Below are 57,671 nucleotides of genomic sequence, written 5' to 3'. Positions count from 1 at the left end.
GCACCTTACCTTCTGGGTTATAACGAAACGCATTAGTGAGGAAGTTCTGTAACACGCGGCGCAGCAATTTTGGATCAGACTTTACGATGAGCGAGGAAGAGACGACCGAGAAATCGATCTGTTGACCAATAGAGATAGCACTAAATTCCGCTTTCAGGTTGTTAAAGACTTCCGACAGTTGAAACCCGCGCACGTTAGTCTGCAACTTCCCAGATTCAAGGCGTGAAATATCCAGCAAATCGCCAATCAACTCCTCTGCGGCTCCCAATGCACTCTCGATATGAGAAGAGAGTTGGCGTGTTTCATCATCCTTGCTTGCCTCCGATAAAGAAGAGGCAAATAAACGAGCTGCATTTAGCGGCTGCATTAAGTCATGGCTCACCGCAGCTAGAAAACGCATTTTTGATTGCGATTCTGATTCCGACTTTTTGGTGGCAAACACCAATCGTTTGTTGAGCTGTTCGAGCTCTTGCGTTCGTTCAATCACCCGCTCTTCAAGCCGTTCATTCGCATCACGTAGGGCACTTTCCGCTTCTCTAAATACCGTAATGTCAGTAAAGCTCATAACAAAGCCGCCGCCGGGCATAGGGTTACCTTGAACTTCGATCACGCTACCATCGGGACGCACTCGAGACGACGTATGAGGAGAGCCTTGCTCTAGATAATGGATGCGTTTGCGAACATGCTCATTAGGATCACCTGGCCCACATAAACCTTGTTGTGCATTGTGACGAATGACATCAGCAATGGGTCTGCCAACTTGGATTAAACCAGCAGGAAAGCTGAATAGCTCGAGGTATCGACGATTCCACGCCACCAACCTAAGCTGTTTGTCTACTACTGCTATGCCTTGTCCAATATGTTCAATTGCCCCTTGCAACAAGCCGCGACTAAAGTGATAAAGCTCCGACGCTTCATCAACAATGGTCGCCACTTCCTCAAGCTGCATATTTCGTCCCTGCAAGGCCGACGTTAGCACCAGTTTGGCCGATGACGCGCCAAACACCCCGGCTAAAACACGTTCTGTATGACGAATTAGCTCTGCAGAAGCTTGCTGATTGGGTAAAGGCTGCTTTTCCTGCTGCTTCCAGAACTGTCGAAATGCACTTCTGACTCTTGTTCTGCCAACAAACCGAGAAGCGAGCATCTCCAGTTCAGCCACTGTGACTCGGCTTTGGTATAAGCTGAGATTCTCACTTTCAGGAAGAGGCGTACCAACAAACGAAGCCGATTGCAGTCTTTCTGTTAGGCTTGAACGAGTGGCCAGTGAAATTACTACAAAGCAAATAGCATTCAACACGACGCTAATTAGCATGCCCCAGTCAGAGCTTTCAATATGTAGAGATGAGAGAATGTCAGGTGGCGTAATCACTCGTAAAAGTAGGTTATTGGTCGCATCGCCAGCTAAAAGCCCAGTTTCACTCATCAGGGTGATCAGCCAAATTGCGAATCCAACAAACAGTCCGACATACACCCCTTTTCGATTACCGAGACGCCAATACATCCCCCCTATCAAAGCAGGTGCAAACTGGGTAATAGCCGAAAATGACAAAAAACCAATCGCCGATAGCGAATGTATTGTGTCCAGCGCCTGATAAAACGCCCAAGCGCCAAACAACAGCAAGCAAATGAGTGCTCTACGAATAATAAGCAGCAGACCGGATAAATGACGGTGTGAGCGGTGCGCCAGTTTAATTCGGCGCAGTAACAATGGCATCACCAGATCATTCGACACCATAATCGCCAATGCAATGGTAGACACAATCACCATACCACTGGCGGCTGATGTGCCTCCTAAAAATGCCAATAAGGCGATATTGTTCGCCTCTGCAAACTTAGGAATACTGATGACAAAGGTATCTGGAGATGTTCCCATCAATAAGCCTTGTCCTACCCAAGCAATTGGTAACACAAATATCCCCATCAGGACCAAATACGCGGGGAACAACCACCTTGCAGTATGTAAATCTTGGGCGCGCTCATTCTCCACTACAATCGTGTGGAACTGACGCGGCAGACACACGATCGCCATCATGGTCAGGCCGGTATGAATTAGCAAGGTAGGAATATTAGGGGATTGATAGGTATTCGATGCCAGTTCACCAAGATGGATATCTGGGCGTTGCCATGCCAAGTAAAGAATGAAAAAGCCAACAACGAGGAATGCTACCAATTTGATAATTGATTCAAAAGCAACAGCCATCATCATGCCGCGATGGTGCTCGGTATTATCGATATGGCGAGTGCCGAACAGCATGGTGAAAATTGCTAGCGCACCAACAACAAACCACGAAATATGATTATCTTGATATCCCAGTTCATCCGCTAGATTCGGTGCGACGACATCCAATCCCATCGTAATACCGCGAAGCTGTAATGCTATGTAAGGCAAGATGCCGGCTACCGCAATCAGCGTCACCACTACCGCTAAGCCTTGAGACTTGCCATATCGTGCGGCAATAAAATCCGCGATTGAAGTAATGTGTTCGCGCTTTGCTATCAAAATAAGGCGAGCAATAACACGCCAGCCTAATGTGAAGACGATAATGGGGGCGATATAAATGGGTAGAAATGCCCAAGGATTGGAGCTGGCTTGACCAACGGTTCCGTAAAAGGTCCACGAAGTACAATACACAGCAATAGATAGGCTGTACACCCAAGGTCGCCAGTTAGACAACCATTTCTTTTGTCTGTCTCCATACCACGCAATAAGAAACAAAATCCCCAAATACGCCAGTGAAACGGGGACGACTACCCATCCTTGCATGTTGTGATATCCCTTTAAATTCCTTAACTATTATTTAAAGGGCTATCACTAATTTTCACAAATGTTCAGCCTCAATTCTGTGGCTCAGGCTGAGAATTTTCGTTGATATCTCGCACACCTTTGTTTTTCGGCTCAACTTTAATAAACAGTGCGAAGAAGCCCATCGCCGCCATCCCCCAGAAAACGTTGGCTCCCCACAATTCGTAGCCCCAGCCACTGACGGCCATCATCAACGCAATAAATGCACCTAATGGGATGGCGTTATACAGGGCCTGCAATGCCACCATCTTGTTAGCATCAGACTTTTGGATATATTGAATGGCAGCAATATGAGCGATTGCGAACGTCACACCATGCAGTAACTGGATAACGACAAGTGCCCCAACGGCGGTCGTTGAAGCCGTCAAACCCCAACGAACCATGACACCCACAGAAGAAATAACAAACAGAGTGCGTAGCGACCATCCTGCAAACCATTTCTTACTGAAAGCGAACAATAGCACTTCCGATACCACACCTAGGCTCCACAAATAGCCGATTAGGCTTTCTGGGTGCCCTGCTTCCTTCCAATAAATAGAGCTAAAGCTGTAATAAGCCGCATGGCTTCCCTGAATAAGCGCAATAAGCACCAAAAAGCGTATCACCGACCAATCTTTTAACAGTAATGTCAGCTTTGGCCTAACCGCATCATCTTCATGTTGAGAAACTGGCATAGTCGCTGGACTACGCATCACCAACAGCATCGAGAACACGAAACCCGCAATCGCGGTGTAAACAATCATATTCGCGCCAAACTGTGAGGCTAAATAACCCACCACTGAAGAACCCGCTATAAAGGCAATAGAGCCCCAAAGTCGGGTACGGCCATAATCCAACATACTGCGGTTCGCATAGTGGTTAGCCATCGCATCGGATAAAGGCACAACCGGGCCAAAGCTGAGGTTAAACAGAACTGTGACCAAGGCTAGCATCATAAAACTTGGGCCTGCTGCTAGGTGAGCAGCGACAAAAATGGTGCACGCTAACGTTGCCCAGCGTAGTGCTGGTAACAGACTTTCTGCTTTGTGAATTCGTGGGGTAATCAATAGGTTTGCAACGCAGCGAGTCGCAAAGCCTAATCCCATCAACATACCGACATCTGCTGCAGATACCCCTTGATCTTCAAACCATAACGCCCAAAAAGGCAGATAAACACCGTAGGCAAAAAAGAAACCAAATAAATATTGGGATACCCAAGCGAATGGGGATGGACTCAACATAGCAGCAACCTAAAACAACGACAGGAAAGAGAGCAAAGAGACGCTCTGAATAAGATCGCGCCCATTATGCAATGCGAAACGTTTGCAAAAAAGGGAATTGTTTATAGAAATGAATTTCCCCATATCAAAATGCCTTAAATATTACGTGGCCAACATTCGACTAAAGTCGTCTGGAGCTTGTCGTTAATTTTGCCAGACTATCAGCATAGCCACGGTTACGGAGCTCGTTTTTATGCCTGATAAATTCAATATGTCGTCACCTCCTTTCGACAGACTCACCGAACAGCAACAAAATCAGCTAAGAACAGCCTTAGATGTCGCGTACTTTCGAGATAAGGACGTCATGCTGCGTGCCGGGTCACCCAGCGACAGTTTACATATTATTATTAAAGGCTCTGTCGAAGAGCGCGATGAACACAACCAAGAAGTATTTGCCCACTATACCTATGATGATCTCTTCGACGTCCGTGCATTACTGGGCGATAGCGTGAAACACAATTATGTCGCTTTAGAGGACACCTTAGTTTACTTGTTACCTAAAGAGGTATTCTTATCTCTTTATCATAGTAACGGGCAGTTTGCGGCCTACTTTGATACCAGTTTGGCTACCCGTCAGCAGTTGATAGAAGAAGCACAGAAGCAACAAAACCTTGCTGAGTTCATATTGACCAAAGTCGACGAAGACATCTACCACCCTCCTTTAATTCTAGGGCCAGACTTAACCATTACTGACGTTACTAAGCAGTTGCTCAATCATGGTGTCGACGCCGCATTAATTGAACTGAATCTGGATACTGACACGCAGCAGCGCCACCCTAATACCCTGCCTTACGGCATAGTCACTCGCACCAATATGCTCCATGCCGTCGTGCTAGAAAACCTACCTAATACCACTCCAATCAGTGAGATTGCTACTTTTCCAGTCCACCAAGTCGACAAAGAAGAGTTCCTTTTCAATGCCATGGTGACTATGACTCGACAACGGGTAAAGCGACTAATGGTATGCGAAGGGAAGAAAGCGGTGGGCATGCTCGATATGACTCAAATCCTCAGTGCTTTCTCTACACACTCGCATGTGCTGTCACTCAGTATCGCCAGAGCCAACAATGTTGATGAGTTGGCGTTAGCATCTAATCGACAGCAGCAACTGGTAGATAGTCTCGTGACTAACGGAATCCGAACTCGATTTATGATGGAACTGGTTTCTGCTATCAACGAGCAAATCATTGAGCGCGCGTTTGAGCTTATTCTGCCACCTGCGATGCACGGTCACTGCTGTCTTATCGTCATGGGCTCAGAAGGTCGTGGAGAACAGATTCTAAAAACTGACCAAGATAACGCGCTTATCTTAGAAGATGGTATTGATTGGCCTAATAAAGACAGCGCGCTCAAGGAGTTAAACCATACACTAGCCAGGCTAGGTTACCCACTTTGCCCTGGCAATGTGATGGTCAGCAATGCTCATTGGGTCAACACCACCAGCGAATGGAAACAGCGCATAGAACAACTCGTGAGTAGCGCTAGCAGTGAAAGTGTCATGGAAATCGCGATTCTGGCCGACGCCAGAGCTGTCGCAGGAAACGCTGAATTGTTAACACCAGTTAAGCAACACTTGCAACAACAGATGGAAGGTCAAGAAGCAATCCTTACCGAATTCACTCGTCCAGCCCTCAACTTTGCAGTGCCTCTGACTCTGTTTGGTAATGTTAAATCATCAAAACAAGGTGTGGATCTTAAACAAGGCGGTATCTTCCCAATAGTTCATGGGGTGCGCGCCATCAGTCTTGAGTATGGTATCAACGAAACCAACACCTTTGATCGCATCGAACAACTGGTCAGTAAGCGAGTATTGGAAACCTCCACCGCAGAAAACTTGGCCGAAGCGCTCAAGCATTTCTTTAAACTCAGACTGCAGCAGCAGTTGTCTCATCACGATATTAGCAATGCCATTCAACTTAATGATTTAGAGAGACCAGAGCGAGACTTACTACGACATGGGTTCCATGTCGTGAAAAAATTTAAACAGTGGCTGGGGTATCACTACCAAATACGTCACTAATTTCAGCGGAGCAAGGCAGTACCATGAATATTATCTCAAGAGTTTATTGGCGCTATCATTTGCGGCACTCGCCACATCGGCACTTGTTTGCTCGCCCCAAACACAATGAGTATGTGTCCTTGGATTGTGAGACGACAAGCTTAGACCCAAGTGTGGCAGAGATTGTCACCATCGCCGCAACTAAAATTATTGATAACCGGATAATCACTAGTGACCCATTTGAAGTGCGTTTATCTGCACCCAAATCTCTAGGAGAAGACTCGGTGAAGATTCACCATATTACTCACGATGAGCTCAAACACGGCATTAGCGAAAAACAAGCGATGTCAGCACTGCTGAACTTTATTGGTAATCGACCTTTGGTAGGCTATCACATCCGTTATGATAAGAAGATTCTTGATCGCGCAGCTAAAAAACACCTAGGGTTCCCCCTACCCAATGAGCTCATTGAAGTTAGTCAGATCTACAATGACAAACTACTCAAGCTGCTTCCCAATGGTTACTTCGATCTAAGTTTGGAGGCAATCTGTCGACATTTGCAGATTCCTAATTATCACAAACATGATGCATTGGAAGACGCTAAAGCCGCCGCCATGGTCTATCTCAAGCTGACTCGAGGCTCACTTCCACCCTTTCGCCCACAGAGCTAATTATGCTAATCGGTCAGAATGCGACTTAGCTCTCATTAACACAGGATTGTAAGTCATTAATTTTGTTTGTCTTTCCTATACTAAGCCTAAAGTCTAATTGCTGAATACCGCAATCTAGCCGAGAGTTAATACACGATCTAGTTCAGCCCTAGTCAAAAAAGCTCAATTCACAAGGAGAGAAGCAATGAGTGAAGTTCATGTTTATCCGGTAAAAGAAAATATTAAAACAAGCACTCACGCGGATGACGACACTTACCTATCCATGTACCAACAATCCGTCAGCGATCCTGAAGCCTTCTGGGGTGAGCATGGAAAAATCGTTGATTGGATTAAGCCATTTACCAAAGTAAAGCAAACCTCATTCGACACTGGACACGTTGATATTCGTTGGTTTGAAGATGGCACCCTGAACGTATCTGCCAACTGTATCGATCGTCACTTAGCGGATAAAGGTGATGAGGTTGCCATTATTTGGGAAGGCGACAACCCAGAAGATGACAAGACTCTAACTTTCAACGAGCTTCATAAAGAAGTGTGTAAGTTCTCTAATGCATTAAAAGCTCAAGGAGTTCACAAAGGCGATGTCGTCTGCCTCTATATGCCAATGGTGCCAGAAGCCGCCATCGCTATGTTAGCTTGTACTCGTATTGGTGCAGTTCATACGGTGGTATTCGGTGGTTTCTCGCCTGAAGCACTCTCTGGACGCATTATCGACTCCGATGCCAAGGTCGTTATTACGGCAGACGAAGGAGTACGTGGTGGACGTGCAGTTCCACTTAAGAAAAATGTCGATGAAGCACTGACCAATCCAGATGTAAAAACCATTAGCAAAGTGATGGTGCTAAAACGCACCGGAGGCGATGTCGAATGGCACGAGCACCGCGACGTTTGGTGGCATGAAGCGACAGCACAAGCTTCTGACGTTTGTCCTCCAGAAGAGATGAAAGCGGAAGATCCGCTGTTTATTCTGTACACCTCTGGCTCTACTGGTAAGCCAAAAGGTGTACTTCATACTACTGGTGGTTATCTCGTGTACGCCACCATGACCTTTAAATACGTTTTCGATTATCAACCAGGTGAAACCTTCTGGTGTACCGCTGATGTAGGTTGGATCACTGGCCATACTTATTTGGTTTATGGACCACTGGCAAACGGGGCTAAAACGATTCTATTCGAAGGTGTCCCAAACTATCCTGACACAAGTCGTATGAGCGAAGTGGTTGATAAGCATCAGGTTAATATTCTTTATACCGCCCCAACAGCAATCCGCGCATTAATGGCTAAAGGAGATGAAGCTGTCAAAGGCACGACTCGCGATAGTCTGCGCATCATGGGCTCGGTTGGTGAACCTATCAACCCAGAAGCTTGGGAATGGTATTACAAGACCATCGGCAATGAGAAATCACCAATCGTCGACACATGGTGGCAGACTGAGACGGGTGGCATTCTTATTACCCCATTGCCAGGAGCAACTGAACTGAAACCTGGCTCGGCAACACGTCCATTCTTTGGTGTTCAACCTGCTCTGGTAGACAACATGGGCAATGTTATTGACGGTGCTACCGAAGGTAACCTTGTCATTCTAGATTCATGGCCAGGTCAGATGCGCACGGTTTATGGTGACCATGACCGCTTTGAGCAAACTTACTTCTCTACATTTAAAGGCATGTACTTTACTGGTGATGGTGCTCGTCGCGACGAAGATGGCTATTACTGGATTACTGGTCGTGTTGATGATGTGCTGAACGTCTCAGGCCACCGTATGGGAACCGCCGAAATTGAATCCGCCTTGGTTGCCTTCGATAAAATTGCTGAAGCGGCCATTGTTGGTATCCCACACGATATTAAAGGTCAGGCAATTTACGCTTATATCACTCTTAATGACGGTGAATTCCCATCGGCAGAGCTGCATAAAGAAGTGAAAGATTGGGTGAGAAAAGAGATTGGCCCAATCGCTACACCAGATGTACTTCATTGGACTGACTCGTTACCTAAGACTCGTTCAGGTAAAATCATGCGCCGTATCCTACGCAAAATTGCGACTGGTGATACTAGCAACCTTGGTGATACCTCGACCTTGGCAGATCCAAGCGTCGTAGATAAGCTGATTGCAGAAAAAGCCGAACTTGCTTAACTTATTTGACACTTAATCAACAAACCGCCCGCTTTTCGGGCGGTTTTTTTGTATCAGGATTTATCAAGGTGACGTCAAAATGTGCTCTGTGTTGCAATTTTTCTGACAGACAAGAGGTGATTAGACCAGTAAATTGCTGCTAAATGCTGTGAATTAGCTATAATCTTGGTCAATTTTTAAAAATATGATGGTTATGAGCTTTTCATACCCTCATTTTTTTATGTAGACTTGAAATAAATCACGTTTATTTCACGTTAACCGAAGATGGCGACATTATGGCAGCAAAGTCACGAATTCTAGTTTTAAATGGACCAAATCTTAACCTCTTAGGTCTAAGAGAACCTGGTCATTATGGAAATGAAACACTAGCGCAAATCGTTGATAACTTAACTGATCAAGCATCACTTGCGGATATTGAATTGTCCCATCTCCAGTCAAATCGTGAATATGAACTGATTGAAGCCATCCATGCTGCGCATGGTAATACTGATTTTATCATTATTAACCCTGCTGCTTTTACGCACACGAGTGTTGCACTACGTGATGCATTACTGGGTGTTTCAATCCCATTTATTGAAGTGCACTTATCTAACGTTCATGCCCGAGAAACATTCCGTCATCATTCTTATTTGTCTGATGTTGCCCAAGGTGTTATCTGCGGATTGGGTTCGCAAGGCTATGAATTTGCGCTTTCAGCTGCCATTAAAGCCCTGAAAGCAAAATAACCAAATACTCTACGGCTCAATATTTGAGGCCGTCTTACTCACAAGATAAAGAGAAAGAAACATGGATATTCGTAAAATTAAAAAGCTAATTGAACTTGTAGAAGAATCTGGCATTGCAGAGCTAGAAATTTCTGAAGGTGAAGAATCGGTACGTATCAGCCGTAACAGTCCGGTCAGTGCAGCACCAGCACCAGTTCAATACGCAGCAGCACCTGCTCCAGCGGCAGCACCGGCACCTGCAGCAGCTCCTGCGGCGGCAGCGCCAGCAGCATCAGCAGACGAGCCAGCAGCTCCTGCGGGTCACCAAGTTCTTTCTCCAATGGTTGGTACGTTCTACAGCGCTCCAAGTCCAGATGCGAAACCATTTGTAAAAGTAGGCCAACAAGTTAACGCTGGCGATACTCTATGTATCGTTGAAGCGATGAAAATGATGAACCAAATCGAAGCAGACAAGTCTGGTGTGATTGCAGCAATCCTTGTTGAAGATGGCCAACCTGTTGAGTTCGATCAAGCTCTAGTAATTATCGAATAATAGAGAGCGCTCATTATGTTAGATAAATTAGTAATCGCGAACCGTGGTGAAATTGCACTACGTATTCTGCGAGCATGTAAAGAGCTAGGTATCAAAACGGTTGCTGTTCACTCAACGGCTGACCGCGATCTTAAGCACGTTCTACTAGCAGACGAAACCATTTGTATTGGTCCTGCACGCGGCATCGATAGCTACCTAAATATCCCACGCATCATTAGTGCAGCGGAAGTGACTGGTGCCGTTGCTATCCACCCGGGTTATGGTTTCCTATCTGAGAATGCTGACTTTGCTGAACAAGTAGAGCGTAGTGGTTTCATTTTTGTTGGTCCGAAAGCAGAAACGATTCGCCTGATGGGTGACAAAGTTTCGGCAATCAACTCGATGAAGAAGGCGGGTGTTCCTTGCGTGCCTGGTTCTGATGGTCCTTTAGACGACGACGAAACAAAGAACAAAGCGCACGCTAAGCGCATTGGCTACCCAGTCATCATCAAAGCCTCTGGTGGCGGCGGTGGTCGTGGTATGCGTGTCGTTCGTAGCGAAGGTGAGCTTATTGAAGCTATCGCTATGACACGTGCAGAAGCAAAAGCCGCTTTCAACAATGATATGGTTTACATGGAGAAATTCCTAGAAAATCCACGTCACGTTGAAGTTCAAGTGATTGCTGATGGCCAAGGTGGCGCAATTCACCTAGGTGAGCGCGACTGTTCTATGCAGCGTCGTCACCAAAAAGTAGTGGAAGAAGCTCCAGCTCCAGGCATTACAGAAGAAATGCGTAAGTACATCGGTGAGCGTTGTACTCGTGCATGTATTGAAATTGGTTACCGTGGTGCAGGTACGTTCGAATTCCTATACGAAAACGGTGAGTTCTACTTCATCGAAATGAACACTCGTATTCAGGTAGAGCACCCAGTAACAGAAATGGTAACGGGCGTAGACCTAATCAAAGAGCAGCTTCGTGTTGCTGCAGGCCAGCCACTGTCTTTCACTCAAGATGACATCAAACTTCGTGGCCACGCTATCGAGTGTCGTATCAATGCGGAAGATCCTGAGCGTTTCTTACCATGTCCAGGTACAATCACGCGTTTCCACGCGCCAGGTGGTATGGGTGTACGTTGGGAATCTCATATCTACACTGGCTACACTGTGCCTCCTCACTACGACTCAATGATCGGTAAGCTAATCACTTTTGGTGAGAACCGCGATGTTGCCATTGCTCGTATGAAGAACGCACTGGGTGAGATGATTGTGGAAGGTATTAAAACTAATATCACACTTCAAGAATCGATTATGAATGATGAGAACTTCCAACACGGTGGTGCCAACATTCATTACCTAGAGAAAAAGCTTGGCATGAGCTAAGCCCTTTCTAAAAATACTAAAAACCCACTACGGTGGGTTTTTTTATGCTCACTTAACGCGAATCTGCTACACTCTGCGCAAAATTCGTCAAGCAAGGACCCAACTCATGCCTTGGATTCAAATCAAACTAAATGCAACCAACGAAAACGCTGAACAAATCGGCGATATGTTGATGGAAGAAACTGGCGCTCTATCCGTCACCTTCCTAGATGCACATGATACCCCTGTTTTTGAGCCATTACCTGGCGAAACTCGTCTGTGGGGCGATACTGACATTGTGGCCCTGTACGATGCAGAAGCAGACACCAAGCTTATTTTGACCCAAATCACTGCGTCAAACATGCTCGCTGAGGGCTTTGCTCATAAAGTTGAACAGCTTGAAGACAAAGATTGGGAGCGTGAGTGGATGGAAAACTTCCACCCAATGAAGTTTGGCGAACGCCTGTGGATTTGCCCAAGCTGGCGCGATGTTCCAGAGCCAGATGCCGTAAATGTGATGCTAGACCCTGGTTTGGCTTTTGGCACAGGCACGCACCCTACTACAGCTCTGTGTCTTGAGTGGCTTGAATCTTTAGACCTTGCTGGCAAAACCGTTATCGACTTTGGTTGTGGCTCTGGGATCCTAGCAATCGCCGCGATCAAGCTTGGTGCAGCAAAAGTAATCGGGATCGACATCGATCCTCAAGCTCTAACCGCATCGAAAGATAATGCTGAGCGCAATGGCGTTGCTGACCAATTGGAGCTATTCCTACCACAAAACCAACCGGAAGGCTTAATTGCCGATGTGGTCGTTGCCAATATTCTTGCGGGTCCTCTTCGTGACCTATCTGGCATCATTAAAGGCTTAGTGAAAGAAGGTGGCCAACTTGCCATGTCTGGCGTGTTAGACACCCAAGCAGAAGATGTTGCGAACTATTACCGTGATGAGATGACTATCGACCCAATCGTTGAGCTCAATGAATGGTGCCGAATCTCGGGTAAAAAGTAACCATTATTATTTACAAAGCAGTGCGTTAGCTTGCTAACGCACTGCTTTTTTTTGTTGATACAGAATAGTTTTACCACTAAACGCCTGAAAATCAGGCAATTTGCAGAAACAAATTGTAAATGCTCAAATATTAGTCTTTTCACGCACCGAAAAAATGCGTAAAATGCGCGCCCTTGCTTGTGTAAACCTGTGGCAATGTTTTGAGAATCGGACAATACCAACTTAAGAACAATCTGATTGTGGCGCCTATGGCGGGTGTTACGGATAGACCGTTTCGAGAGTTGTGCCTTCGTTACGGTGCGGGAATGGCGGTCAGTGAAATGATGTCATCCAACCCGAAACTGTGGAAAACAGCTAAGTCACAGCAACGCATGGTGCACGAGGGTGAATCTGGTATTCGCTCGGTGCAAATAGCAGGTGCCGATCCCAAGCTTATGGCTGAGGCGGCACAATTCAGTGTTGAGAACGGTGCGCAAATCATCGACATCAACATGGGTTGCCCTGCTAAAAAAGTGAATAAAAAGCTCGCGGGCTCAGCTCTGCTTAAGTACCCAGACATTATCGAAGATATTCTGCGTACTGTGGTTGATGCCGTAGATGTCCCTGTGACATTGAAAACCCGTACGGGCTGGGATACAGACAATAAGAACTGTGTCCAAATTGCAAAACTAGCCGAAGACTGCGGCATACAAGCACTCGCCCTTCACGGTCGAACTAGAACTTGTATGTACAAAGGCGAGGCAGAATACGACAGCATCAAAGCGGTTAAAAACGCTATCTCTATACCGGTTATTGCTAACGGTGATATCGATAGCCCTGAGAAAGCGAAATTCGTACTGGATTATACCGGTGCAGACGCTTTGATGATTGGACGTCCGGCCCAAGGACGGCCATGGATTTTTGAGGAAATCCAACACTATTTGGAAAACGGTACACTGATGCCAGAGCGTCCCACCGAGGACGTACAAGGCATTTTGCTAGGTCATGTTCAGGCACTTCATCAATTTTATGGTGAATATTTAGGTCCACGCATCGCTCGTAAGCATGTTGGCTGGTATTTAAAAGAACATGAACAAGCCAGTGAGTTCCGCCGTGCCTTCAACGCGATTGAAGCGGCTAATGAGCAGCTAAACGCATTGCAAGGCTATTTTGAAAACGTTGCATCATAATTACGAGAAGAGCTAAACCGATTATGTTCGAACAAAATTTGACTTCAGAACCATTGACAGTTACTACAGTAACATCTCAAGACCAGATCACACAGAAGCCTCTACGCGACTCTGTAAAAGCGTCTCTAAAGAACTACCTTGCTCAATTAAATGGTCAAGACGTCACTGAATTGTATGAACTAGTTCTAGCGGAAGTAGAACAGCCGCTACTAGACACCATCATGCAGTACACTCGCGGTAACCAAACTCGCGCAGCAACTATGATGGGTATCAACCGCGGTACTCTTCGTAAGAAACTTAAGAAATACGGCATGAACTAATCCATTGTGATTGTTTTTGTGAAAAAGCCAGAGCCTAGCTCTGGCTTTTTTATTGTCTGTAGATCACAACTCTGCTGTTATCAGCCATATTGCATTCGATAAAACGGAACTTGGGTCAAATCTTAGACCATTAGGGAATAGCCGGATGTTTCACCATCACGTATCGTAGAACACACAATAACCACAAAACCTTGTCAGACTGGCCACACAATAACAAACAATGAAAGTCAGCATGCCAACTGCCCTGTTGGTAATGTGTTCACCTATAAGAAAAAGGAGTTCTTAGGATGAATGCCTCATTTTTGCGCCGTAGCTCTATTCAAACTCGTCTCTATCTACTGATAGCGATTGTCTCCATCACGCTGATGGTCCCGCTCGTTCTCGCACTAGTTGATTATCAACAATCCCTGATAGCGGCAAAGAAAACTAAAACTCGCCACTTAGTTGAGAGTGCCTACTCGCTTGTCGACCATTACCACCAGCAACAATTGTCCGGTCAGTTGAGTCAACAGCAGGCTCAAGCAGTGGCCGCTGAAGCGATTCAGAGCCTTCGTTATGAAGGGAACGATTATTTTTGGATTAACGATCTTACCCCCACCATGGTCATGCACCCTATCAAGCCCCAACTAAACGGGCAAAACCTTAGTCAAATTGCCGACCCTAGTGGCAAAAAACTGTTTGTTGAGATGGTGCAAGTTGCAAAACAACAACAAGCGGGCTTTGTACCTTATCTCTGGCCTAAACCTGGTTTAGAAACACCCGTAGAGAAAGTCTCTTATATCAAAGCCTTTAAGCCTTGGGGATGGATTATCGGCACTGGTGTCTATGTCGATGATGTTCAAGCGCAAGTCTGGCAAGCCATACAGAAAGTCTTAATAACCGTCGTGATCGCGTTGGCCTTTATGTTGGCATGTGCCACCCTCATCAGCCGCAGTATTGCGAAACCTTGCCGCGAAACATTAGAGGCACTGACAGAGATAGCCAGCGGTGACGGCGATCTATCGAAGAAGCTACCAGAGCAAGGCAATGATGAATTGAGCCATATTGCCGCTGCATTTAACCGCTTCACACATAAGTTGGAACACATCATTCGCGATATTAAGCCGGTAACCGACAACATAACCCAAGCTGCCATTTCCCTTAACGCTGTAGCACAAAACGGAGCGAGTCAGTCACAGCAGCAACAGCAAGCTGTGGATACCGTAGCGTCCGCTATGAACGAGTTGCATGCCAGTAACCAAGAAGTGGCCAACTCTGCTCAGCATGCCGCTCATGCTGCCACTTTAGCCAGTGAACAAGGACAGCAAGGTAGTGAAGTGATAGAACTTGCCGCGTCATACATGCAGTCCCTCTCAGAGCGTCTTACAGAAACGGATAACAACATCAAGCTACTGGCGAGTGACACCCAACAGGTAGGGGCCGTCTTAGAGGTGATTCGTGGCGTGGCTGAACAAACCAATTTGCTCGCGCTCAATGCTGCTATCGAAGCAGCTCGTGCGGGAGAGCAGGGTCGAGGCTTTGCGGTGGTTGCAGATGAAGTTCGCACATTGGCCACTCGCACTCAAAGCAGCACGGACGAAATCGAACTGATTATTCAGAAGTTGCAAAATCAAGCGGCGCAAGTAAGTCAATCGATGACCCAAACTCAGCAACAGTCACAACAAACATTAGAACAAGCGAGCAACGCCAAGCTCGCGCTGCAAGAGATTGACACCCAAGTGAACGCTATCGTTGCGCTGAATCAGCAAATCGCTGAAGCCAGTTCACAGCAAACCTTGGCGACTGACGAAATTAGCCAGAACTTAACACAAATTGCTGATCACGGTAATCAGTCAGCTCTAGAAGCTCAAAAACTGGCTCAAGCCAGTGAGCGGTTAATGGAAAACGGCCATCAACTCAGTTCTGGTATAAGCACCTTTAAAGTCTCTTAGCCTTAAGTACTAAGAATAAAAAAGGCGAACAGTCACGCTGTTCGCCTTTTTTATTAAGCGGTCGTCAATCGGGGTAGCGGCCATTCTCTAGGATGAGTGCATCAAGATGGAGCATGCAAAACGACATCAGACGCCCTAATCAATCTATTTATTGGTCTTTCAATACTTTAACGGTATAGCAGCCATCTTTCTGACGATAAACACCGTGAATATCAGTCTCAAAGCCTGGGTAATGCGCGCCGATTTCACACAGCATTTCCAAGAAATCCAACACAGGACGTGAACTATCAGTCACCATTTCACCCGGTAACACAAGTGGCACACCTGGAGGATAAGGTAAGATCATATTAGCACTGACACGACCCACCATCTCTTTTAAGTTAATCTCCTCAATTTGACCACGTAGCTCTTGTTGCCAAGCCGCATGTGGTGTGACTTTCATTTCAGGCAGAACATCGAATGCTTTGTACATCAATTCTGGTAATTGGTATTTCATTGTTAGCTCATGAATACCCTGAGCCACCTCTTGGATACGTTTGCCTTCATAGAAATGAGGGTCTTCTTGGTATAGTGACGGCAACATAGTACGTATGGTTAGGTTAAGGTCGAAACCGCGTTTAAACTCGGTTAAACCGCGCAGCAGTTGCATTGCTTTAGATTTATCGATACCAATGGAGAACAAGAACAACAAATTGTATGGGCCTGTTTTCTCCACCACGATACCGCGTTCGTCAAGGTATTTAGCAACTAGGGAAGCCGGAATACCGGTTAATTCCATCTCACCAGACTTACTCATACCCGGAGTCAATAGCGTGATTTTGATTGGGTCTAAGTACATGTGGTCATCGTCTAGATCTTTAAATCCATGCCATGTCTCTTTAGGATCTAATTTCCAGCATTCTGTTGTGTCGATGTTGTCAGGCTGCCATACATCGAAGAACCAGCCTTCACTTTCACCTCTAAGGCGTTTGATCTCTTTACGGAAACGAATCGCTCGGTCGATAGAGTCTTGCATCAACTTACGCCCTGTATTACCACGCATCATTGCCGCTGCCGTTTCTGTTGATGCCACAATGCCGTATTGTGGTGAGGTTGAGGTGTGCATCATAAATGCCTCATTGAAAGAAGCTTTATCGAACTCACCTTTAATATGAATCATAGAAGCTTGAGAGAAGGCAGCTAACAATTTGTGAGTCGATTGTGTCTCATAGAACACTTTACCCGGCATTGCTTCACCGCTCATGCCACACTTACCATCATAAATAGCGTTGAAATTAGTGTAAGGCACCCAAGCACTGTCAAAATGAATGTGCTTACAATCCAAAGACTCTTTGATGAACTGGGTATTGTAAAGCAGACCATCGTACGTTGAGTTGGTGACTACCGCATAGGTCGGTGCGCTAGCTCCTTCAGTATTTGCTACTTTGTTAGCAATAACCTCACGGCTAAACTCGCGTTGTGGAATCCCCCCAAGAATACCGTAAGCATTGCGAGTTGGACGGAAGTAAATCGGTGTCACGTCGCTCATCATCATTAAATGAGTTAGTGACTTATGACAGTTACGATCCACAAGCACAGTACTGCCCGCTGGCGCAGAGTACATACCGACGATTTTGTTCGATGTCGATGTACCGTTAGTTACAATGTAAGAACTGTCCGCGTTAAATGTTCTCGCAATATACTCTTCCGCTTCTTTGTGTGGACCAGAATGATCAAGTAACGATCCTAGTTCAGGCATAGAGATTGAGACATCGGCCTTGAAGGTATTTGGGCCATAGAAGTCGTAGAAAATACTTCCCGCTGGGCTTTTTTGGAATGCCGTGCCTCCCATATGTCCTGGAGTACAGAAAGTGTATTTTCCTTCTTCGACATATTTAAATAACGCTTTAGTGAATGGCGGCATGATAGCGTTTTTATACGCTTCCGTTGCTTGGTTCACTTTGATGACAATATCGTCCGCCATACCTAAAGCGTACTCAAAGAAACTGACATTTAAACGCAGATCCGTCAGTGAAATATCCAATGTAGATTGGTCATTAGCAAACGCGTGTACTGGCAGCTTCTCATTTACTGCGCTGATGCGCTCACAAAGATTGAGCGAGTATTTATCCCAGTCAAACAGCACACCACAGACGCGGGGATTCATTTCAATCAGTTTAATTAGGTCTTTGTCGTCAACTGGGTAAACTACGTCATAGCCTGCTTTTTCTAGCGCAGCGTGCAGTTGACGAACTGGCTCTTCTTTGAAGAACACACCCATGTGATTAAGGATTGCGAAAATATTCATTTGGACATCTCCAAGGTGAATGAGGGCGCTCCCTGCCAAAGACAGTGAGTAAATAGAGCGCCTAGGAATAAGTGGGCTGGTGCACTTCGCACCAGCGAAGAATTAGTGACTCGCTTGTTGCGAAGACAGTTCGTTAGGGTGTTGCTCCATGTACTGAGCTAAGCCCGCTTTTTTGCTGTAGAACATCAAGATGATGAGTGACATGATGAAGGTGGCTGTTAACGTTGTTCCTTCTGCTCCTGCTAATGCCACCATGCAGAACAAGCATGCGATACCAGAGAAGAACATCACGAAACCATTGCGAGTCGTCATACCTTCAAAACGAATCAAGTTAATGCTGGAGTAGAAGTAAGGCAGCATAGTGAGCAATACGGCATCAGTCGTCAGTTGATTAAATAGGTCTGCTGCGTGAGCAGTTTTTGAACTGAACACCATTAATACGCACATTAATGCTGTCATTTTGATGGAAGCTAGAATGAGACCTTTTCTAGGAACACCGTTTTTATCGACTTCACCATAAATTTTCGGGAAGTTGCCATCATTGGCCGCACGTTTACCGGCTTCACCCACCAACATCATCCAAGAACCCAAAGAGGTAAAACAGGCCAGTGCAGTGAAAGCGGCAACGAAAGGCGCGGTCCAGTGACCAAAGATCTCTGTGGTGGCTAGTGCAAACGGTGCACCAGATGCAGCGACTTCAGAAGCAGGGAACATACCGCTGATCATTTGAGTCGACACAATGTAAATCACACCAGCAATAGCGGTCCCTAACATGGTTGCTAGTGGAACAGTACGTTTTGGGTTATCCACCATACCGGAAGACACCGCTGCCGATTCGACACCAACAAAAGACCATAGACAAATCAATACCGCCGCGATAACAGCGTGACTATCACTGCCTGCAGAGACATTCCAGTTTTGGCTGTACAACGCAGGTTCAAAGTGCGTCCAACCAAATAACGCGGTACCGAGCACAGGGATGAGGATAAGCACAAGCCCCAATGTACATAAGCGGCTAACCCAACTACCACCAAGCAAGTTCACCATAGTGAATACCCAAACCGAGGCAATCGTCGCAAGACCGGCAGGAATCGGGTTGTTTAAGACTGGGAAAAAGACCGAGAGATAAGAAACACCTGTAATTGCAATCGCTAAATTACCGATCCAGTTTGCGTGGTAATAGAGCACACCGGTTTGGAAGCCAAACACAGGAGAAATTTCACCGGCATACGCGATAGGTCCCCCCTCTTGAGGGTTCTTCGTTGCCAAACGTGCAAACACAAATGCAAGGCTCAACGCGCCAACAATACATATCACCCAGCTATAGAGTGAAATGGAACCCACAGCCGCCAGGCTCGATGGTAACAACGCAATACCACTGCCCATCATGTTACCCGCCACAACACCAGTACAGGCAATGAGGCCGATTTTCTTTGTATTCGATGACATAACATCTCCAAATTAGTTCTACTTGAACGTCATGCGTTCAAACTGAAGCCGATTCGAGATGTCACCGTAAGAAGGTTGAGCAACACCTCGTGAATTTTCGAGATGCAGGTTACGCCCAATTTCAAGCAAAGAAATCAATCTGAAGTTATCAATAAAACCATTAGCTAGAAACGTTAAACCTTGATATAAACCTTATCAAAAATAAAATTAAACCGTTAAAAAACAATGAGATGAGAAAAATAAACTACCAAGCTAAACCATTCTAAAAATATCAAGGTGAGCCTTTATCACCAAAAACGTACTTTCCTGATATCAAGACAGCCCTATGCCAGATACAAAAACGCCCTCCAATAAGGAGGGCGAGTATTTGAGTATGGGTGCGCTACTGAATTCTCTACGCGCTCAACAAGGATTAGATAAGTCGGACAACAGAAGGATGAACTGCACGATACATGGCGTGGTCAATCTGTTTTAGATTGCTATAAAAAATCAGATTTTCGCACAACAAGTAGGTTTCTACGGACGTATCAATATAGAAGGCTTCACTGTAGGCCTCACTTGCACTATCCACATCCCCTGATAACTCAGCGTGCTTACCTTTAATGATATAAGCCAACACAGAATCACGAAGTTGAAGCGCTTGGTTCAGGTAGGCGGCGGCCTGCTCTTGGTCTCCCACCATGGTTTCATGTAAAGACAGTGCCTCGTAGATACGCGGTTGTATCGGTCCATTCGATGTCGCAAGGTATTGTTTTAGCGCACCACTGAGTTTGCCTAACTTCTCTTGGGTTAAAGGGCTGCTCTCGTCTAAAGCACTTCTAACATAATAGGCGGCCAGCAATTCAGACTGTACATAGGCGTTATCCGGCTCTTGCTCTACCACCTTTTCCAACAAATCAATGCCATATTGGAACTGCCTAACATCAGACATATTCAAATAATGGTTAGCACGAATAAACAACCCTAGTGCTTCAGGGTCACTAGGTACTCCAGCCATCATGGTCACCGCACGTTGCTCAGCATTCGCTACATTAAGCACTCGCATCAAATCTAAGGAGCTTTGTTTGAGTACAGATTTCAAATGCTTGTCGGCTAAGGCATATTGACGGCTAAACAACACTTTTTCGGAGGAGTTATCTCGATATTCCAATTCAAGAAAGTCGCGGCCATCGTCTTCATCCACTCTTACCAGTACAGTTTTACCGGGGACAATTCCCGTTTTGAATGCCGTTTTATGCAGCATCACCCGATAGCCACTGACTTGAGTAATATCCGACATCAACTTTTGAGCAAAACCATCCGCCAGTTCATAACTGCGCCCCAAGCTGCGGATACCATCTTGAAACTCAAACTCGATAAGATGCGTATCGATAACCTGAGTTATGCTCACTTCCGACTGCTGGTAGGTAAAAATGCCAATCGCGGCCACCAAAATACCAATCCAAATTGCGTTGATAACCCCTAAACGCCATGGACTTAACAGGCGTTTGGGCTTTTTACTTCGCGTTGCCTTCTGCTTCTGGTACAGAGCTCGAGTCAATGGCGCAGCCGGAAAAGCGATCGCTTCCTGAGTATCGGTGTCACTCTCCGCAACTATTGGATCGGATTTAGAGTGTAACGTTAACGTCTCCGAACTTGCAGGGGCAATAGAAGAAGATCGATATTGAAGAAATTGCTCTGGCGTCATTGGTGTGACGGCAGCCACTAGTTTGTAGCCACGTTTGGGCACCGTTCCGACATAATGCAGATTCTCTTCACGACCATCTCGGAGGATTTTTCGCAGTTCAAACACAGACTGAGTCACAACCTGATCAGTGACAATGGCGCCGTCCCAAACGTAACGAATTAGTTCATCGCGACAGTAGACTTGGCCAGAGTGTTCGGCTAAGAAATGTAATAGATTGATTAAGCGTGGTTCAACAGAGACTTCCCTATCTTGTCGATACAGCTTATTTTCATCAACACTGAGAACCCAGTCGTTGATTTGAAAATAGACCTCTACCATATGAATTTTCGTCTCTCACATACACGTCCCCGCACTTTATAGCCCCACGCTACCAGCGGATGACGGTGGAAAGGCGCGATTATAGAGGTCTTGAGAGTTTTCACCTATACAATGCCGATGATCAAAGGTGCAAACTAAGGTTGGTAGCCTCGCGGATAGCTATGAGGTGTGGTTATTCCAACGCCGCTAATATAGAGCAATGACTGGCATCATGACTATGCCCACAACACGCGTCATTGATTTTTTTCAACGCGGTCCGAATACGTGTTAGCTCCGCTATTTTCTCATCGATGATGCTAAGTTTGGCAGAGGTGATAGCTTTCACCTCTGCACAGCTATGCTCGGTAGCTTCAAGTTTAATGCCTAGCAGTTCTTTGATTTCGTCTAGGCTCAAGCCGAGCTCTTTGGCTTTTAAAATAAAGCTAACCTGCTTTTGGCTCTCTTCATTATAAAGACGATACCCCGATTCACTGCGCCCTGCGGGAGCGATAAGTTGGTTTTTCTCATAAAATCGCAACGTATCCGCTGTGACTTTGCAGCGTTTTGCTAACTCACCTATCTGAAACATAACCGTTTAAATTAACCTCTTTGTTACAAAACTGGCCTATAATCCTTTTTTTTGCACTTTTTTTTGCGATGCCAAACGATTGCGCGAGCTTTTTTGTAATAGATTGGTTAGAATACGCGCCATCGACATAAATGATGCTTTTTTGCTCAAGGATAATTGCCAAAGTATTAGTGACCTGTCCTTATGATGGTGCAAGCCACGCTATTTTGGCAACTATCTTTATGCCGTAGGTATAAACACCTACACACAGCAACGTTAACTCCGTGATTTTGAGGAAGACAGAAGCATGAATAACGCTCGTCCAATTCGCCGCGCTCTTATCAGCGTATCTGACAAAACTGGTATTGTTGAGTTTGCCGAAGCGCTAGCACAACGTGGTGTTGATATCCTATCAACAGGTGGTACAGCTCGCCTACTTGCAGAGAAAGGCATCGCAGTAACTGAAGTATCTGACTACACAGGCTTCCCTGAAATGATGGATGGTCGCGTCAAGACTCTGCACCCTAAAGTTCATGGTGGTGTGCTAGGTCGTCGCGGTCAAGACGACGCTGTTATGGAAACACACGGTATCAACCCTATCGATATGGTTGTCGTTAACCTTTATCCATTCGCAGAGACGGTTGCTAAAGAAGGCTGCACGCTAGAAGACGCCGTTGAGAACATTGATATCGGTGGTCCAACTATGGTTCGCTCTGCTGCGAAAAACCACAAAGATGTGACTATCGTTGTTAACGCACACGACTACGACCGCGTTATTGCTGAAATGGACGCAAACAAAAAGTCTCTGACTCTAGAGACACGTTTTGACCTAGCTATCGCTGCGTTCGAGCACACAGCTTCTTACGACGGCATGATCGCTAACTACTTCGGTACTATGGTTCCATCTTACGGTGAGAACAAAGAGGGTGATGAAGAGTCTAAATTCCCACGTACGTTCAACCAACAGTTCGTGAAGAAACAAGACATGCGCTACGGTGAAAACAGCCACCAAGACGCTGCATTCTACGTAGAAGCAAACCCAGAAGAAGCGTCTGTATCTACCGCTCACCAAATTCAAGGTAAAGCGCTGTCTTACAACAACATCGCTGACACTGACGCTGCACTTGAGTGTGTGAAAGAGTTTGATGAACCAGCTTGCGTTATCGTTAAGCACGCAAACCCATGTGGTGTTGCACTGGGTAAAGACATCCTTGAAGCGTATGACCGCGCTTACAAAACTGACCCAACATCAGCGTTTGGCGGCATCATCGCCTTCAACCAAGAGCTAGATGCAGAAACAGCGAAAGCCATTGTTGAGCGTCAGTTCGTTGAAGTGATTATCGCACCTTCTGTTTCAGTTGAAGCAGTAGAAGTGGTTGCCGCTAAGAAAAACGTTCGCCTACTAGAGTGTGGCGAGTGGACAACTAAAACAAACGGTTTTGACGTTAAGCGCGTTAACGGTGGTCTTCTGGTTCAAGACCGTGACCAAGGCATGGTATCACTTGATAACCTTAAAGTAGTTTCTAAGCGTCAACCGACCGAAGAAGAGCTGAAAGATGCACTATTCTGCTGGAAAGTGGCTAAATACGTGAAATCCAATGCGATCGTTTACTCGAAAGGCGACATGACTATCGGCGTAGGTGCTGGTCAAATGAGCCGCGTGTACTCTGCGAAAATTGCTGGTATCAAAGCTGCTGACGAAGGTCTGCAGGTTGAAGGCTGCGTAATGGCATCAGATGCGTTCTTCCCGTTCCGTGATGGCATTGACGCTGCAGCAGAAGCTGGTATCAAGTGCGTTATCCAACCAGGTGGCTCTATGCGCGATGACGAAGTTATCGCAGCCGCTGATGAGCATGGCATGGCGATGATCTTCACAGGCATGCGCCACTTCCGTCACTAATTACTCATCGCATTTGGTGCTGTAGCCACATTAGCGCTGCAACACCAACTGCTTAGAGTAATCCAAATTTTGAAAGGATTATTAAATGAACGTTCTAATTATTGGTGCTGGTGGTCGTGAGCACGCTCTGGGTTGGAAAGTGGCTCAGAATCCAAATGTTGAAACTGTTTTCGTAGCACCAGGCAACGCAGGTTCTGCGCTTGAGTCTAAGCTAGAGAACGTTGCGATTGATGTTGAAGACATTCAAGGTCTAGTTGCGTTTGCAAAAGATAAAAACATCGAGCTAACGATTGTTGGTCCTGAAGCACCGCTTGTGATTGGTGTGGTTGATGCATTCCAAGAAGCGGGTCTAGCGATCTTTGGTCCTACTCAAGCTGCAGCTCAGCTAGAAGGCTCAAAAGCATTCACCAAAGACTTTTTAGCTCGTCACGCTATCCCAACTGGCGCTTATGCTAACTTCACGGAAATTGAACCTGCACTGGCTTACGTTCGTGAGCAAGGCGCACCAATCGTTGTTAAGGCTGATGGTCTTGCTGCTGGTAAAGGTGTTATCGTTGCGATGACGCTTGAAGAAGCAGAAGATGCAATCAAAGACATGCTAGCTGGCAACGCATTTGGTGACGCTGGTAGCCGCGTGGTTATTGAAGAGTTCCTAGATGGCGAAGAAGCAAGCTTCATCGTGATGGTTGATGGCGAAAACGTATTGCCAATGGCAACGAGCCAAGACCACAAACGTGTTGGTGATAAGGACACAGGTCCTAACACTGGCGGTATGGGCGCATACTCACCTGCTCCAGTGGTTACTCAAGAAATCCACAACCGCATCATGGAAGAAGTTATCTATCCAACGGTTCGCGGTATGGCGTCAGAAGGAAACCCATACACAGGTTTCTTATACGCGGGTCTAATGATCGACAAAGACGGTACGCCTAAAGTTATCGAATACAACTGTCGTTTCGGCGACCCAGAAACACAACCTATCATGATGCGTATGCAATCAGACATGGTTGAGCTTTGCCAAGCTGCAATCGACAAGAAGCTAGACCAAGTCGAGTCTAAGTGGGATCCACGTGCATCTATCGGTATCGTTCTAGCGGCAGGTGGCTACCCAGCGTCTTACAACAAGGGCGATGTTATCTCTGGTCTACCAACAACAGAAGTGGAAGGCGAGAAAGTATTCCACGCAGGTACAGCAGACAAAGACGGCAATGTTGTGACTAACGGTGGTCGAGTGCTCTGTGCAACTGCACTGGGCAACACTGTATCTGAAGCTCAAGCACGTGCTTATGAGCTAACCAAAAAAATCAGCTGGGACGGCATGTTCCACCGTAACGACATCGGCTATCGTGCCATTGCACGCGAGCAAGGCGAGTAGCTTTCGCTCTATCGAACGGTAGCAAAAAGGCGCTCAATTGAGCGCCTTTTTTTATTCTGTAGTCTAGTCACCTTGTGCTGGTTATTCAGTGGCAAGCACTGGACGTTTAATGCAATCGGTCGAACCATCAGAAAGCATTAGCAATTGTTCTACTTTTGCTCCAGTCAGTCGAGTACTGCCTAAAAACGCGACATAGCTTTCCACTTCCGCCAAACGCTGCACAACAAAGTCTGGCAAACTCTGTTCAAACTTAATATTGTTAAATTCAATACCGCTACAGGTTTCCAACGATTTTCCATCCCAATGACCTTGGATAAGCTCTAAACCATCACTATCCTGCTCTTTTACTCTTTCCACAAGTAAGTCAGCTTCACGTTGGTAGTTTTCTAACTGAGCACGTTTAATAGGTAGGACTTTGCCATTTCGACGGTATTGTTGATAAATAGCTTCGCCATCTTTATTAAAGCGCACGTGAATACGGTAATTGACTGAACCTGACTCAAGCTCATTCTGTACCCCTTCTCGCACAAACTCACGCAGTGTGTCACCGCTCCAACGATAATTGGACTTATACCAACCATAGTCATTCATATTGACATAGTCAGCAGCACTGAACGGTTTTGTCAGCCGCTCGGTATACCAATACAAGCTCGTTGCATCCCCTAACGTTTGACCACCTGTGTATTCCGAATACTGATTCAGAGATGGTGACGGAGAAGAAGAGCAACCAGCGAGCGTTGCAACTAATAGTGATACCAACAGAGTTTTCTTCATTGATGTCTATAACCTCAAACAAAAGCAACGTAGGCAAACAACAGCTTCTACTTACTGTAGGACAGCGTGAATGACAAGGCGTTCACTTCAATTCAGAGTATTGGGGAGAGATTGATGGATAAGCGCATTACATCGGCTAACACGTTTATCGATCAACCGCAGGGGAAGGAAAACAGCACCGATGAAAACTCATCGGTGCTGTAGAAATTATTTAACTGCGTCTTTTAGCGCTTTACCAGCTACGAAAGCTGGAACGTTCGCTGCAGCGATTTGGATTTCTTCACCAGTTTTTGGATTACGACCAGTGCGAGCTGCACGGTGGTTTACTTTGAACGTACCAAAACCAATTAGTTGAACTTGGTCACCTTCAGTTAGCGCTTCAGAAACACCTGAAAGCGTCGCTTCAAGCGCTGCTTTAGCTTGTGCTTTAGATAGGTCTGCTTTCTCAGCGATAAAGTCGATTAATTGGGTCTTGTTCATTAGGTTTCCCTTCTTCATGTTATCGAGTTAGAGCCCACTCTAAATCATAAAGCCCCCATCTGGCAAAGGTTTGTAGCCGATCTTTCTCACTTATGACCGAGATTTAACCGTTTTATGAGCAATAACTCACAATTTGTTACGTGAAGATTGAGTTTGAAACCTTGTAATTTATTGCATAAAGTCCCATAAATGCACTGCCGCACAATTAATAAGCCTGATAAATCTATTGCGCGGCTACTGTTTTTTAAGCACTCACCAACAATGCACAGGCTCATTTGCAGCAAAGTTAGGTTGATGTGTGCACATATTAGGAAATGAATGTTTCTTTTAACGGTTTACATAGCGATCGCTATCGGTGTTTCTTTTATCTGTTCTGTGCTTGAAGCGGTGTTACTTAGTATTACACCAAGCTACCTGGCTCAGCTTCGCCAACAAGAACACCCTGCAGCAGAAAAGCTTAGCAAGCTTAAAGCTGAACTCGATCGACCATTGGCTTCTATTTTGACACTTAACACTATCGCGCACACTATCGGTGCAGCAACGGCAGGTGCACAAGCTGCTAAAGTGTTTGGTAGTCAATGGCTAGGCGTTTTCTCAGCGGTACTGACATTAGGTATTTTAGTGTTGTCAGAGATCGTCCCGAAAACCATTGGTGCAACCTACTGGCGTCAGCTTGCTCCTACCGCAGCCACGATTTTACGTTGGATGGTATGGGCACTAACTCCATTTGTTTGGTTTTCTGAGCAAATCACTAAGCGTCTGGCTCGTGGTCATGAAGCGCCAAAGATGCGTGATGAGCTGTCTGCGATGGCGATGTTGGCAAAAGAAAGTGGTGAGTTTGCTGAGGGTGAATCCAATATTTTGAACAATATTCTTAATATTCAAGATATCCCGGTAACGCAAGTTATGACACCGCGCCCGGTGGTTTTCCGCGTTGCAGCTGAAATGACCATCAATGAATTCTTGGACCAACACAAAGAGACTCCGTTCTCTCGTCCACTGGTCTATAGCCAACAAAAAGACAATATCCTCGGGTTTGTACACCGTCTGGAATTGTTTAAGTTGCAGCAACAAGGCAGTGGGGAAAAGCAGTTAGGCTCTGTAATGCGCCCTATCCACGTGTTGTTTAACACGATTATGTTGCCTAAAGCCTTTGAGCAAATGATGGCTGCACGCCTACAGATTGCAATGATTGTGGATGAATATGGCACCATACAGGGCATCATTACGTTAGAAGATATTTTTGAGCACTTACTAGGCCAAGAGATCGTCGACGAAGCAGACAAAACCACAGACATGCAAGAACTGGCTTACCAGCGTTGGGAACACTGGAAAGAGAAGCACAGTATGATCGATGGTTCTGATGATGAAGAATACGAAGAGGTCGACAACAACTCAGATTCAGAAAAGAAACTCGATGCTGATAATAAAAAAGATGAACAGCAATAATCTCTAGAAAATAAAACGGCAGCGCCTAGGCGCTGCCGTTTTTTATTGGCTCACGTTTGAGTTAGTGACTGCCGATATCATTTCCTAAAAGGAAGTTCTCATCACTACTGACCACCACACCATACTTAAGGAAGTTTTTCCCTAAAATCATACTGTAGTGGAAACGAGAGCGGTCTTGTAGGTTGACTCGAACCGTCTTCTCGACATCGCCAAGTTTCACCCGCATTTCAACCACTGGGCGTACATTGGCTTTTTCACCCGCCTTCGCTTTGATGCGCATTACATCCACCACTTCACGGGTGAATTCTTGTTTCATCCCCATATCATTGGCATAAGTGAAGGTCACCATGTCTTTACCGTCTTTCTTGAACTGTTTAATATCCAATGCATTCATTGAACTAACATCAGCGCCGGTATCAAGTTTCACAGGGAACTTCAAGCCTTCTACCGTTGCATTCTCAATATGACCTGCGGTAAAGATAGGATAGGCGTCCAGCAGATTTTCGCTTCGAGTATTCACCAAGACACCAGCTTTCGTCGCTTTCTTGCCTATGATGAAATAAGGCTCTTCACCTTCATCACTATCCAACGCTTCCAAAGCAAATTCAACTGTCACTTCTTTGTCGCCAACAATGAACTCACCGTCGACAACAGGACGCACCGTATCACCTACTTTGATTTTACGAAGAATGGTCTTGCGGATTTTTTCTTCATTACCTTGGTCGTTAGATAAGTAGTACTCCACTTTATCACGACCTTTAGCTTCAATCATTTCAAAGCTAGCGACTTTTAATAACGGCGTGCTAACCGCAAAAGAAGGCTCAGCGTTTAACTTGTAGCCATCAAGAATCAGACTTTCCACAGGAGAAACCACCAGCGGTTTATTCTTCATACGAGACTCAAAGCTTTGCTTCTTTTTGTCTAGCTTATCTTTGGCACCCGTATCGACAATAAAGTTCTTACTGAGTGTATCTAGACCCAATCGAAGCTGAGTACCATATTTGGAGCGATCTTTTAAATACACCTGAATCGTCTGCTCAAAGTCTTTACCACCTTTGAAAGGCACAAAAACAACTGGGTATTCATTACCACTGACAGAGAGCATTTTCACCAGTGGATACGTCACACGCTTTTTCGCGTTTTCTTTCCCCGCTAAGTCAAAGCTCACGCTGTTATCTTTTTTATTTACTTCGACATTCTGAGCATTAAGAATGCTGTAGTTATTTTGCAAAGATAGGCTTACATCGACTGGCACACCATCAACTTCACCAGACTCACGACGACCAATAACTTGAGCGTCTTTCTGTTCTTGCAAATAGTCGTAACCAGCCATGACCCAGGCATTGTCAGCTAAGAATGTTTTACCAATTAAGATAGGAGCACTAAAACCACTTCGGTCAGTTAAGTTCACTTCGGTTTCTACTGTTTTACCTGCAATGGTCAGCGGCAGGGTAATCACAGGGCGATAGATAGGTGTCGCACTGGTTCGGCTACGAATCACACTGGTGCGCGTCAAAGGTCGCTCCATAGTGATTTTCTCTCCGGTGTATGGATGACGAAGCGTAAAAGTCACCATACCACCGAAGTTTCGTTCTTCATTATCAAATTCTTCTAGCCACCAGTCACTGGCAGAGCCGCCATACTCATCTACGATGGTCTGCAACAGCTTCTCATCAGTTAACCCTTGGTACTTTGGGTTGTCGCTGGTGACATGGATATCTTCAGCGTGCATCGATGTAGTGTCCGCACCGGTATCAATCTTGCCAACAAAAGGAATACCTTTAAGTGCATCAATATCTTGATAGTACACACTCTCAACGCGACCTAAGACGAGTTTATCTTCGATAGAAAGTACAGGTGCTTGAGTAGTAGAGAGATCTGGTGCAGCCATAGCCCACCCACTGGTCATTGAGGCGAGAATTAACGCCAACTTAGTTGCTGTTCTATTCATTTTAATACATCCATTCATTGACCGACTTTTAATACCCCGTTTGTCTTGAGACAACGGTCACTGTAATTCATTGCCAACTCTCTTTAACTTTACAGAAAATTAACGGAATATCCACGCGATTATCAATAAATTAGCAAATTACTGAATTGTTTCACGGCTAAGTGATAGAGAAAAATAACCAAGCAATTGCAAAACTTAGCTCAAGCCCTTATATCCTATAGATATCGAAGAAAGGACCTTCCTTTCCCTAACACACAACAAGAGAATACACGGATGAGCCAAGCTATCTGTCAACTGATTGCTAAAGAGCTGAGCGTCAGTACTAAGCAAGTTGAAGCTGCTGTCACTTTGATTGATGACGGCAACACCGTACCCTTCATTGCACGTTACCGAAAAGAGGTAACAGGCGGGCTTGACGACACCCAATTACGTACTTTGGATTCTCGCCTTAGTTATCTAAGAGAATTGGACGAAAGACGTCAGACAATTCTGAAATCCATTGATGAGCAGGGCAAACTCAGTGCCGAATTACGCACTGAAATCGAAAACGCCGATAACAAAACGCGTCTTGAAGATCTGTATCTACCATATAAGCCAAAACGTCGCACTAAAGGGCAGATTGCCATTGAAGCAGGACTAGAGCCACTTGCGGATCTGCTTTGGAATCAACCAAATAACACTCCGGAAGACGCTGCCCAACAGTACGTTGATGAGTCAAAAGGTGTCGCAGATAGCAAAGCCGCTCTTGATGGTGCACGCGCTATCATCATGGAACGAATCGCTGAAGATGCCGACCTATTAGAGAAAATTCGTCACTACCTAAACCGTAATGCGGAACTTAGCGCTCGAGTGGTCCAAGGCAAGGAACACGAAGGCGAGAAGTTCAAAGACTATTTTGAACACGACGAAGCCATCAGCAAAGTTCCGTCTCACCGTGCACTAGCCATGCTTCGTGGCCGCAATGAAGGCTTCTTGCAATTATCCCTCAACGCCGATCCAGCTAATCAAGAAAACGCGCGCGAGTCTCACTGTGAAACCATCATTGCAGAGCATTACGGTGTTCATCTAAGCCAAGCCCCAGCGGATGCTTGGCGCAAACAAGTCATCAGTTGGGCATGGCGCATCAAAGTATCGATGCATATGGAAACCGAACTGATGGGCGCGCTCAAAGAACGCTCTGAAGTCGATGCCATTACCGTATTCGCCACAAACTTGAAAGACCTTCTGATGGCCGCACCAGCTGGCCCAAGAGCAACACTAGGTCTAGACCCTGGTTTGAGAACAGGCTGTAAAGTGGCTGTCGTCGACACTACAGGTAAAGTGTTAACAACAGAGACCATCTACCCTCATCCACCGCAAAAGCAATACGATAAGTCAGCACAGGTTATTGAGCAGTTAGTGCGTCAATACAATGTCGACCTAATCGCGATTGGTAACGGAACCGCCTCACGTGAGACAGACAGTTTTGCTGCCGATGTGATTAAACGTGGCAATCTTAAAGTTCAGAAAATTATTGTCAGCGAAGCTGGCGCTTCAGTGTACTCAGCCTCGGAACTTGCTGCCAAAGAGTTCCCAAACATGGACGTGTCACTACGTGGTGCCGTCTCTATTGCACGCCGACTGCAAGACCCACTGGCTGAACTGGTGAAAATCGACCCTAAGTCTATTGGTGTTGGTCAATATCAGCACGATGTAAGTCAAACCATGCTAGCTAAACGTCTAGATGCAGTCGTGGAAGATTGCGTAAACGCAGTTGGGGTTGATGTAAATACGGCCTCAGCTGCGCTACTCACTCGAGTAGCAGGACTTTCATCGACACTGGCGCAAAACATTGTCGACTATCGTGATGAAAATGGCCGCTTCGAAGCCCGTACAACCTTGAAGAAAGTCGCCCGTTTAGGTCCTAAAGCTTTTGAACAGTGCGCAGGTTTCCTTCGCATCATGAATGGCAAAAACCCTCTTGATGCCTCTTCGGTTCACCCTGAAGCGTATCCAGTGGTCAAAACAATTGCTGAGAAAACTGGCCGTAAAGTGCAAACGATTATCGGTGATAGCAGCTTTTTGAAGTCTATTAACGCCATTGATTACACCGACGAGACATTTGGTTTACCAACTGTCACCGATATTATCCGCGAATTGGATAAGCCAGGCCGTGACCCTCGACCTGAGTTTAAGACTGCAACCTTTGCTGAAGGGGTCAACAAGATCTCCGACTTAGAACCCGGCATGGTGCTAGAAGGTGTGGTGTCTAACGTCGCTAACTTTGGTGCCTTTGTGGATATTGGTGTACATCAGGATGGATTGGTACATATTTCAGCTCTAACGGATAAGTTTGTCGCCGACCCTCGCGAAGTAGTTAAAGCAGGTGACATCGTTAAAGTTAAGGTAATGGAAGTCGATGCTGCCCGTAAACGCATCGGCCTGTCTATGCGTTTAAACGATGAACCTGGACAAGATAACAGAACTAGCCGCAGCTCATCTCAAAAGCCGAGAGAGCCTCGAGGCGGACAGCGTCAACACAAACCTCGTCAGGAATCCGGTAATAGCGCCATGGGTGGCGCATTCGCAGCGGCGTTTGCCAAGGCGAAAAAGTAGTTTCTATCAATAACAAAAGAGCACCTTAAGGTGCTCTTTTTAATTCACGTTATATCGAACCGTTCAACTAAGTGACCGCAAGAATATCAGAGGGTGTATTAGGCGCTACTGCATGGCCATAATGATAACGAATCACGGTGCGACGTTTGGCCATCTTCCCTTCGAGTATCGCTGCATCGACTATTTTCTTCGGTAAACGAAAGCGCATAGCATAGCCTTTCCCTTGCGACTGACTATAGGTATTTAGCGACAATAACCGAAACCAATTTTCTACCGGATTATGCGGCTGAGAATCCTCTTCTTCCGTTTCATACTCTGGGTGCTCAGCAGGATCCCAGGCGCTGCGCTTACGGCGTTTTTCATCTTCGTTGATGCGTCGTTCAGCATTGGTTCTCGCCAGTTCCACGGGAGCGATGATCGGCTCTCTCACTTTGTTGTCACGAGCCACTTGCTCTGTCTGCGGATTCACGGACGGTGCAATAACCGGGGCACTTACACTGTTGGGTGACACTATCATGGTCACTCTCCTCTGTAATGAGTGATTACAGCCAATACCTCTACACTTAGCCTTATCTTTAACCGATTGAATTATCGTCAATCATCTCAATACAGTATCGGACAAAATGCATAAAGCTTTACCGATTTTGTGTAAAAATCCTGCAAATATCAGCGAACTAGCGCCTGCACCTTGTCGATAAAACCGCTTTGCTCGGTAATAAACGGAGCATGCGAAGAATCCTTAAATACATGTGATTGATGACCGGATGTGAGCTCATCTAGCTGTTTTGCAACACGCACTGGCACCAAACCATCTAATCGACCATACCAGCGGTGAACTGGCATCGATAGTTCTCCCAACTGTTGACGCAGATCGAGGGAGTCCAACCAATTCAGTCCTAGCATCAACGCTTCTTGAGAAGGCATAGGTCGCGATAACACCGCCTCTTTTAGTTGTTTCACATCTTGACGAGCACTTGGACTGCCCATGGCTTGCAGTGCCATAAATCGTTCAATGGTTAGCTTGAAGTTCTCAGTTAGCTGTTCCGTAAATGCAGCTAGTACATCCTTTTTAATCCCGCGCCACTGTTCACCTTCAGAGAACTTGGGCGAGCTTGCTAATGTCACCAACTGCGAGATTCTTTGCGGATAATAATGAGCTATATGAGTCGCCACTAACCCGCCTAAAGACCAACCCAACCAAATGGCTTGGTCGGGAGCATCCGCCAGTAACAACTCACAAAACTGCTCAAGGGACTGATACTCAACATCATGACTGAAGCCATAACCGGGTAAATCAACGCTATGCACGGTGAAAGACTGAGCCAGTTCGGCACTGCACTTGGACCATACCGCGCCATTCATGCCCCAGCCATGAAGCAAAACGATATCGGGTCCCTGGCCTTCAGAATGCCAATGTACTTTTGATGCTGAGCTCACGTTATCTCCTACCGAATTCATACTATGTTGGGGTTGTTTTGCTTCATGCTAAACAGATATTCTCAAACGTCAAATTAGACCAATGAAACTGTCACTTCCAATACCCTCTCTGTGTCATTTATGCGGTTTGCGTATCGACTCAACCATGGAGCACCATTTATGGTGCCCACATTGTCATCGACAAATGGCGTTACACATTAAACGCTGTCATTGCTGCGGTTTACAAATAGAGACACAAGCCGATAAGTGTGGTCAGTGCCTTAAATCACCGCCTCCATGGCACCAAATGTATTGTTTGGGTGACTACCAATACCCACTTTCAACACTCATCCAGCAGATAAAGCGGCAGAAACGCTATTGGCTACTTCCTCCTCTAGCACGAATGCTCAACAGTTTGATTCTTCACCCTGCTCCCATGGTGGTCACCGTACCAATGAGCTGGCATCAATATCTGTTAAGAGGGTTTAATCTTAGTGAAGTGATCGCTAACGAGATAGCTAAGTCCACGCCTCAAACTCAACTCATGCCTAATGTATTTCTCAAACATGCTCGAGCCCCAATGCAAAAAACCTTAGATAAAACCGCGAGGCTGCGTAATGTTCGACGAGCGTTTTCATTACATCAGCGACCAAAAGCAAGTCATGTTGCGATAATTGATGATGTGGTCACAACTGGCGCAACTGTCAGACATTTAAGCGAATTATTGCTTGATGTAGGGGTCGAAAAAATCGATATTTACTGCTTGTGCCGCACGCCAAAATGAGTTGGTAAACCACTGCAACCTCAAGTTGCACACAATACAGACAAATAATTTTGGCATCTACTCACGACAGGAGTAGAATAGTGGTAATAACCTACAACTATACTCAGGTATTCGTCGTGTCAAATCCAATTACTATTACAGAAAGTGCACAAAGCCACTTTGCCAAACTACTGGCTCAACAGCCAGAGGGTACGAACATCCGTGTTTTTGTCGTTAACCCAGGCACTCAAAACGCTGAATGCGGTGTGTCTTATTGCCCACCAGAAGCGATTGAGTCAAACGACACCGAATTTAAATACGAAGCCCTATCTGCTTATGTTGATGAGCTATCTCTACCCTTCCTTGAAGATGCTGAGATCGACTTCGTCACTGACAAAATGGGTTCACAGCTTACGTTAAAAGCACCAAACGCGAAAATGCGTAAAGTCGCTGATGATGCGCCATTAATGGAACGTGTCGAGTATGCTATCCAAACTCAAGTAAACCCTCAGCTTGCTGGTCACGGTGGCCACGTTAGTCTGATGGAAATTACTGAAGACGGTATTGCCATCGTTCAGTTTGGCGGTGGTTGTAACGGTTGCTCTATGGTTGATGTGACCCTGAAAGAAGGTATTGAGAAACAACTTCTTCAAGAGTTCTCTGGTGAACTTACAGCGGTTAGAGATATGACCGAGCACGATCGTGGCGAGCACTCATACTACTAAGTGACTTTTTCGCCCCACGCGGCCATGAAGTTCGAGCAGAGCGCCAAGGGAAACCTTTGCGCTCTGTTTTTTTATGGTTCTATTTGGCGATGACTCAATTCCTATATATATTAAGCAGTACAATAATTTCTGTTCCGCACGCTCACATCACTAATCTATGTGGAACAACGCTAAGGAGATAAGCCATGCCGTCCAAAAAAGGACCTGAAATCTTAGCCCAAAAGACCGTTGCCGAATCTCGGCTATTTAAGATTGAGGCGTTAGACTTAGCGTTTTCTAATGGCACTAAGCGCACTTATGAGCGAATGAAGCCAAGTGGTCGTAACGCAGTCATGATGGTTCCTATTACAGAGCATGGTGATATTTTATTGGTACGCGAGTACGCGGCTGGTACAGAGCGATACGAGCTGGGCTTTCCTAAAGGACTTATCGACCCTGGCGAGTCACCTGACCAAGCAGCGGTACGAGAGTTGAAAGAAGAAATCGGCTTTGGGGCAAATAAGCTGACTCCGCTTAAAGAAGTGATCTTAGCACCGTCTTATTTTTCAAGTCGCATGACCTTGTTCGTTGCTCAAGATCTGTACCCTGAACAGCTTGAAGGCGATGAACCAGAGCCTTTAGAGATAGTGAAATGGCCACTGGCTCAGGCAGACGAGCTCCTCTCTCATATGGATTTCTCCGAAGCGCGCAGTATTACCGCATTACTGCTGATGTTAAGAATGAAGTCAGAACTAGGACTATAACGTGACGGCACTGAATAAAGATCTCTCCCACCTCATTCCCGACGCCATCAGCATTGCTCGCCTTGCTGGGCAGCTCATATTAGACATCTATGAAAACAAGCAATATGAGGCGTTTACCAAAGAAGATGAGACTCCAGTCACCACCGCCGACCTCGCAGCTCACAAACTGATTGTTGAAAAGCTCAGTCAGTTAACACCAGACATCCCTGTACTGTCTGAAGAAGCAGCAGATATCAGCCTTGAACAACGTTCACAATGGGATACCTACTGGCTTGTTGACCCGCTTGATGGTACTCAAGAGTTCATTGCTCGCAGTGGCGATTTCGCTACGATTATTGCTCTGGTTCGTAATAATAAGCCGATTATGGGAATCGTCTATGCGCCAGTGTCAGGCGTGACTTATTATGCCTACGAGAATAAAGGGGCTTGGAAAATCCCATCCATGGATGAAAGCTTGAGAATTAACGTCCTCAAACATGATACTCAAGATCAATCCATCGCGATTGCGATTAGTCGTCGCCAAAATATCAACCGTGTCACAGCAAGAATGAGCTCTGCGTGGAACTACGATTTGGTTCCTCTTGGATCTGCGGCACTAAAAGCGTGTCTAGTGGCTGAAGGCGCGGTGGACTGTTACCTGCGCTTAGGCCCAACAGGTGAATGGGACACAGCAGCAACCCAATGCATTGTCGAAGAAGCTGGCGGTGCCATCTTAAGCACCGAGTTAGGTCCGCTGTCCTACAACCAAAGAGAGACATTGGAAAATCCAAACTTCATTGTGATTGGCGATCAATCGCTAGCTTGGGATAAGATTCTCATTCAAGAATAGACACTAAAATAAAACTAAAAAGGAGGCTAAGCCTCCTTTTTAGTTGTTAACTCAACAAACTACTTCGTCTCCAGTTCCTAGAATCTTCCTTGATAATTAAAGGAATAACGACCTTGATTATCAGGGTTACCTAGCCAACTCAACTGCTGACGCATGGTCGCAGGGAAATCACCTTCCGGTTTAAACCACGCGCTGGATTGATATTGTCGGTTCGGCGTCAGCTGCCCTGAGAACTCACTAGAGACTTGCTTACTAGATTGACTGCCTTTCGCGGTTAATACACTGTCATTACACGCTAAATCAACAATAGTCGGCCCGAAGCTTAAGCTGCCGACAGGGGTTTCAATATAGCCAGCACTCCATGACAGACTGCCCTCTCCCGTTCCACACCAAGGAGATTGGTATTGCAACGATTTGATCGCCAATTCAAGCTGCCCCCCTGCCGAAACAGGCACGGGCATAGGAGAGTATTGCAGAACGGTATCTGCCGGTATCGAAGCTAACAAGGTCTCCACGTAAGGTCCTGAGAAGCTAATACCGACATTCCCTTTTCCAGAGAGACCAAGAGCACTGCCCCGGCCAAACCTCACGGCATATTCTGGGGACAGAGTTAGCAAACTCGACCATGAGAAGGACCAGTTAAGCTCTCCCAGTTGGTAGTTCTGAACTCGTACATTTTGAGCTCGCCCCTGCCAAACTGTTCCTTCTGCGCTATCAATAAACACACCTTGAGGCAACGGTGAGAAGCTCAATGCCACGCTTGCAGGCAAGTGATAGATAGCACTAGCGGTAAATACACTGGCGCAAAGTAACGCGTACTTAATGACTCGTTTCACTTAGCTACCTCTTTTAAATTGCAGACGGTTCACCTCTATCACACCACTCAAATCCGCCTTATCAATATCCATATTTTCCACTGTCACTCCGTGGTTTTCCTGTAAATAGAATAACCAATTTACGAAGAACTCAAACGGGATCGGTTTGATCCAGACTTGCAGCTGGTCGTTACGAGGCTGCATTCGAATCAACTCGACATTAAATCGATTTGTTGATGATGTGATAACCTGATTTAAAGGCTGCTTGGAAACAACCACACCGCCAGCACGACGTTTTTCAACGATGGTATCGGCTTGTTCACTTACCCAAGACAACAATTGACGCTCTGACTGAATACGCATTTGGGCATTCTCAGTTCGCTGAGCAAATGGGGCGAGTATCCCCCAATAGATGATCCCAATAATGGCAACGACAGAACATGCCAAAACCAGTCGCTGTTCCCTTTGACTGATGCTAAGCCACCAGCTTTGTGCGCTAAGAAGTAGACCTTTCATGATTGACCCTATTTTGCCTTCAACACAAAGTTACCCATCACCAATTCACCATTACGGTTAAGGGGACCTTGTGACACATCGAACTGCGTTTCCAGTTTTATTCTTGCCGCTTCAAAGCTTTCAAAATCCTTGCTGGTGACACTCATACGAACTTCATTGCGATTGCCATCAAAGGTAAAACTCTCAACTTGCATGCCATTTACTTGACCCACGGTGTCGGGCAATTTCGACAACCATTCCAACACAGACGCACTGGAGATATCGGAGCCACCTAATCGGCCTAGCTCATCTTGCATTTGTCTCTTCAGGTAGCTCACTGTAGGAATGCGTTTCTTATCTGGAAACACGCTTCGGAAAATACGTTCACTTTCCGCTCGGTAAGCTGCTGCTTGAGCTTCATACTGATTAACAAGCACTACTTGTTCCGCAATCAGAGCAACGATAAGTATTGAGGCCGCGATAGCTACTTTCTTCCAAACTTTCCAATGTTTTAAGAAAGAAGCTTTAGGTTTAAAGTCACCACTGAGTAAACTAAAGCCGCTATCCACCACTCCTTTTGAAAGTAGTGCCATGGCGGGTTCTGCTGGCAAAGTTTGCCATGAAACATGGTCAGAATACGAAGCAACAATCGTAGGTTCTTCTGAATAGCTCTCTACGACTACTACAGCAGACTCTTCTTGATCTTGCTGCTCCCGAGAGGATAAATAATCCGATTTAATAACCGCTTCAAGCCAGTTGTTATCAACCGTCATACCCGACCATTCAGAGGTACGAAACAGCCACTGCTCATCCATTTCAATCGCAGAAACATGTTGTGTCTTGGGCAACGCTAAAACATCAGGAACGACCTTTTTAACTTCAATACCATGTTGCAAAAACGCCTCAAGCACATCAGATAAATAGCGCTTATCAACCGCACACACTGCCGCTTTGTCAGCGTGTTTATTAAGAATCGTAAAGTGAAGCTGCTCGACATCTTGAGCAATATCATCTTCTACAAGAAATGGCAGCATGGTTTCAAACTGCCTAGCTCCACCTGCAGGGATCTCAACTTGAGCGAAGTGAACATCCTGTGCACATAGCATAAGCATTGTGACACGCTGCTGCGCGTATTCCTTGATCTCTTCGAGCTGCGCTAAACTGTCAAGCACACCACTCGCTATCACTTCTTGCTGATTGGTCGACCAAACCGCCCAATGTACAGGGCTAGTCGGCTGACTATTCAGGCGAACGGTTAAAAACTCGCTCACGAAATCCTCCAAATCGACGGCGCACTACCGTCACATCTTGCCTATCTTGGCTAAAAAATAAGGTTCTTAATCGCAGTCTTGATTCGTCCACAACTACCTGCGCATCTAACTCAAAGTAAACACTGTCCACAGTCAGGAAAGGAGAACCTTGCTGCTTTGTATTGTCATCCACCGCACCCATTTGTGGCTCTGCTAAAAACTGATTCACACCAGACCACCCATCAAAGGGGCGATTTTCAATAAGCTGTTTGGCATTATCCACCGACAAATTCGGTGCAAATAACGCAGCGAGTAACGGTGCTTGCTCGACCGAAATCGTATTAACATTGAGCTGCCAACTGGATGTCGGTAACGCGCAGACTAGTGGAGCAATTTTCAACATAGCTTCACCAGACATCTGATTAATTGCTCTCAGTTCAGAACTGTCGGCGATTAGACCATTAGCGGCAACATACGCTGGCGACAAAGACTCGTAGTAACTGTCTCCAACTCCAGACACGGAGCGAACAGTCGTTTCCTTATTGATAAACTCCCAAGTCGAATCAGCAATTTGTTCGGCTTGGTAATTCTCGACTTCACTTTCTTCCAGCAATCGCTGAAAGAAACGCACCAAAAATGGTTTAGTGGCGCTATTGGCATTCGGTGTCACATTCGCCAGAGCATTGACATTGAAGCATGACTGCATATCTCGAATGTAGCCAGTTGCTTGACCGTAATCGAGAGGATAAGTGCGCTCCTCAAGAGCCCAAGGTTGATTCAGATTAATACTGTCTTTGTTATCTTTGTAGCTCTCTTTTATCGCAACAGAGGCCAATGCCTCAACACCAATGGCATACCAATAGGCCTGTTGATAATTAACCTGATTCGATGCTCGAGTGAACTGACTAAACAAGCGCTCAGACATCGTAGCGGCTATTGATACCATGATGGCTAAAAGCAGCAGAATAACAATCAAGGCAACCCCTTTTTGGGAGTTAGGCATCACTCTCTTCACGAGTTGCCTCCTTGGTTATTACCACCTTGATTCCCACTGCCATCTTGATTCCCATCATCATTATTAGGTGCCGATGACGCGTTAATGGTGCCTGCAGGAGTCAGGTAAATCCTGGTTATCTCGCCATAATCTTCGAAGGTAAGCTTAATCTCCACAGCTAATGGCAGTGACAAGTCTGCTTGCCACTCTTTAAGCCACGTTTCCCCATTGTAAAAACGCATGTCAAAGTCTTCTACACCGCTAAAGATAGGGAGAACCACAGGAGGCTCGCCCACAGCCGTGTCAGGGTAACGCCACCATACTCTTTCTAGTTTGCCCTGTTTTAGTCGATAGCCAACTTTCGCTACTTCACCACGCGGAAATTGATTTTGCGGATTGAGCCACCCTAGACGAGTAAAAAGTAACCCTTTTCCTTCAGACTCCAATAAGTTTTGCTGCCACAAGATCAACCGATTTAACGGCGCCTCTCCCTCGTGTCTAAACTGCCTAAGTGCCATTTGCCTAAAGTCACTATCCAGATAGACAAACCCTCGCTGGATTTCTTGCAAACGAGCACTGCGCTCCTGCGAGAGTTCGTTACTTCGCTGAACTTGGTTAACCACTTGATAAGCAGCAACACTGAGACTTGCGAAGATGGCGATAGCCACTAATACTTCAATCAGTGTAAAGCCTTGAGAACGCTTACCTATCAACGTAGCTCCTCACCGTAACAATGGGACTGGCTTTTTTATCTAGTGCCACACTCACATCAACGGCTTTAAGTAAATTATCAGATGTTTTTACGGGAGTGACGCTCCAAAACCACTCGCGTCCCGCCAATTTCTCGCTCCCTTTTTGGGCTTTAAGCGCAGACGTATCCAGCATAACCTTGGCCATTTGATTATCCACCACCATTGCGGCAAAGGCTTTGTCTTCTAGATAGTTTAAGGTATTGATGTGCTGACTCACTGAACGAATGATCGCAATGGCCGCCGTTGCAAAGATAGCAAGGGCAATCAACACCTCAAGTAGGGTCATCCCTCTAGCGTTTGTTTTCATTCCAATCCTTGTCGTCCATTAGCTGCAACGAACCATTATCTTGGATTTGTACATACCAAGACTGCGCTTTAAGCGCTCGATTTACAGGCGCTAAAACAAAGGTTCCCGGCGTAATCTCTCCACTTGAAAGAATAAAAACTTGCGGCGGTTTTTCTGCTTTTTTCTTTTTCTCGACATCAGCAAACATATCTTCATCAAACAAAGTACCAGGTTCAAACAATCGGTCATCATTGCCCCAGACACCATTGCTTAAATCGAGTTTGACAGTCATCTCTTCCGGCAACGTGGTTTCTTCAGGAATCTGATTCAATGACACTCTTTGCCAACCGTCAGCTTGGAGCTCCAGAAACACATACTGCTTTTTATCTTCATCAACTCGTATTCCGAAGTCCTTTCCAGCTAACATGGCCTCTTCATTGAAGAGCTGAAGCCTTTGGAATAAGCGCTGAGCTTGTTGTTTCACTTGTTCGTCTTGCGGCTGAGGTAAGGTCGAAATGACTGCGACGGCACTGATGGATAACAGTACCAATACTAGGAGCACTTCCAGTAAGGTGAAGCCTTGATGATGTTGCCGTATGAGAGAACGCATGACATACCATTGAAAAAGGTAGGGCGAATACTCGCCCTACTGATTACCGATTACTGAAAGTCTTGAATATTCCAGTTGCCAATATCGGCTGCTGCGCCTTCACCACCCTCTTGACCATCAGCACCTAACGTAAAGATGTCGATAGTGCCTTTGTCACCAGGGCTCAAATATTGATAGTCATTGCCCCACGGGTCATTAGGTAAACGACGAATATAACCACCATCACGGTAATTACGCGGCTCAGGGTTACCCGGCTTAGTCACTAGCGCTTCCAGACCTTGATCCGTTGTTGGATAAACGCTGTTGTCTAACTTGTACATATCAAGCGCATTTTCTAACGCGACAATATCGGTAATGGCTTTTTGTTGATCCGCTTTCTCTTTGTTGCCTAGTAGATTAGGAACAACAAAGCTTGCCAAAATACCTAAGATAACAACAACCACCATTACTTCGAGTAACGTAAAGCCAGCCTGTTTTCTGTTTGTTTTTCTCATTTCTCACTCCAAAGAAAACGCCTCTAGACAGAGGGTTGTGATTTCATTATCTGATTAGATTATCCAGACATTAAATTGTTCATTTCTAAAATTGGCATCAATGTCGCCATTACGATAAATAGTACCAAGCCAGCCATCAGTGCGATTAAAGCGGGAGTAAAAATTCCCAAAGCAATATTTATGGTCGATTCAAAGTTCTGATCTTGGTTATCAGCGGCACGCGTTAACATGCTTTCGAGCTCACCACTTTGCTCACCACTCGCAATCATATGCAGCATCATTGGAGGGAACAGTTTGGTTTGTTCCAGTGCTTTACGAAGACTTGCACCTTCGCGTACATTGTCGGCGGCATTAGAAACTTGCTTCTTAGCAAAATGATTGGTCATCACATCCACTGACACCTTCATGCCCTCAAGAATTGGAATTGCGCTCGAGGTACAGATTGCCAATGTTCGAGCAAAGCGAGAGGTATTAAGACCACGTGCTATTTTGCCAATCAACGGGAGATTAAGCACCTTGGTATCCCAACTCATTCTTATTGCTGGTCTTTTCAATGCAGCTTTGAAGAGGTAAAACAACACCAGAAATACTGCGACAACGACAATGCCCCATTGCTGCACAAAGTCACTGGAAGAAAGCAAGAATTGAGTCGACTTAGGCAACTCTTGTCCCATTTGGACAAACTGACCGACGATTTTGGGTACCACGGCTGCTAGAAGGAACGCCACAATGGCGACGGCAAACACCACCAGCACCACAGGGTAGATCATTGCTTGTTGCAGTTTGGAACGAAGTTTTTGACGGTTCTCTGCGTAATCAGCTAAACGTTCAAGGATAGAGTCTAGATGGCCCGACTTTTCGCCAGCCGCAACCATGGAACGAAATAGCTCATCAAAGATATGCGGATACTCCGCCAAACTGTCTGACAAGGTATAACCTTCGGTGACTTTAGAGCGTATTGCAGCAAGCATGCTACGAATTCGTGGCTTCTCTGATTGCTCTGAAACCGCTTTTAAACACTCTTCTAACGGCATGCCCGATTGAACTAACGTCGATAACTGACGCGTAATAAGCGCCAAATCAGGCGTACTGATACCACGCTTAAAGGTAGGTTTTGAGGTTTCACCATTAGCACTTTTGCTCGACTTGCCTTTCGCTTCGACAATATCGATAGGGATCATACCTTGCTCTTTCAGGCGTAAGCGAGCTTGGCGAGCATTATCTCCCTCGACTAACCCTTTTACTTGCTTTCCTTTGGCATTCAGAGCCTTATATTCAAACGCTGCCACTTACGCTTCCTTGGTCACACGCATGACTTCTTCAAGAGAGGTAATTCCATGCTTCACTTTATGGAAACCGTCATCTCGTATACTCGGAGTATGTGAGCGTACTGCTTTTTCAATCGCCTGCTCGCCTGCTTCATCATGAATAAGGGTCTGTACTGTTTCATCAACCATCAAGAGTTCGTGGATACCAGTACGTCCACGATAACCTTTGTGGTTACACTTCTCACAGCCGACAGCTTTATGTAGTACCAGCTCTTCATACTCGGCCAGCCCGAATAACTGCTTAGTAGCGCCATCCGCTGCATAAGGTGCTTTACAGTCATTACATAAGGTACGGACCAAGCGCTGCGCTAGAACGCCGAGTAGAGAAGAGGAAATCAGAAACGGTTCAATGCCCATATCACGCATTCGCGTAATCGCACCAACAGCCGTATTAGTGTGCAGTGTCGACATCACCAAGTGACCAGTTAATGAGGCTTGAACAGCAATTTGGGCCGTTTCAAGATCTCGAATCTCACCCACCATCACCACGTCGGGGTCTTGACGTAGAATGGCACGCAAACCTCGAGCAAAGGTCATGTCTACTTTGGGGTTAACCTGCGTCTGACCGATACCATCAATATCAAATTCAATAGGATCTTCAACGGTCAGTATGTTGCGCTCATTACTGTTGATCTCTTGCAGACCTGCATACAGAGTCGTGGATTTACCAGAACCAGTTGGACCGGTCACCAAAATGATGCCATGTGGCCTCTTAATCAGGTGTCTAAAGTTTTCATGGTTGGCTGCTGTCATACCTAAACTATGCAAATCTAGACGCGTCGCGTTTTTATCTAGTAGACGCATCACCACTCGCTCACCATGTGATGATGGCATCGTAGAGACACGAACGTCTACTGCTCTACCGCCAATACGCAATGAAATACGGCCATCTTGGGGAACTCGCTTCTCCGCAATATCCAGCTTAGCCATAACTTTGACACGTGATACCAACAGCGGTGCCAACTTACGACTTGGCGCCAACACATCACGCAGTACCCCATCAATACGAAATCGAATCGACAGCACTTTTTCAAAGGTTTCAATATGAATATCCGAGGCGCCTTCTTTGATGGCCTCGCCAAGCATGGCGTTGATTAGCTTGATTATCGGTGCATCGTCATCCGATTCCAACAAATCTTCATCTTGTGGTAACTCCTCTGCTAAAGAGAAAAAGTCATCACTGTCAGCACCAATATCTTCCATCAACTGACGAGCCTCAGACGAATCACGCTGATAAGCTTGAGTAAGCTTTAAATCAAACTCCTCAGAAGAGAGAGCATGTAAGGAAAAAGGCTGACGAAACACTCGCTTAACTTCTTGCAATGCATTCAACGCCAGCGGCTCTACATAGTAGAGCACGGCGTCTGACTCTAGAGACTCGAACACTACCTTAAAGCGATTAGCAAAGCTAAACGGCAGGCGAGTCACCAAAGGGCGCTGTTGGATAGTGTCCATAATTACTTCGCTTCTACCTGATCAAAGAATGCTTGAATTTCAGATGGGTAGCGCGTGGTATTATTGAACTCAGGTAATACTGGAATGTAGCCGTCATCCATCAGCTTCAAGCCTTTATCCGCCTTGAATAACTGCTCTGCACGAATGTAGTTATATTTACGCTGAGTGATACCATCAGACGTCATGCCATCACGGATAATCGTCGGTTTAATGAAGACCATAAGGTTCTTTTTCTCAACCGTTGTACTGGTGGAAGTGAACAAACGACCCAGATATGGGATATCCCCGAGGAAAGGGACTTTCGACTCACTTTCAGCGGCACGTTCATCAATCAAACCACCCAATACCAGCATCTGACCATCTTGGATCATCACCGAAGTGTTAAGTTGACGCTTCGCAAAACGCACATCTACCGCGCCATTAGCACCAAGAACATTGGAAACTTCTTGCTCAATATTAAGCTGAACCGAGTTACCTTCGTTGATCTGTGGGACGACTTTAAGCTTGATACCTACTTCTTTACGGTCAACCGTTTGGAATGGATTGCTGTTGTTTGAACCTGCTGTCGAACCAGTCAATACCGGCACTTCTTCACCAACGATAAACGACGCTTCGCCGTTATCCATAACAGTAATGCTAGGAGAAGACAGAATATTTGAGTTGGAGGTACTGGAAACGGCAGTAATAAGAGCGGTCCAATCGCCAAGAGCAATACCTACAGCCGCACCTTGAACACCGCTGAGTGCGCTGGCAAGCTTGGTATAATCACCAGATGTTTTAGTCTCTACGTTGTATGGGTTGCCTTGACTATCATAACGAGTTTCTGTTGTGGTCTTGTCTTTGGCTTCTTCCATACCAACCATAACGTTACCGATAGAAGCCCCCGTATTGGAGAACTGAACCACACTTCCAGACGAAGCATTACCCCATTGCACGCCAAGATTCGCACCATCAACGTCGGCAAGTTCAACAATCAGCGCTTCGATTAAAACCTGCGCACGACGTATGTCTAGCTGCTTAATGATCTCAAGCAGGGCTTTCATAATGTCTGGCGGCGCAGTAATCACAAGCGCGTTGGTATCAGGGTGCGCACTGATCATCACTTCAGAGCGGTTTGCTCCACTACCTGACGTAGAGCCAGACTGTTTCTCTTTCTGAAGGTTATCTGACACCCCTTTTAGCACATCCACAAGGTCTTCAGCTTTGGCATATTTAAGATACTGAACTCGGTTGTTGCCTTTGGTCGCCATCTCAACATCAAGCTGATTAATCAAACGACGTAGACGCTCACGAACCTTAGGGTCACCAGAAATCAAGATAGAGTTAGTTCGTTCATCCGCCACCAGCTTAGGTTGCAAGAGTGCTGGGGTGTTTTTAGCGTCTGTCGTCTTATTTAAAGCATCAACAATACGAACCATTTCAGCCGCAGAAGCATTCTTTAATTCAACCACTTCAACTTCTTTATCACCCGCTTGGTCTACACGGCGAATAATATCTGCTAGGCGATTAACAACGGCGGCACGGCCGGTAATAAGAATGATGTTCGCAGGGTCATAATGAACCACATTACCTGCACCAGCATTATCATTTAGCTGGCGCAACAAAGGAGAAAGCTCTCTTACCGAAACATTCTTCACCGCGACCACACGTGTCACGACACTGTCTCCTGTGACGTTATCGGAATCACCAACTACGGGAATCGCCGAGGTCTTGGCATCTTTTGCTTTGATAACCTTCAAAATGCCATTGTCCATCTCTACGACAGCGAAACCATAGACTTCTAAGACATTAAGAAAAAAGCTGTAATATTGCTCTTCATTTAGAACATCATAGCTACGCACATCGACTTTACCGCGCACTGACGGGTCAACAATGATGGTCTTATCGAGGTTGCGTCCAACGATATTGATAAACTCATGTAGGTCAGTTCCCTTGAAACTGGCACTGAATTCATTGGCTGATACCGTTGGCGCAGCCATCAGGCTCCCCATCAATAACCAGGTACTTGTTTTAAGCCAACTTTTCACTTGTTGCTCCCTTGTAATGCCTTACGCATAACTAAAACTGAATGAATATGTCATGTTGTTGCCCGTCACGCTCTACCGTTAGATTGAGTTCGGTAAGCTCGGAAATAGACTGATAAATTTTCCCCATAGCAGCAGGATCAGTGAGATCGGCACCATTAAGTGCAACAGCAATATCACCATTTTGAAGTCCTACGGCGTTAAACAGCTCTGGATCTCGTCCAGGACTGACTCGGTAACCTTTTACCTGACCATCTCTTTTCACTTGAGAAAGTCGGACATACTGAAAAATCTGTTGTGGATCTTGAGTAATCGTTCTGCGAATCGCTGTCAGCTTTTCTTCTGAATCAATAGGGTTATTTCCCGCAATATTGGAGGCTGCCACTTGTGGCGCCGTCTTCAACTCAAGTTTTTTATATTCCAAGCCTTCTAACATCACCGTCTCATCGCGTCCGGAGTTGGAAATAATGATTCGGTCAATCATCACGGCGCTCACCGTCGCTCGCGTGCCTTCAATCTGTTCTCCAATCCCATACGTTCCTTGCTTGCCACGATTGGCAACCACCGCAAGACTCAAGTTAGGATTACTACTTACTACCGAGCCGACTAAAACCACATTCAAACGTGTTTTAGGTGCATCAGTCACCACTGGCGCCTGTACTACTTTTTGCTCGCGATTGTACCGTCCAAAGATATTGGCTTTGTTGATATCGGAAGAGTGTAAATTATTAGATTGAGTTTGCGCTTGGTTATTAACCGCAACGGGCGCAACCCATTGACTAACAGAATGAGTTTGAGGAAACAATTGCCATAGTAAAACGCCAGCAATCCAAGCGGACACCGCTAACATGGTTAGAGTAAGCGTTAGGCTAATTTGAGATTGATACTGCAGACAACGACGAAAAAATGAAGATATAGAAGCGGTGTTGATACTCGCAGCCGATATGGATATTCCTTTCACTCTCCTAACTTCCTGCCCTACTAAACATTTACTGACTGTGTAATTAATTGTTATTGCTAAATTATCAGCAATCGTTTTTTGTATGGTTAATCATCTGACTATAGCATAACTACTATGACTGTAGTGCAATCCGCAGAATGGGGTTGAAATAATTAGATCTAAACTCCATTTAGAGGAATATTAGCATGATAAACCTATCAGCAGCTCTCCTCAATTTGTCAGTAATTACTTAAAACTGTCAGGTTATTGAGCACAAGAGCACTGATATTGAGTTAGATAGCAGGATTCAGTATGAGTTCCGAAGAAAAAGCCGTTCGCCTCGATAAATGGCTGTGGGCCGCCCGCTTTTACAAGACAAGAAGCATCGCTCGCAACATGGTCGATGGTGGCAAAGTCCACTATAATGGACAACGTTCTAAACCAAGTAAAATTGTAGAATTAGGCGCTGTCATCGCCCTCAGACAAGGCAATGAAGAAAAGACAGTGACTATTGAGCGTATTTCAGATCAACGCAGAGGTGCACCGGAAGCCCAAACTCTCTACTCAGAAACATCAGAGAGTATTGCCAAACGAGAAGATAACGCGTTGCGCAGAAAACTAAATGCTCACAACCCAAGCCCTGAGCGTCGACCTGACAAAAAACAGCGTCGCGACATTATTAAGTTTAAACATCAATAAGCTGGAGTTTCCTAAATGGCTAACAACACATTAAATCGCTACCTCTTTGAAGAGCTATCAGTGCGCGGAGAGCTCGTGCAATTGGATAGCGCCTATCAGGAGATACTATCCAGCAAAGAATACCCAGCTCCACTGCAAACTCTTCTAGGTGAGTTGCTTGTTGCGACAAGTCTACTAACTGCTACGTTGAAGTTCGAAGGTTCAATTACCATGCAGTTGCAGGGTGATGGCCCAGTTTCCTTAACGGTAATTAATGGAGACCACAACCAAAAACTACGTGGTGTTGCTCGCTGGGAAGGCGATATTGCTGATGATGCTTCAATCCACGACATGATGGGTAAAGGCTACCTAGTTATCACCATTACTCCAGATCAAGGTGAACGCTATCAAGGCGTTGTCGGATTGGAAGGTGACAATTTGTCAGAGGTGCTAGAGGGCTATTTCGAGCGTTCTGAACAGTTGAAGACTCGTTTATGGATCCGTACTGGTGAAGTTGATGGTCACAAGCATGCGGCAGGTATGCTGCTTCAGGTTATGCCTGATGGTACCGGCTCTCCAGAAGATTTCGAGCATCTAGAGCAGCTCACGAATACTGTAAAAGATGAAGAGTTATTTGGTTTAGAAGCTAATGAATTGCTCTACCGTCTATATAACCAAGATAAAGTACAGCTATTCGAACCAAAAGAAGTGGAATTTTTCTGCGGTTGTTCTCGTGAACGTAGCGGCGCAGCTATCGTCACTGTCGCTCAGGAAGAAATATTTGACATTTTGGCTCAAGATGGCGAAGTTGCCCTGCACTGTGATTACTGTGGTTCAACCTACGCTTTTGACGAGCCAGAGATCAAAGCACTTTACGCAGATGCCCAATCGGATAACAAGACCGTACACTAATTTTTAGAGTGTAAAAATGAATAAAAGCCAGATCAGATGTGATCTAGCTTTTTTTGTTCGTTTTATTTAACAAATACGCAAATTATTAATGCAAATGCACTAACAAAAGACGTAAATCATGTGTTACATTTGATCTAACGCAAAGGTTTGCTTTGGGGAGAATTAGCCTAATTTCAATATGTGACAAAACACTTAAAACCATCAATAACTGATGAATAATTTTTGAACTATATCCCTGTTTTCTCGGGTAGCCGTTGCTAGCATGGAGTTCAAAATAAAAAACAAATAATAAATAACGAATTACAAAAAAATTTTAAAATCCCTACAAAAATCCAATAAGGAGCACCTATGACCGTTATGGACATTAATAAGGCTGCACAAATCGATCTTACCAAGTACGGAATCACTGGCGTAACTGACATTGTACGCAACCCAAGCTACGAACAGTTATTTGAAGAGGAAACTCGCGAAGGTCTAGAGGGCTACGAGAAAGGCGTAGTCACTGAACTTGGCGCCGTCGCTGTAGATACGGGTATCTTTACTGGTCGCTCACCAAAAGACAAATTTATCGTTAATGATGACACCACTCGCGACACCATGTGGTGGACATCCGATAAAGTTAAAAATGACAACAAACCTATGTCTAAAGAGGCATGGGATGACCTAAAACTACTCGTTACAGGTCAACTTTCTAACAAACGCTTATTCGTCATTGACGGATATTGCGGTGCGAACCCAGACACTCGACTCTGCATTCGTATTATCACAGAAGTGGCTTGGCAGGCTCACTTCGTTAAAAACATGTTCATCCGTCCAACAGAAGAAGAGCTCGCTACGTTTGAGCCAGACTTCGTTGTCATGAACGGTGCTAAGTGCACTAACCAAAAATGGGAAGAACAAGGACTCAACTCTGAAAACTTCACTGTATTCAACCTAACGGAAAGAATGCAGCTTATCGGCGGTACTTGGTACGGCGGTGAGATGAAGAAAGGTATGTTCGCAATGATGAACTACTTCCTTCCTCTAAAAGATATCGCATCCATGCACTGTTCTGCGAATATGGGCGAAGAAGGTGATGTGGCTGTCTTCTTTGGCCTATCAGGTACAGGTAAAACAACGCTATCAACCGATCCAAAACGTGCATTGATCGGTGACGATGAGCACGGTTGGGATGATGACGGTATATTCAACTACGAAGGTGGTTGTTATGCGAAAACAATCAACCTTTCGAAAGAAGCTGAGCCAGACATCTACAACGCGATTCGTCGAGATGCACTATTAGAGAATGTTACTGTTCGCAACGATGGTTCTATCGACTTTGATGATGGTTCGAAGACAGAGAACACTCGTGTCTCGTACCCACTTCACCATATCGAAAATATCGTGAAGCCAGTATCGAAAGGTGGTCATGCGAACAAAGTCATCTTCTTGTCAGCAGATGCGTTTGGTGTACTTCCACCAGTTTCTAAATTGACACCTGAGCAAACTAAGTACCATTTCCTTTCAGGCTTTACAGCGAAGTTAGCAGGTACTGAGCGTGGTATCACAGAGCCAACACCAACATTCTCAGCATGTTTCGGGGCAGCATTCCTAACGCTACACCCAACTAAGTACGCAGAGGTTCTAGTGAAGCGTATGGAAGCAGCAGGCGCGGAAGCTTACCTTGTGAATACTGGTTGGAATGGCAGTGGTAAACGTATCTCGATTCAAGATACACGCGGTATCATTGATGCGATTCTAGATGGCTCTATTGAACAAGCAGAAACGAAGACTATTCCTGTGTTCAATCTAGAGGTACCGACTTCGCTTCCAGGCGTTGACCCAACTATCTTGGACCCAAGAGACACTTATGTAGATCCACTACAATGGGAGAGCAAAGCCGAAGATCTAGCGAAACGCTTTATCAATAACTTCGACAAGTATACTGATAATGCAGAAGGTAAATCATTGGTAGCCGCTGGCCCTCAATTGGACTAATTGTTAGATAAACGTTCAATTTTTTAACTCTAGCCCCTCTTTTTGAGGGGCTTTTTCGTGTTTTTCACGCTAAATTATTGTTTATGTTGGAAGGTAGGAAAATAACTTCGTGATAAGAAAGATAATTGCGCTTTGGATAGCATTGCTTGCACTTGGCTTACTTTCAGTTTTGATCGTTTTTGGTGTCTTGCATACACAGTATGCCAAACCAATTATCACTTATGCTCTGCAGCAAGCATTGAACATAAAAGTGGATAGTGAGGCGATAAGTTATCACTACCCTAATAGAATCGATTTTTCGAATGCCAACTTTTCAAAAGCTGAACACGACTCCATTAGTGTCAACAAGCTATCGGTGTGGTTTTCACTGCCAACGTCGACTTCTAAGTGGCTACACATTAACGAGTTGTATGTTAGTGGTGCCAATCTATCAAACCTTACGCTGGGCCTAGATACATTAGCTGATTACCAGATCAATAACATCGCTCTCGATCATGTGGATTATTCTGGACACGACGTGATCATCAATGATCTGCAGCTCCAACTAAGAAACCTAGAGGTAGGCACATCAATCGAAAGTACTAGAGCAGACTTTCAAGTTCGTGCTTCCCAGCTCTACTATCAAGGTGAAGCTATTGATGAGCTTCTCCTTGATGGTTCCCTTGCTGGCGACAATACGAAAATCTACGGAGCCTCATTCGCGTGGAAAGAGGCACAAGTTACCACTCAAGCGCAGATTGAGAATGGTCATTGGTCTTTAGTCAACACCACTATCAATAAGCTAAAATTTGATTTGTCAGAACTCAGCCAAGGACCGTTAAGTTCACTCACTTCTGTGATTGGCCATATTAACAGTTTGGATCTTTTAAACTCTGATATTACCTACCAAGGAGCGCATGCAGAAAACGTTAGTGCGTCGTTAGAAAACATCGACCTCACTCGCTCGATATGGACACAAAGTCAAGCGTATCTCTCGCTCGATGCTGACAAGCTTCAATGGCAACAGTTTGATTTCATTGAGCCGACTCTAGAACTCAGCTTTTCACCAGATAAACTCGACATCAAAGATCTCGATACCAACCTTGAACAAGGTCGGATTCAAATAGCAGGTACGTTAACTCCAAATTCAATAGCATTGAACAAAGTCGATTTAGATGGCATCAAGTATTACCAAGAACAACAAAATCACTCTTTAACGGATCTGTTTACTCACTTGCATCTCAGCGATCTTAAACAGCTCTCTATCGACTCGCTGAATATCAACCGTAGTCAATGGATTCAACTTGCTCGAAAGCCTTATTGGCAAGTCACAGGTCTAAACCTACAAGCTGAAGATCTACTTATCAAAAAAGATTATCGTTGGGGCTTTTGGCAGGGAAGTGCTATTGCGTCAGCCAATAGCGCTAGTATCGATAAAACAATCGCCAACCAACTGGCCGTTGAAACCAAAAGCACTGATGGAAAGTGGCAACTCAACCGGCTGTTTATCCCTTATGACAAGGGATACATCAGCGCCTCAGCAGAACTTGACTTTGCTGCGCCAAGTCAGCCTTTACGAATTGATGCTGAAGCATATTCAGCCCCTGTCGAGCTACTCAATTACTTAACTGACAGTAAACAAATACAAATTTCCGGCTTAGCCGATGTGGCGCTGTCAGTAAATGCTCTTACGGCAGACAAGTTATCGTTACAGCACACTTTATCGGGCTCTCTTGAAGCCAATTTCTACAACACTCAAATGACAACTGAAGAAACTGATACTTATAACGTTTCTCTATCGCCATTTAAGTTAAGTGCAGATAGAGGGCAGCTGACCCTTGCCGCATTCGAGGTCTCGAGCCAAGAGTGGAATGGGAAAGCAGAAAGCACTATCGACCTAAGAAAGGATCCACTACGTTCACTTCGATTAACATTGCACTCCGAGTGCCGCTCTCAATATCATGTTGAGTTGTTGACTGGTCACATCGGGCTTGAAGAAGCGGAATGTGCAGATCAAAAAAAGCAGCAGATTCAACCATAACCTGCTGCGATTGAGATTATTATGTGGAAAGTAGCGTGTCTTTATAGTTTGGTAGCAGCATATAAGTACCAACAAACTCGACGGCAGGCACATCTCCACTGTAGATCGTAACATTGATGATGATGCGCGCCTTTCTACCAGTTGCCAACCGGTCTAAGTCGCCACTAATACCATCAAGAGAAGTCACCGATACTGGACTCATTTCTACGGGATGACGATAACGAATGCTACTGTCTGCCAACACGATATCAGCATGTAAACCTCGCTCACGCATCAAGAGCCATGTCATCCCCCATCCTGTTAATGTCGCAAGAGTAAAGGCAGAACCGGCAAACATTGTATTGTGTGGATTGAGGTTAGGATTTAGTTGGGCGCCACATTCAAAGCGGTAACCAGTATATTGGTTAATCTTAATACCCATTTTGTCACTGATTGGTATCTGTTGCTCCCAACGCTCTTGCAGCTCAGCACACCATTCAGGTCTTCTTAATACTTTAGCCAAAGGGTCAAGCTGTTTAACCATTTGTAGGTGACGAACAGGACCTTTCTGGTCATTAAGTTCACCTTGGCTAGTGAATCCATTTTTCTCGTAGAATGAAATTGCATCTTCGCGGGCATTACAAACTAGGCGCTTCACCCCTTCTTGACGTGCAAATGATTCCAATGCTACTAAAACAAGAGAGCCCATCCCTTTATCACGGCGATTGCTTTTTACCGCCATATAACGAATTTGGCCTTCGTTATCAGGCGTAATGTATAAACGTCCGATAGCCATAGGTCTTCCTCGACCATCCACTATCATACGGTGATGACTCATTTCATCGTATTCATCACGTTCAGAACCGACTGGTAGTCGCCACGGCTCTCTTAGCATCTGCCATCTAAATTGGTAGTACTTAGTTAACTGGTTGTCAGTTTTAGGAGTAATAAGCTTAAACATAGATATCCTTTCGCATGCAAACTAATGCTCTACTCGATTATACTTGTAGCCAGAAGGTAACAGGCCCATCATTGACTAATGATACTTTCATATCAGCAGCAAAACGGCCGCGTTCAGTCGGTAAAACTTCAGAACAATGATCTGAAAAGTAATCATACAGACGCTCTGCATCAGTAGGATGAGCCCCTCGCGAAAACCCAGCTCTTGTTCCCTTCTTAGTATCCGCAGGTAAGGTAAACTGCGATACGACTAAAACACTACCACCGACTTGTTTGACGTTGAGATTCATTTTTCCGTCTTCGTCTTCAAAAACACGGTATGTCGTGACTCGCTCGACCAAACGTTTTGCTTTCGCTTCATCGTCGTCTTTTTCTACACCAAGTAGCACTAATAAACCTTTACCGATCTCTCCGACGACTTCGCCGTCTACTTTTACCGCCGATTCACTCACTCTTTGAATTAGTGCTATCACTTATGGTTTCCTTGTTATCACGCATTTCAGTCACAGCTTCAGATTGTAACATGCCCGAATCGGGTAGCCAGTGTTCTTTCTCCCCCATCGCAGCCGTGAACTCCGCACCGATAAGTACAATAAACCAACACAAATAGATCCACAGGAATAAGATTGGTATCGCCGCTAAAGCACCATAGATAAGCTGATATGACGGAAACTGCGTGATGTAATAAGCAAACCCCTTTTTGCTTATTTCAAACAATAAGGTAGCGACTATTGAACCAACAACAGCATGACTGAAGTGTACTTTTTTGTTTGGAACTAACATGTACAGCCCAATAAACGCAAAGAACGCCATTATTGCTGGTAACCATGCGATGAAGAGGCTAAAAGCACCGCTAACCACATTATGTTCTAGAGCTTTCAAAGAGGTCACATAGGAAGTACCAACTATACTTGCGCCGATTAAAATTGGTCCAAGGGTTAGTATCATCCAGTACATGGAAAATGAAAAAACCATGCGGCGTTTAACTCTGACTCGCCAAATATAGTTGAGATTCTTATCAATATTAGAAATCAACATGAGTGCCGCGATAAATAAGAAAGCACTACCTATTGCCGTCATTTTACCGGTATTTGATACAAACTCGACTAACGCAGAGTACACAGCATCTCCGGCAGCAGGAACAAAATGCTGAATAATGAAGTCTTGAAGCACTTCTCCTGTATTAGAAAAAACAGGAAATGAGGACAGTACGGAAAGCAGTACCGTCAAAAGAGGGACGATTGATAGCAAAGTGATATAAGCAAGATAACCTGCATTCACATTAATCCTATCGTGAGACATTCTTTGGGCTAAATAACGGGAGAAATTTAAGGTTTCTTGCCCAACAAATAACAGTCTCTTAATAACCACATCTGGGCTTTTGATTGGCATCTAATTAATCCTTGCTATGCTGTCTGGCCCAAATGAGCATAAGACTCGGCCAAAACAAACTCTACTCGTTGCTCTAGTTTTAAAAAAGGCACTGATATACAGCGGTATCCTAGAGACTGGTATTGTTCTATCAATTGTCGATGAATCTCTAATGCTTCTTCAAACGGATAAGGTCGAACGTCATCTTGAACGTATGTATCAGTGTTAGGTTCGCAAGTAAAAACTAGGGCCTGATATCCTAGCTTAGCTTGTTCAGTTACTCTTGGCGGAATCGACTCGTTTCCAAAGGTTAAGTAGGCACATATATCCGGAATAGCACGATCCAAAAAGCTCAGTTGTTCACTTGTCGACGCTACCTGCTTTTGATTCATCATATCCTTAAAGCATAGTTCAGCAAAAGCAGCTAATTGATTCCAAGGAAGTATTCCATTTTCCAGTTTCGACTGTTCTTCAATAAGCTTTCTCGGTACTTCTTCAAACGTCTTACAATCACGAGCAGCTAAAGCATCAAGCAGTGTTGTCTTACCAGACCCTGGCCCGCCTGTAATAATAAAGGGACTATGTCGTTCCATCGTAATCTTGCTAGTAGGTAAAGATAGTAACGAGTCTAACACTGTTTTGATGTGATAAAAGATGGCAGTTTGAAGAAGATGGACGGAATTAAATAATAAATCCAAACATTACTACAACTGTAGCGAAAGGAAATAGGTAATAAAGCACTATAGCAAATGCGGAAACGTGGAATTAAAGCTTGGCAATATCCTACGGTGTGACGATCTGCAAGCAACACATACGAAAACGCCCCAGCAAATGCTGAGGCGTGGAAATAAAGCTTGGCGATGTCCTACTCTCACATGGGGAAACCCCACACTACCATCGGCGCTATTGCGTTTCACTTCTGAGTTCGGCATGGAATCAGGTGGGTCCACAATGCTATGGTCGCCAAACAAAATCTTGCTTGGGTTCACCTCGCTCTGCAAGATGACTCTAAATACTGGTGCTGATACCCAGACTCGAACTGGGGACCTCATCCTTACCAAGGATGCGCTCTACCACCTGAGCTATATCAGCATAGTGGTTGTCCTTCAGGACTAAAAAAGCCCGTCTTTTCAAACGGGCTCTTTCAAAA

General features: G+C 45.4%; 49 protein-coding genes, 1 tRNA gene, 1 rRNA gene and 1 pseudogene (1 of these 52 running past the window's edge). 23 read left to right on the top strand and 29 right to left on the bottom strand.

Annotation, left to right across the window (positions count from 1 at the left end; genetic code table 11):
• Together OH456_RS22425 and OH456_RS22420 are read right to left on the bottom strand one after the other, a co-directional pair.
• Nucleotides 1–2,767, bottom strand: partial view of a hybrid sensor histidine kinase/response regulator gene (locus tag OH456_RS22425; protein WP_124940526.1) — the 5' portion only. Its footprint begins 659 nt before the window's first position; the window shows 2,767 of its 3,426 coding nt (coding positions 1–2,767); its start codon is at nucleotides 2,765–2,767; the stop codon falls past the left edge of the window.
• 71 nt (nucleotides 2,768–2,838) lie between these two features.
• On the bottom strand, nucleotides 2,839–4,026 hold the full coding sequence (locus OH456_RS22420; protein WP_006073437.1) for a 3-phenylpropionate MFS transporter: 1,188 nt from the start codon (nucleotides 4,024–4,026) through the stop codon (nucleotides 2,839–2,841).
• A gap of 232 nt (nucleotides 4,027–4,258) precedes the next feature.
• On the opposite strand from OH456_RS22420, the gene OH456_RS22415 reads away from it, so the two are divergent.
• The 10 genes from OH456_RS22415 to OH456_RS22370 all read left to right on the top strand — a co-directional run bounded on the left by OH456_RS22415 (nucleotide 4,259) and on the right by OH456_RS22370 (nucleotide 15,893).
• Nucleotides 4,259–6,085, top strand: coding sequence for a putative nucleotidyltransferase substrate binding domain-containing protein (locus OH456_RS22415; protein ID WP_124940525.1), 1,827 nt, complete (start codon nucleotides 4,259–4,261; stop codon nucleotides 6,083–6,085).
• A 23-nt stretch (nucleotides 6,086–6,108) separates the two neighbouring features.
• Nucleotides 6,109–6,735 carry a 3'-5' exonuclease gene (locus OH456_RS22410; protein WP_171390018.1) on the top strand — a complete coding sequence of 209 codons (627 nt, stop codon included), beginning with the start codon at nucleotides 6,109–6,111 and terminating at the stop codon, nucleotides 6,733–6,735.
• Nucleotides 6,736–6,919: 184 nt separating this feature from the next.
• Nucleotides 6,920–8,869 (top strand): acetate--CoA ligase, encoded by a 1,950-nt coding sequence (gene acs, locus OH456_RS22405; RefSeq protein WP_198557243.1) that lies wholly within the window; start codon nucleotides 6,920–6,922, stop codon nucleotides 8,867–8,869.
• 275 nt (nucleotides 8,870–9,144) lie between these two features.
• Nucleotides 9,145–9,594 carry a type II 3-dehydroquinate dehydratase gene (gene aroQ, locus OH456_RS22400; RefSeq protein WP_006073432.1) on the top strand — a complete coding sequence of 150 codons (450 nt, stop codon included), beginning with the start codon at nucleotides 9,145–9,147 and terminating at the stop codon, nucleotides 9,592–9,594.
• Nucleotides 9,595–9,655: 61 nt separating this feature from the next.
• Nucleotides 9,656–10,126 carry an acetyl-CoA carboxylase biotin carboxyl carrier protein gene (accB, locus tag OH456_RS22395; RefSeq protein ID WP_006073430.1) on the top strand — a complete coding sequence of 157 codons (471 nt, stop codon included), beginning with the start codon at nucleotides 9,656–9,658 and terminating at the stop codon, nucleotides 10,124–10,126.
• 15 nt (nucleotides 10,127–10,141) lie between these two features.
• Nucleotides 10,142–11,485, top strand: coding sequence for an acetyl-CoA carboxylase biotin carboxylase subunit (gene accC / locus OH456_RS22390; protein ID WP_038223863.1), 1,344 nt, complete (start codon nucleotides 10,142–10,144; stop codon nucleotides 11,483–11,485).
• Nucleotides 11,486–11,591: 106 nt separating this feature from the next.
• A complete protein-coding gene (prmA, locus tag OH456_RS22385; RefSeq protein WP_031494195.1) occupies nucleotides 11,592–12,473 on the top strand; it encodes a 50S ribosomal protein L11 methyltransferase in 882 nt (293 codons plus the stop codon).
• Between the two features lie 200 nt (nucleotides 12,474–12,673).
• The gene (dusB, locus tag OH456_RS22380) at nucleotides 12,674–13,642 is read left to right on the top strand and encodes a tRNA dihydrouridine synthase DusB (protein ID WP_031494196.1); all 969 of its coding nucleotides are present in this window, start codon (nucleotides 12,674–12,676) and stop codon (nucleotides 13,640–13,642) included.
• A gap of 23 nt (nucleotides 13,643–13,665) precedes the next feature.
• Nucleotides 13,666–13,962, top strand: a complete 297-nt coding sequence (gene fis, locus OH456_RS22375; RefSeq protein ID WP_006073423.1) for a DNA-binding transcriptional regulator Fis — start codon at nucleotides 13,666–13,668, stop codon at nucleotides 13,960–13,962.
• 287 nt (nucleotides 13,963–14,249) lie between these two features.
• Nucleotides 14,250–15,893 carry a methyl-accepting chemotaxis protein gene (locus tag OH456_RS22370; RefSeq protein WP_270034290.1) on the top strand — a complete coding sequence of 548 codons (1,644 nt, stop codon included), beginning with the start codon at nucleotides 14,250–14,252 and terminating at the stop codon, nucleotides 15,891–15,893.
• A gap of 148 nt (nucleotides 15,894–16,041) precedes the next feature.
• Here the strand turns inward: OH456_RS22370 and OH456_RS22365 are convergent, their stop codons facing one another.
• The 4 genes from OH456_RS22365 to zntR all read right to left on the bottom strand — a co-directional run bounded on the left by OH456_RS22365 (nucleotide 16,042) and on the right by zntR (nucleotide 22,202).
• Entirely contained in the window at nucleotides 16,042–18,180 is a 2,139-nt protein-coding gene (locus OH456_RS22365; RefSeq protein WP_270034289.1) for a lysine decarboxylase CadA, read from the bottom strand.
• A 102-nt stretch (nucleotides 18,181–18,282) separates the two neighbouring features.
• Nucleotides 18,283–19,629 (bottom strand): cadaverine/lysine antiporter, encoded by a 1,347-nt coding sequence (gene cadB / locus OH456_RS22360; protein WP_006073415.1) that lies wholly within the window; start codon nucleotides 19,627–19,629, stop codon nucleotides 18,283–18,285.
• A 412-nt stretch (nucleotides 19,630–20,041) separates the two neighbouring features.
• Nucleotides 20,042–21,634 (bottom strand): lysine decarboxylation/transport transcriptional activator CadC, encoded by a 1,593-nt coding sequence (cadC, locus tag OH456_RS22355; protein ID WP_062461653.1) that lies wholly within the window; start codon nucleotides 21,632–21,634, stop codon nucleotides 20,042–20,044.
• A 172-nt stretch (nucleotides 21,635–21,806) separates the two neighbouring features.
• Nucleotides 21,807–22,202, bottom strand: coding sequence for a Zn(2+)-responsive transcriptional regulator (gene zntR / locus OH456_RS22350; protein WP_124940521.1), 396 nt, complete (start codon nucleotides 22,200–22,202; stop codon nucleotides 21,807–21,809).
• A gap of 31 nt (nucleotides 22,203–22,233) precedes the next feature.
• Here zntR and OH456_RS22345 point away from each other — a divergent pair.
• From OH456_RS22345 to purD, 3 genes and pseudogenes are all read left to right on the top strand, one after another.
• Nucleotides 22,234–22,332 (top strand): annotated as a pseudogene (locus tag OH456_RS22345) (phosphoribosylamine--glycine ligase); the annotation flags it as partial.
• A 156-nt stretch (nucleotides 22,333–22,488) separates the two neighbouring features.
• A complete protein-coding gene (purH, locus tag OH456_RS22340; RefSeq protein WP_270034288.1) occupies nucleotides 22,489–24,081 on the top strand; it encodes a bifunctional phosphoribosylaminoimidazolecarboxamide formyltransferase/IMP cyclohydrolase in 1,593 nt (530 codons plus the stop codon).
• 85 nt (nucleotides 24,082–24,166) lie between these two features.
• The gene (gene purD, locus OH456_RS22335) at nucleotides 24,167–25,456 is read left to right on the top strand and encodes a phosphoribosylamine--glycine ligase (RefSeq protein ID WP_171390024.1); all 1,290 of its coding nucleotides are present in this window, start codon (nucleotides 24,167–24,169) and stop codon (nucleotides 25,454–25,456) included.
• 81 nt (nucleotides 25,457–25,537) lie between these two features.
• Here purD and OH456_RS22330 read toward each other — a convergent pair whose 3' ends face one another.
• Complete coding sequence (locus tag OH456_RS22330; RefSeq protein ID WP_006073405.1) at nucleotides 25,538–26,230, bottom strand: DUF1481 domain-containing protein; 693 nt, start codon at nucleotides 26,228–26,230, stop codon at nucleotides 25,538–25,540.
• A 207-nt stretch (nucleotides 26,231–26,437) separates the two neighbouring features.
• Nucleotides 26,438–26,710: a nucleoid-associated protein HU-alpha gene (gene hupA / locus OH456_RS22325; protein ID WP_006073404.1), complete on the bottom strand. Its 273-nt coding sequence runs from the start codon at nucleotides 26,708–26,710 to the stop codon at nucleotides 26,438–26,440.
• 318 nt (nucleotides 26,711–27,028) lie between these two features.
• Between hupA and OH456_RS22320 the strand changes: the two genes are divergently transcribed.
• Nucleotides 27,029–28,159: a CNNM domain-containing protein gene (locus OH456_RS22320; protein WP_006073403.1), complete on the top strand. Its 1,131-nt coding sequence runs from the start codon at nucleotides 27,029–27,031 to the stop codon at nucleotides 28,157–28,159.
• 61 nt (nucleotides 28,160–28,220) lie between these two features.
• Here OH456_RS22320 and OH456_RS22315 read toward each other — a convergent pair whose 3' ends face one another.
• Nucleotides 28,221–30,110: a putative ATP-dependent zinc protease gene (locus tag OH456_RS22315; RefSeq protein ID WP_270034286.1), complete on the bottom strand. Its 1,890-nt coding sequence runs from the start codon at nucleotides 30,108–30,110 to the stop codon at nucleotides 28,221–28,223.
• Nucleotides 30,111–30,383: 273 nt separating this feature from the next.
• Between OH456_RS22315 and OH456_RS22310 the strand changes: the two genes are divergently transcribed.
• Entirely contained in the window at nucleotides 30,384–32,705 is a 2,322-nt protein-coding gene (locus tag OH456_RS22310; RefSeq protein ID WP_270034285.1) for a Tex family protein, read from the top strand.
• 67 nt (nucleotides 32,706–32,772) lie between these two features.
• On the opposite strand, the gene OH456_RS22305 is transcribed toward OH456_RS22310, so the two are convergent.
• Together OH456_RS22305 and bioH are read right to left on the bottom strand one after the other, a co-directional pair.
• Nucleotides 32,773–33,222 (bottom strand): hypothetical protein, encoded by a 450-nt coding sequence (locus OH456_RS22305; protein ID WP_006073398.1) that lies wholly within the window; start codon nucleotides 33,220–33,222, stop codon nucleotides 32,773–32,775.
• A 149-nt stretch (nucleotides 33,223–33,371) separates the two neighbouring features.
• On the bottom strand, nucleotides 33,372–34,163 hold the full coding sequence (gene bioH / locus OH456_RS22300; RefSeq protein WP_006073396.1) for a pimeloyl-ACP methyl ester esterase BioH: 792 nt from the start codon (nucleotides 34,161–34,163) through the stop codon (nucleotides 33,372–33,374).
• A 61-nt stretch (nucleotides 34,164–34,224) separates the two neighbouring features.
• On the opposite strand from bioH, the gene OH456_RS22295 reads away from it, so the two are divergent.
• From OH456_RS22295 to cysQ, 4 genes are all read left to right on the top strand, one after another.
• On the top strand, nucleotides 34,225–34,905 hold the full coding sequence (locus OH456_RS22295; RefSeq protein WP_239941233.1) for a ComF family protein: 681 nt from the start codon (nucleotides 34,225–34,227) through the stop codon (nucleotides 34,903–34,905).
• Nucleotides 34,906–35,021: 116 nt separating this feature from the next.
• Nucleotides 35,022–35,609 (top strand): Fe-S biogenesis protein NfuA, encoded by a 588-nt coding sequence (gene nfuA / locus OH456_RS22290; RefSeq protein ID WP_031493658.1) that lies wholly within the window; start codon nucleotides 35,022–35,024, stop codon nucleotides 35,607–35,609.
• Between the two features lie 185 nt (nucleotides 35,610–35,794).
• Nucleotides 35,795–36,352 carry an ADP compounds hydrolase NudE gene (gene nudE, locus OH456_RS22285; RefSeq protein ID WP_031493657.1) on the top strand — a complete coding sequence of 186 codons (558 nt, stop codon included), beginning with the start codon at nucleotides 35,795–35,797 and terminating at the stop codon, nucleotides 36,350–36,352.
• A gap of 1 nt (nucleotide 36,353) precedes the next feature.
• Nucleotides 36,354–37,181: a 3'(2'),5'-bisphosphate nucleotidase CysQ gene (gene cysQ, locus OH456_RS22280; protein WP_006073388.1), complete on the top strand. Its 828-nt coding sequence runs from the start codon at nucleotides 36,354–36,356 to the stop codon at nucleotides 37,179–37,181.
• 77 nt (nucleotides 37,182–37,258) lie between these two features.
• Here cysQ and OH456_RS22275 read toward each other — a convergent pair whose 3' ends face one another.
• The 12 genes from OH456_RS22275 to gspC are packed head-to-tail and all read right to left on the bottom strand — an operon-like array spanning nucleotide 37,259 to nucleotide 48,645.
• Complete coding sequence (locus OH456_RS22275; protein ID WP_270034283.1) at nucleotides 37,259–38,017, bottom strand: type II secretion system protein N; 759 nt, start codon at nucleotides 38,015–38,017, stop codon at nucleotides 37,259–37,261.
• Entirely contained in the window at nucleotides 38,018–38,512 is a 495-nt protein-coding gene (locus tag OH456_RS22270) for a type II secretion system protein M (RefSeq protein WP_031493654.1), read from the bottom strand.
• An 8-nt stretch (nucleotides 38,513–38,520) separates the two neighbouring features.
• Nucleotides 38,521–39,762, bottom strand: a complete 1,242-nt coding sequence (gene gspL / locus OH456_RS22265; protein WP_270034282.1) for a type II secretion system protein GspL — start codon at nucleotides 39,760–39,762, stop codon at nucleotides 38,521–38,523.
• Nucleotides 39,731–40,744 carry a type II secretion system minor pseudopilin GspK gene (gspK, locus tag OH456_RS22260; RefSeq protein WP_038222770.1) on the bottom strand — a complete coding sequence of 338 codons (1,014 nt, stop codon included), beginning with the start codon at nucleotides 40,742–40,744 and terminating at the stop codon, nucleotides 39,731–39,733. The genes gspL and gspK overlap by 32 nt, the downstream gene beginning before the upstream one ends.
• An 8-nt stretch (nucleotides 40,745–40,752) precedes the next feature.
• Complete coding sequence (gspJ, locus tag OH456_RS22255) at nucleotides 40,753–41,448, bottom strand: type II secretion system minor pseudopilin GspJ (protein ID WP_270034281.1); 696 nt, start codon at nucleotides 41,446–41,448, stop codon at nucleotides 40,753–40,755.
• A complete protein-coding gene (gene gspI / locus OH456_RS22250) occupies nucleotides 41,438–41,794 on the bottom strand; it encodes a type II secretion system minor pseudopilin GspI (RefSeq protein ID WP_006073375.1) in 357 nt (118 codons plus the stop codon). Before gspI ends, gspJ begins: the two co-directional genes overlap by 11 nt.
• Entirely contained in the window at nucleotides 41,778–42,383 is a 606-nt protein-coding gene (gene gspH / locus OH456_RS22245; RefSeq protein WP_031494721.1) for a type II secretion system minor pseudopilin GspH, read from the bottom strand. Before gspH ends, gspI begins: the two co-directional genes overlap by 17 nt.
• A 50-nt stretch (nucleotides 42,384–42,433) precedes the next feature.
• The gene (gspG, locus tag OH456_RS22240) at nucleotides 42,434–42,877 is read right to left on the bottom strand and encodes a type II secretion system major pseudopilin GspG (protein WP_006073367.1); all 444 of its coding nucleotides are present in this window, start codon (nucleotides 42,875–42,877) and stop codon (nucleotides 42,434–42,436) included.
• 59 nt (nucleotides 42,878–42,936) lie between these two features.
• Entirely contained in the window at nucleotides 42,937–44,166 is a 1,230-nt protein-coding gene (gene gspF / locus OH456_RS22235) for a type II secretion system inner membrane protein GspF (protein WP_006073363.1), read from the bottom strand.
• Nucleotides 44,167–45,660 carry a type II secretion system ATPase GspE gene (gene gspE / locus OH456_RS22230; RefSeq protein ID WP_270034280.1) on the bottom strand — a complete coding sequence of 498 codons (1,494 nt, stop codon included), beginning with the start codon at nucleotides 45,658–45,660 and terminating at the stop codon, nucleotides 44,167–44,169. It lies immediately after the preceding gene.
• Nucleotides 45,661–45,662: 2 nt separating this feature from the next.
• On the bottom strand, nucleotides 45,663–47,687 hold the full coding sequence (gspD, locus tag OH456_RS22225; protein WP_124940511.1) for a type II secretion system secretin GspD: 2,025 nt from the start codon (nucleotides 47,685–47,687) through the stop codon (nucleotides 45,663–45,665).
• A gap of 31 nt (nucleotides 47,688–47,718) precedes the next feature.
• The gene (gene gspC, locus OH456_RS22220) at nucleotides 47,719–48,645 is read right to left on the bottom strand and encodes a type II secretion system protein GspC (protein WP_006073356.1); all 927 of its coding nucleotides are present in this window, start codon (nucleotides 48,643–48,645) and stop codon (nucleotides 47,719–47,721) included.
• A gap of 291 nt (nucleotides 48,646–48,936) precedes the next feature.
• On the opposite strand from gspC, the gene hslR reads away from it, so the two are divergent.
• The 4 genes from hslR to OH456_RS22200 all read left to right on the top strand — a co-directional run bounded on the left by hslR (nucleotide 48,937) and on the right by OH456_RS22200 (nucleotide 54,211).
• Nucleotides 48,937–49,323: a ribosome-associated heat shock protein Hsp15 gene (hslR, locus tag OH456_RS22215; protein WP_006073354.1), complete on the top strand. Its 387-nt coding sequence runs from the start codon at nucleotides 48,937–48,939 to the stop codon at nucleotides 49,321–49,323.
• 15 nt (nucleotides 49,324–49,338) lie between these two features.
• A complete protein-coding gene (hslO, locus tag OH456_RS22210; protein ID WP_270034279.1) occupies nucleotides 49,339–50,214 on the top strand; it encodes an Hsp33 family molecular chaperone HslO in 876 nt (291 codons plus the stop codon).
• 348 nt (nucleotides 50,215–50,562) lie between these two features.
• Nucleotides 50,563–52,191, top strand: a complete 1,629-nt coding sequence (gene pckA / locus OH456_RS22205) for a phosphoenolpyruvate carboxykinase (ATP) (protein ID WP_006073350.1) — start codon at nucleotides 50,563–50,565, stop codon at nucleotides 52,189–52,191.
• A gap of 109 nt (nucleotides 52,192–52,300) precedes the next feature.
• On the top strand, nucleotides 52,301–54,211 hold the full coding sequence (locus OH456_RS22200; RefSeq protein WP_270034278.1) for an AsmA family protein: 1,911 nt from the start codon (nucleotides 52,301–52,303) through the stop codon (nucleotides 54,209–54,211).
• Nucleotides 54,212–54,230: 19 nt separating this feature from the next.
• Here the strand turns inward: OH456_RS22200 and OH456_RS22195 are convergent, their stop codons facing one another.
• The 6 genes from OH456_RS22195 to OH456_RS22170 all read right to left on the bottom strand — a co-directional run bounded on the left by OH456_RS22195 (nucleotide 54,231) and on the right by OH456_RS22170 (nucleotide 57,613).
• A complete protein-coding gene (locus tag OH456_RS22195) occupies nucleotides 54,231–55,151 on the bottom strand; it encodes a bifunctional GNAT family N-acetyltransferase/hotdog fold thioesterase (protein WP_124940508.1) in 921 nt (306 codons plus the stop codon).
• Nucleotides 55,152–55,188: 37 nt separating this feature from the next.
• On the bottom strand, nucleotides 55,189–55,623 hold the full coding sequence (dtd, locus tag OH456_RS22190) for a D-aminoacyl-tRNA deacylase (RefSeq protein ID WP_006073346.1): 435 nt from the start codon (nucleotides 55,621–55,623) through the stop codon (nucleotides 55,189–55,191).
• Nucleotides 55,595–56,542 carry a virulence factor BrkB family protein gene (locus OH456_RS22185; RefSeq protein ID WP_088876533.1) on the bottom strand — a complete coding sequence of 316 codons (948 nt, stop codon included), beginning with the start codon at nucleotides 56,540–56,542 and terminating at the stop codon, nucleotides 55,595–55,597. Before OH456_RS22185 ends, dtd begins: the two co-directional genes overlap by 29 nt.
• Nucleotides 56,543–56,556: 14 nt before the next feature.
• The gene (locus OH456_RS22180; protein ID WP_124940507.1) at nucleotides 56,557–57,114 is read right to left on the bottom strand and encodes an AAA family ATPase; all 558 of its coding nucleotides are present in this window, start codon (nucleotides 57,112–57,114) and stop codon (nucleotides 56,557–56,559) included.
• A gap of 259 nt (nucleotides 57,115–57,373) precedes the next feature.
• A 5S ribosomal RNA gene (gene rrf, locus OH456_RS22175) occupies nucleotides 57,374–57,489 on the bottom strand.
• A gap of 48 nt (nucleotides 57,490–57,537) precedes the next feature.
• Nucleotides 57,538–57,613, bottom strand: a tRNA-Thr gene (locus tag OH456_RS22170).
• Nucleotides 57,614–57,671 lie beyond the last annotated feature (58 nt).

The organism is Vibrio sp. La 4.2.2, assembly GCF_027586995.1.
Classification (GTDB): domain Bacteria; phylum Pseudomonadota; class Gammaproteobacteria; order Enterobacterales; family Vibrionaceae; genus Vibrio; species Vibrio mediterranei.
The sequence above is the reverse complement of the archived record's forward strand: the minus strand, read 5'-3'. Positions and strand labels throughout refer to the sequence as shown.

Excerpts from the sequence above, each read along its gene's own strand:
- OH456_RS22420 (WP_006073437.1), bottom strand. The coding sequence starts at position 4,026 with ATGTTGAGTCCATCCCCATTCGCTTGGGTATCCCAATATTTATTTGGT.
- OH456_RS22415 (WP_124940525.1), top strand. The coding sequence starts at position 4,259 with ATGCCTGATAAATTCAATATGTCGTCACCTCCTTTCGACAGACTCACC.
- OH456_RS22410 (WP_171390018.1), top strand. The coding sequence starts at position 6,109 with ATGAATATTATCTCAAGAGTTTATTGGCGCTATCATTTGCGGCACTCG.
- acs (WP_198557243.1), top strand. The coding sequence starts at position 6,920 with ATGAGTGAAGTTCATGTTTATCCGGTAAAAGAAAATATTAAAACAAGC.
- aroQ (WP_006073432.1), top strand. The coding sequence starts at position 9,145 with ATGGCAGCAAAGTCACGAATTCTAGTTTTAAATGGACCAAATCTTAAC.
- accB (WP_006073430.1), top strand. The coding sequence starts at position 9,656 with ATGGATATTCGTAAAATTAAAAAGCTAATTGAACTTGTAGAAGAATCT.
- accC (WP_038223863.1), top strand. The coding sequence starts at position 10,142 with ATGTTAGATAAATTAGTAATCGCGAACCGTGGTGAAATTGCACTACGT.
- prmA (WP_031494195.1), top strand. The coding sequence starts at position 11,592 with ATGCCTTGGATTCAAATCAAACTAAATGCAACCAACGAAAACGCTGAA.
- fis (WP_006073423.1), top strand. The coding sequence starts at position 13,666 with ATGTTCGAACAAAATTTGACTTCAGAACCATTGACAGTTACTACAGTA.
- OH456_RS22370 (WP_270034290.1), top strand. The coding sequence starts at position 14,250 with ATGAATGCCTCATTTTTGCGCCGTAGCTCTATTCAAACTCGTCTCTAT.
- OH456_RS22365 (WP_270034289.1), bottom strand. The coding sequence starts at position 18,180 with ATGAATATTTTCGCAATCCTTAATCACATGGGTGTGTTCTTCAAAGAA.
- cadB (WP_006073415.1), bottom strand. The coding sequence starts at position 19,629 with ATGTCATCGAATACAAAGAAAATCGGCCTCATTGCCTGTACTGGTGTT.
- cadC (WP_062461653.1), bottom strand. The coding sequence starts at position 21,634 with ATGGTAGAGGTCTATTTTCAAATCAACGACTGGGTTCTCAGTGTTGAT.
- zntR (WP_124940521.1), bottom strand. The coding sequence starts at position 22,202 with ATGTTTCAGATAGGTGAGTTAGCAAAACGCTGCAAAGTCACAGCGGAT.
- purH (WP_270034288.1), top strand. The coding sequence starts at position 22,489 with ATGAATAACGCTCGTCCAATTCGCCGCGCTCTTATCAGCGTATCTGAC.
- purD (WP_171390024.1), top strand. The coding sequence starts at position 24,167 with ATGAACGTTCTAATTATTGGTGCTGGTGGTCGTGAGCACGCTCTGGGT.
- OH456_RS22330 (WP_006073405.1), bottom strand. The coding sequence starts at position 26,230 with ATGAAGAAAACTCTGTTGGTATCACTATTAGTTGCAACGCTCGCTGGT.
- hupA (WP_006073404.1), bottom strand. The coding sequence starts at position 26,710 with ATGAACAAGACCCAATTAATCGACTTTATCGCTGAGAAAGCAGACCTA.
- OH456_RS22320 (WP_006073403.1), top strand. The coding sequence starts at position 27,029 with ATGTTTCTTTTAACGGTTTACATAGCGATCGCTATCGGTGTTTCTTTT.
- OH456_RS22315 (WP_270034286.1), bottom strand. The coding sequence starts at position 30,110 with ATGAATAGAACAGCAACTAAGTTGGCGTTAATTCTCGCCTCAATGACC.
- OH456_RS22310 (WP_270034285.1), top strand. The coding sequence starts at position 30,384 with ATGAGCCAAGCTATCTGTCAACTGATTGCTAAAGAGCTGAGCGTCAGT.
- OH456_RS22305 (WP_006073398.1), bottom strand. The coding sequence starts at position 33,222 with ATGATAGTGTCACCCAACAGTGTAAGTGCCCCGGTTATTGCACCGTCC.
- bioH (WP_006073396.1), bottom strand. The coding sequence starts at position 34,163 with ATGAATTCGGTAGGAGATAACGTGAGCTCAGCATCAAAAGTACATTGG.
- OH456_RS22295 (WP_239941233.1), top strand. The coding sequence starts at position 34,225 with ATGAAACTGTCACTTCCAATACCCTCTCTGTGTCATTTATGCGGTTTG.
- nudE (WP_031493657.1), top strand. The coding sequence starts at position 35,795 with ATGCCGTCCAAAAAAGGACCTGAAATCTTAGCCCAAAAGACCGTTGCC.
- OH456_RS22270 (WP_031493654.1), bottom strand. The coding sequence starts at position 38,512 with ATGAAAGGTCTACTTCTTAGCGCACAAAGCTGGTGGCTTAGCATCAGT.
- gspK (WP_038222770.1), bottom strand. The coding sequence starts at position 40,744 with ATGCCTAACTCCCAAAAAGGGGTTGCCTTGATTGTTATTCTGCTGCTT.
- gspI (WP_006073375.1), bottom strand. The coding sequence starts at position 41,794 with ATGAAAACAAACGCTAGAGGGATGACCCTACTTGAGGTGTTGATTGCC.
- gspH (WP_031494721.1), bottom strand. The coding sequence starts at position 42,383 with ATGCGTTCTCTCATACGGCAACATCATCAAGGCTTCACCTTACTGGAA.
- gspG (WP_006073367.1), bottom strand. The coding sequence starts at position 42,877 with ATGAGAAAAACAAACAGAAAACAGGCTGGCTTTACGTTACTCGAAGTA.
- gspE (WP_270034280.1), bottom strand. The coding sequence starts at position 45,660 with ATGGACACTATCCAACAGCGCCCTTTGGTGACTCGCCTGCCGTTTAGC.
- hslR (WP_006073354.1), top strand. The coding sequence starts at position 48,937 with ATGAGTTCCGAAGAAAAAGCCGTTCGCCTCGATAAATGGCTGTGGGCC.
- hslO (WP_270034279.1), top strand. The coding sequence starts at position 49,339 with ATGGCTAACAACACATTAAATCGCTACCTCTTTGAAGAGCTATCAGTG.
- pckA (WP_006073350.1), top strand. The coding sequence starts at position 50,563 with ATGACCGTTATGGACATTAATAAGGCTGCACAAATCGATCTTACCAAG.
- OH456_RS22195 (WP_124940508.1), bottom strand. The coding sequence starts at position 55,151 with ATGTTTAAGCTTATTACTCCTAAAACTGACAACCAGTTAACTAAGTAC.
- OH456_RS22185 (WP_088876533.1), bottom strand. The coding sequence starts at position 56,542 with ATGCCAATCAAAAGCCCAGATGTGGTTATTAAGAGACTGTTATTTGTT.
- OH456_RS22180 (WP_124940507.1), bottom strand. The coding sequence starts at position 57,114 with ATGGAACGACATAGTCCCTTTATTATTACAGGCGGGCCAGGGTCTGGT.